This window comes from Plantibacter sp. CFBP 8804 (assembly GCF_014841225.1).
GTDB lineage: Bacteria > Actinomycetota > Actinomycetes > Actinomycetales > Microbacteriaceae > Plantibacter > Plantibacter auratus.
In genome coordinates this window covers 1,057,728-1,113,181 of sequence record NZ_JACYTU010000001.1, presented here as the reverse complement: position 1 = coordinate 1,113,181, position 55,454 = coordinate 1,057,728, and the positions used below count along the sequence as shown (strand labels likewise).

The window sequence follows — 55,454 nt, the reverse complement described above, 5'->3', positions numbered from 1 at the left end:
GGCATGGACGCGAGCCCCGTTTATTTGTAAGCTTGGCGAACAAACCGGTGGTGCGAGCGGGTCGCATCACGGATCGAAGGAACCACAGCATGCAGACGCGCCACGACGCCCTCCGGAGACGAACCGCGTGAGGGTGGGACTCGACATCGGCGGCACGAAGACCGATGCCGTCCTCGTGACGGATGACGGCGCGCTCCTGCACCGGCTCAGACTGGTCACCGGACGCGGTCCGGAAGCGGTCGTCGAAACCGCCGTCGAGGCCGTCAGCCGGCTCTCCGACGCCGTCGCGCGTCCGATCGACGCGTTCACGTCGGTCGGCGTCGGTATCCCCGGCCTCATCGTCCCGGGCACCGGCCGCGTGACCCACGCCGTCAACCTCGACGTGGAGGAACTCGAGCTCGGTGCGATCCTCGCCCAGCGCCTCGGGGTCCCCGTCGCCGTGGAGAACGATGTGAAGGCGGCGGCCCTCGGCGCCTGGCAGCTGCTCGACGGTTCCGGCACGATGGCCTACCTCAATCTGGGCACGGGCGTCGCCGCCGGCATCGTCACGGACGGCCGGCTCTGGCAGGGCTCGAGCGGGGTCGCCGGCGAGGTCGGGCATCTGTCGGTCGATCCGCTCGGTGACCGCTGCGGGTGCGGACAGCGCGGGTGCGTCGAGACCATGGCCGCCGGTGGTGCTGTCTCCGCCGCCTGGGGAGCCGACGTGGCGCTGCCGGTGCTCGACCTCTTCGACCATGCCGACGCCGGTGACCCGCGGGCCATCGCGCTCCGCGCACGCCTCGGTCACGGAGCGGCCGCGGCCGTCCGCATCCTGACCCTCACCGTCGACGCCGACGACATCGTCCTCGGAGGAGGACTCACCGCTCTCGGCGAGCGACTACTCGCCGTCATCCGCGAGGCTCTGGCCGAATCCGCCGCCGGGTCTCGATTCGTCGCATCATTGCAACTGGAACAGCGCGTGCGCCTCGTGCCGACGGGATCCCCCGTCGCGGCGATCGGCGCAGCACTCGTGGGAAGAGGAGAACCGTCGCATGGCTGAAGTCGTGATCGTGGGGGACAGCGGTGCCGCAGGCGCCCTCGTCGCGGAGGCGATCGTCGCCCTGATCGAGGAGCGTCCAGACGCCGTCCTCGGACTGGCGACGGGTTCGACACCGCTCCCCGTCTATGAGGCGCTCGCCGCACGCTCGCAGGGCCTCGACCTCTCGCAGGTGCGCGGGTTCGCCCTCGACGAGTACGTCGGCCTGCCGGCCGGGCATCCCGAGTCGTACCGTTCCGTCATCACGCGTGAGGTCGTCGAGCCGCTCGGCCTCGCGCCCGAGCGCATCCAGGTGCCGAACGGTGCGGCCGAGACCATCCAGCACGCCGGCGCCGACTACGAAGCGGCGATCCAGGCCGCCGGCGGCGTCGACCTGCAGATCCTCGGCATCGGCACCGACGGCCACATCGGGTTCAACGAGCCGGGCTCGTCGTTCGCCTCGCTCACCCGCGTGAAGACCCTGACAGAGCAGACCCGCCGGGACAACGCACGGTTCTTCGACTCGATCGACGACGTACCCATGCACTGCATCACCCAGGGGCTCGGCACCATCCTCCGCGCGAGGCACCTCGTCCTCCTCGCCTTCGGTGCGGGGAAGGCCGCTGCGATCGCCGCCGCGCTCGAGGGGCCGCTCTCCGCGAACCTCCCCGGTTCGGCGGTGCAGCTGCACCCGCGCGCCACGGTGGTCCTCGACGAAGCGGCGGCGTCCGAGCTGCAGCACGCCGACTACTACCGCTACGCGTACGCCAACAAGCCCGCCTGGCAGGGCATCTGACGTCTCAGGCGACGCCCGCCAGGCGGAGGAGCGCCGTGGTGAGGGCTGCCGCGAGGACGATGACGACGAACGGCGCGTTCCTCCAGGCGAGGACGCCGGCCACCAGGACGCCCGAGAATCGCGCGAATCCCGCGAACTGCTGGTCCTGGGTCAGCGCCGTGGTCGTGAGCACCGCCATGAGCAGGACGATGGCGGCGTCCGCGAGCAGTGTCTCGACCCGTTCCGAGACCTCGGTGCGGGTCCGCAGGAGTGGCCCGGCCAGACGGAACGTGTAGGTGCCCACCGCGAGGATCACGATCCCGACCAGCACGAGCATCGACTGGTTCATGCGGTGACCTCCGGCTTGGGCTGCTTCCGGCCGAAGCCGAAGAGGAGACCGACGAGGGACAACAGGACGGGAATCCCCGCAGGGAGGAACGGCGTCGCGGCGACGGCGACGACCGCGCCGACGAGTGCGGCTCGGCGCGTCCGGCGCTCGCGGAGGGCGGGGAAGATGAGGGCGAGCAGGACGGCGGGGAACATGACGTCGAGTCCGAAGGTGTCCGTGTCCTCGATCACCGTGCCGGCGAAGGCTCCGAGTGCCGCGCCCGCCGGCCAGCAGAGGAGGATGCCGAGGCCACACGCCCAGAACGCGGCGCGCTTTCGCTCCAGGGTGTCCTGGTCGAGCGCGAAGACGACGGACTCGTCGTTGAGGAGGTGCGTCCCGAGCACGCGACGCCAGCCCGTACCGACGACCTCGTGGATCGCGAGGCCGAACGGCAGGTGACGGGCGTTCACGAGCAACCCTGCCAGGGCCGCGGTGAGCGGACTCCCGCCGGCCGCGACGATTCCGACGAACAGGATCTCCGATGCGCCGGCGAGGACGAGCAAGGCGAGCGCCAGCGCGACCCAGGGCTGGATGCCCGAGTGCACGGCGACGGCTCCGTAGGAGATGCCGACCAGCCCGTCGGCGATGCAGACCAGCGCGATGGCCCGCCTGGTCGGCCGGCCGAGGTGACCCCATATCGAACGCACGTACACTATATTGAACGTCGATCAAGCGTTCGTCAAATCGAACGCGTAACACTCTGGAGCGAACGCATGACGCAGCTCGAACCATCCGACGACGGAGCACCGCACGCTGCGGTCGCGGCGGCGCTGACCCGCGAGCGGCAGCGCACCGGCCTGTCACTCGCGGAGGTGGCCCGTCGAGCCGGGATCGCGAAGTCGACCCTCTCGCAGCTGGAGGCGGGGCTCGGGAACCCGAGTCTCGAGACCCTCTGGGCGCTCAGCGTCACCCTCGACGTCCCGTTCGCCCGCCTGGTCGAGCCGGTGCGGCGACCGGTCCAGGTGATCCGTGCCGGTGAGGGGCCGACCCTCGCCGCGTCCGGGGCGGATTACGTCGCGACGGTGCTGTCCGCGTGCCCGCCGAACGCCCGACGCGACATCTACCGCATCGTCGTCGAACCGGGGGAGCCGAGGCGTTCGGAGCCGCACATGCCGGGCGTCGTCGAGCACTGGATCCTCAGCACCGGTCGCGCGTCCGTCGGACCCGTCGGCGAGGAGGTCGAGCTCGGACCGGGGGACTACCTCGCCCACGCCGGGGACGTGCCGCACGTCTTCGAGGCACTCGAGCCGGGTACGACCGCGGTGGTGGTCACCGAGCACGTCTGAGCACCTCGACAAGCTCGGTGACCGGGACCGCTCGGTGACCGGGACCGCGCGACGGGTGCTCAGCCGTCGATGACGTGCACGAGCTCGTCGATGAAGCCGGCGAAGTCCTCGGAACGGCGGATGATCCGAGCGACGCTCGAGCGCTCCGAGAACACCTCGACGAACTGGTCGAACACCGTCTGGAACGCGGCACGACCCGATTCACTGAACGCCACGAGTGCGACGACGCTCACGCGGGCGCCGCCCCACTCCATCGGCGTCTCGTTCACGGCGATCGCGATGGCCGTCGAGTGCGCGGTCATCGCCATGGCGTGCGGCACGGCCAGGGTGTCGGTGAACGCCGTCGACGACATGCGCTCCCGCTCGATCGCCGCGGTGAGGTAGCTCTCGTCGATGATCCCCCGGGCGATCATACGCTCGCCGAGCAGGCGGATCATGCCCTCCTCGTCCTCGGCATGCGCGTTCCGGAGGAAGAGGTCCGGGTGGAAGTACTGCAGCAGTTCGTCGGTGATCTCCGACAAGCGGGACGAACGACGGACGCGGCTGACCGCGGTGCGGACTCGCTCCACGTCGGCCGCGGTGAGGAACGGTTGGATGACGACGATGCCGTCGGCAGGGGCCGGTGGCTCGATCGTCGTGAGCACGAGGTCGGTGTCGATGGCGGCCCAGTCGACATCGGTGCGGGTGATGACGGATCGGACGTCGAGGACGTCGCCCAGCTGCGATTCGACGCGTCGGCGCAGCACCTCGTGCATGTCGTAGTAGCCGGCGGACACGATCGTGGAGCCGAGCAGGGCCTCCTTACGGGCCTTCTGCTCGAGCTGGGCGCCGACGTGCATCGCGATGTAGGCGATCTCGTCGTCGTTGATGATGATGGAGCCGTGCCGCTGCAGCTGGCTGGCGATGAAGACCGCGAGCTCGTAGATCATCGGGTACGAGGTCTTGATCGAGCGGGTCAGCGGATTGCGGGAGTAGGACTGGTCCTGTGCACGACGGATGAGGTTCTGGACGTGGAGGGTGAGCCGGACGATGAAGTCCTCGTCGGAGAGGTCGACGAGGTACTCGCGGCCGGCACGGTCGACGGCCTGACGGACGGCGGCGAGGTCGTCCTGGTTGACGTAGTCGTCGACGAGGACTTCGACGGGAGCCCCACTGCCCGGCGTCACCACCCGTGTCACGAGCAGGTAGCTGAGGTACACGAGGTCGCCCTCGCCGAGCGCGACGTGGAAGTGGGCGTCGACGAGCCGCGCCAGATCCTCCGCGACCGCCTCGACCTCCGGGGTGCGCGGTGCATGGTCTGCGGGCTCCGCCGGACGGTCCTTCGTGACCCGGTCGATGGCGATCGCGATGTGCAGCAGGACGTTCGCGATGCCGTACTCGTTGACGTAGTACCCGCGCGCGGTCAACGCCTCGAGCAGCTCGCCCTTGAACGGGCTGAACTCGTTCGGCGCGAACGCGCGTTGGAGCGCCTCGAGTTCGACGATGCCGCGATCGGTCTCGTCGCGGAACATCCGGCTGAGGAGCCGTCTCCGCTCGGTCTCACCGCCCGCCATCGTCACCGTCGATCCGGAACGGTCGAGCGTGAGGGCGGTGTCGGCGAGCATGGCGCGGACCCGGCCCAGGTCGCCCTCGACGGTCGACTCGCTGACGTGGAGCCGCTGTGCCGTCTCGTGCACGTCGATTCCCGAGGGGGCGCTGATGAGCAGCCGGACGAGCCCGTACAGCCGATCCCGGGGTGTCTCCGATTCGAACGCCGATGCGGCTCGTCGCCGGTAGACCGCATAGCCGTCGGCGTTCAGCCGATACCCGTTCGGCCCGGACTCGACGACGTCGTGCGGTGCCGTGCGGGTGTTGACCGCCGTGACGTAGCTGCGGACGCTGCGCGGTGTGACGCCGAGCACCTCCGCGACCTCCGTGGCCGTCGTCCAGCCGTCCCGTCCCGCGAGGTAGCCGAGCATGCGGTCGTGTTTCTCGCGTGCCACGATGCCCTCTCCGTCGGTCGGCCGTCGCGCGGTCCGGGCGAACCGCTCCACCGAGTCAACCACCTTCCCGGCTGCTTCCGCGCGTTCGACGACCTTTCCGCCCCGGCGGAAGAGCTTCTGGTGGAGCAGCGAGTGGCGCGACGGAATGATGGGTTGGTAGGCAATCGGCGGTTCTGGAGAAGGTTCGATGAAGATCCTGGTGATTTGCGGCGCGGGTGCGTCGAGCACGTTCATGGCCCAACGCCTGCGTCGCGCAGCAGCCGACCGATCGGTCGACGTCTCCGTCGCGGCCGGTGCCGAATCGCAGGTCCTCGGCGGCACGATCGCCCTCGACGGTGTCGACGTCCTGCTCGTCGGCGCCCACCTCGCCGACCACGAGGCTGCGCTGCGCGCAGCGGCCGAGCCCACCGGCACCGCGGTCGCCGTCCTGCCTGGCGACGTCTTCGGCGTCGAGGGCGGCGCGCGAGCCCTCGAACTCGTCCTCTCGATCCAATCACCAACCAGGAGGTAACCCCATGGCAACTCGAACCGTCCGCATCGGCTCGTCGCACGGCCTGCATGCCAGGCCCGCGAAGCTGTTCACGCAGGCTGCGAAGGACGCCGGGGTCCCGGTGACGATCGCGAAGGGCAGCGGCAAGCCCGTCAACGCGGCGAGCATCCTCGGCGTGATCGCGCTCGCCGTCGAGCACGGCGACTACGTGACCCTGTCCGTCGACGGCGAGGGCGCCGCAGCCGAGGGCACCCTCGACACGCTCTCCGAGCTCCTGGTGACCGACCATGACGAGCAGTAGTCCGATGACCGCGTTCCAGGGCATCGGTATCGGCCAGGGCGTCGCCGTCGGCCCGGTGGCCCGCATGGCCGACCCGCTCCCCGCGCCCGCCGACGTCGCCAGCACCCTCGACCTCGCGACCGAGACCGAGCGCGCGAACACCTCCCTCGCCGCGGTCGCCCGCGAGCTCGAGGCCCGAGGCGCCGCCGCCGGTGGTGCCGCTCGTGACGTCCTCGAGGCCCAGGCGATGATGGCGGAGGACCCGACCCTCGCCGAGGAGATCGCCACGCGGCTCGCGGACGGCAAGACCGCCGAGTGGGCCGTCCACGCGGCCTTCGCCTCGTTCCGCGACCAGCTCGCCGCGATGGGCGGCTACCTCGGGGAGCGCGCCGCCGACCTCGACGACGTGTCGCAGCGGGTCATCGCCGACCTCATGGGCGTGCCGGCCCCCGGCGTCCCCTCGCCCGGCCACCCGTTCATCCTCGTCGCCCGCGACCTCGCGCCGGCCGACACCGCTCTCCTCGACCTCGACCTGGTCCTGGGCCTCGTCACGAGCGACGGCGGCCCGACCTCGCACACGGCGATCCTCGCCCGCGAGAAGTCGATCGTCGCGATCGTCGGCGTCGTCGGAGCAGCCGAACTGACCGACGGCACGACCCTCGTCGTCGACGCGGCAGCCGGTGAGGTCACGGTCGATCCGACCCCCGAGCTCGTCGCCGCCACGGAGCAGCGCATCGCCGACCGACTCGCGCTCGTGAACGCACCGGTCGTCCCCGGTGCGCTGGCCGACGGCACCCCCGTGCCGCTGCTCGCGAACCTGGGCTCGGCCGAGCACGCCGACGCCGCCGCAGAGCTCGGCGCCGAGGGCGTCGGCCTCTTCCGCACCGAGTTCCTCTTCCTCGACCAGGCGCTCGCACCGACGGTCGAGCAGCAGCGGGCGCACTACGAGAAGCTGCTGAACGCCTTCCCCGGCCAGAAGGTCGTCGTGCGCGTCCTCGACGCCGGTGCCGACAAGCCGTTGGCGTTCCTGAACGACGCGCACGAGGACAACCCGGCGCTCGGACTCCGCGGCCTCCGTGCGCTGCGGGCGAGCGAGGACATCCTGCGCGAGCAGCTCACGGCGCTCGCCCAAGCCGACGCGGCGACGAACGCCGACCTGTGGGTCATGGCCCCGATGGTGTCGACCGTCGAGGAGACGAAGTACTTCATGGCGATCGCCGCCGAGTACGGTCTGAAGACGCCCGGCGTCATGGTGGAGGTGCCGTCGAGCGCCCTCCTCGCCGACCGCGTCCTCGCCCACGCCGGATTCGCGTCGATCGGGACCAACGACCTCACGCAGTACACGCTCGCCGCGGACCGCCTGCTCGGTTCCGTCGGGGCGTTCCAGGACCCGTGGCACCCGGCGGTCCTCCGTCTCGTGCAGCTCGTCGGCGAAGCCGGCCAGCACCACGGCAAGCCGGTCGGCATCTGCGGCGAAGCAGCCGCCGACCCGCTCCTCGCCGTCGTCCTCGTCGGACTCGGCGCCACCACCCTGTCCATGTCACCGTCGGCGCTCGCCGACGTCCGTCACTCCCTCCAGCAGTACACGCTCGACGATGCACGGCGCATCGCGGCAGCAGCACTGTCCGCCGACGGTGCGGCCGAAGCCAGGGCAGCGGCCACCGCTGCAACGACTCCCGAAATGAAAGAGGCAACATCATCATGACAACGACGTCTACTCCTAAGAAGCCGGGAGGTGCACGAGTCGGCGTTCAGCGATTCGGCACCTTCCTCTCCGGCATGGTCATGCCGAACATCGCGGCCTTCATCGCCTGGGGCCTCATCACCGCGTTCTTCATCGCGACCGGCTGGTTCCCGAACGGGATCCTCGGCGGCTTCGGCAACGCCGACCTCATCGGTTGGCAGGGTGCCGCGACGGCGCTCGCGCAGGCCGACGACGGCACGACCTTCCCGCAGTACGTCGGCCTCGTCGGCCCGATGATCACGTACCTGCTCCCGCTGCTCATCGCGAACACCGGTGGCCGCATGATCTACGGTGAGCGTGGCGGCGTCGTCGCGTCCATCGCGACCATGGGTGTCATCGTCGGCAGCGCGATCCCGATGTTCATCGGTGCGATGATCATGGGCCCGCTCGCCGCATGGCTCATGAAGCAGGTGGACCGGATCTGGGACGGCAAGATCAAGGCCGGCTTCGAGATGCTGGTCAACAACTTCTCCGCGGGTATCCTCGGAGCCATCCTCGCCATCGGCGGCTTCTTCGGTATCGCACCGATCGTCACCGCGCTCAGCAGCTTCCTCGAGGGCATCGTCGACTGGCTCGTCGCCAACTCGCTCCTGCCGATCGCGAGCATCTTCATCGAGCCCGGCAAGATCCTCTTCCTCAACAACGCCATCAACCACGGTGTGCTGACCCCGCTCGGTGTCCAGCAGTCCGAGGAGACCGGCAAGTCGATCCTGTTCCTCCTCGAGGCGAACCCCGGCCCGGGCCTCGGCATCCTGCTCGCGTTCTGCTTCTTCGGAATCGGTCTCGCGAAGGCGTCGGCCCCCGGCGCGGTCATCATCCAGTTCTTCGGTGGCATCCACGAGATCTACTTCCCGTACGTGCTCATGAAGCCGATGCTGGTCCTGGCCGCGATCGGTGGCGGCATGGCCGGTGTGGCGACGAACGTCGCGTTCAACACGGGTCTCCGCGCCCCTGCCTCGCCCGGCAGCATCATCGCCGTGCTCATCCAGACCGCACCCGACAGCTACTTCGGCGTGATCCTGTCGGTCATCGTCGCCGCAGCCGTCTCGTTCGGGATCTCCGCGATCATCCTGCGGGCCAGCCGGAAGCGCGACCTCGAGAACGAGAACGCCGGTGACCTCTCGGCCGCCGTCGCCGCGACCGAAGCCGCCAAGGGGAAGAAGTCGAGCGTGCTCGGCAACCTCTCCGCCGGAAGCGCCGCAGCCGGTGCCGACGTCGTCGATGAGGGCGTCGTCACGACGCTCGAGCGCGGCCCGATCCGCAACATCGTCTTCGCGTGCGACGCCGGTATGGGTTCGAGTGCGATGGGCGCCTCGGTGCTCCGCAACAAGATCAAGAAGGCCGGCATCGACGAGATCACCGTCACCAACAAGGCGATCGCGAACCTCGCCGACGACGTCGACCTCGTCATCACCCAGCGCGAGCTGACGGAGCGTGCGAAGGAGAAGACCCCGAGTGCCGTGCACATGTCGGTCGACAACTTCATGAACTCTCCGAAGTACGACGAAGTGGTGGAGTTGCTGCGCGGAGAGGGAGCACACTAGCAACGGAACGATCCCGGGGCGCACGCGAAGGGCGTGCGCCCCGGGGCTCCATCCACCGCCCTTCACCCGGCTCCGGACCGCACCGGCGGAGCCCCGCACGACGAATGCAGAGGAAGACATGTCGCAGGTACTGACCCAGGATCGGATCACCATCGTCACCGGGACGGTGACGCAGGAGGAGGCCATCCGCCGCGCTGCCGACGCCCTCGAAGCAGCCGGAGCCGTGACCGACGAGTACTTCGAGGCCATGCTCGCCCGCGAGCAGTCCGTGTCGACCTACATGGGGAACCTCCTCGCCATCCCGCACGGGACGAACGACGCGAAGGAGGCGGTCCGCGATTCCGCCCTGTCGTTCACCCGCTACGAGACCCCCATCGACTGGGACGGCGACGAGGTCCGCTTCGTCGTCGGCATCGCCGGCAAGGACGGCGGGCACATGGAGATCCTCTCCAAGATCGCCATCATCTTCTCCGAGGACGACGAGGTCGCCAAGCTGCTCGCAGCCGAGACGCCTGAGGAGCTCTACGCGCTCCTGAGCGAGGTCAACGAGTGATGCGAGCCGTCCATTTCGGCGCCGGCAACATCGGGCGCGGCTTCGTCGGCCTGCTCCTCCACGAGGGCGGCTACGAGGTCGTCTTCGCGGACGTCAACGCCGAGCTCATCGATGCGATCGCCGCGGCCGACAGCTACACGGTGCACGAGGTGGGCGACGGCGCGAAGGACACGGTCGTCACCGGGTTCCGCGCGATCAACAGTGCCACCGACGAGGAGGCCCTGGTCCAGGAGATCGCCACCGCCGAGGTGGTGACCACCGCCGTCGGGCCGACCATCCTGCGCTTCGTCGCTCCGGTCATCGCTCGGGGGATCGCCGCCCGTCCGGCCGACGCCGCTCCGCTCGCCGTCATGGCCTGCGAGAACGCGATCAACGCCACCGACCTCCTCGCCACCGAGGTGCGCCAGGCGGTCGGCGACGAGGCCTGGGCGTCGCTGTCGACCCGGGCAGTGTTCGCGAACACGGCCGTGGACCGCATCGTCCCGGGCCAGCCCGCCGGGCAGGGCATCGACGTGACCGTCGAGACCTTCTATGAATGGGCCATCGAGACCCCGGCGTTCAACGGCTCGCTGCCGTCGATCCCCGGTGCCCACTTCGTCGAGGAGCTCGCGCCGTACATCGAGCGGAAGCTCTTCACCGTGAACACCGGCCACGCCTCCGTCGCCTACTTCGGTGCGCGCGCCGGTATCGGGACCATCGCCGAAGCACTCGCCGAGCCGTCCATCGCCGTAGCCGTCGGTGCGGTGCTGGAGGAGACCTCCGCGCTGCTCGTCGCCAAGCACGGGCTCGACGTCGACGCGCAACGCGAGTACCGCGAGACGATCCTCCGTCGCTTCGCGAACGTGCACCTGCCCGACACCGTGGAGCGCGTCGGCCGGCAGCCGCTGCGCAAGCTGAGCCGGACCGAGCGGTTCATCGGACCCGCCGCGGAGCTGGCGGAGCGCGGCATGGCCCACGACGCCCTCGTCTCGGCCATCGGTGCCGCGCTCGAGTTCGACGTCGCCGACGACGAGCAGAGTGTCCACCTGCAGGCGAAGCTCCACGAGCTCGCGCCGGGCACCTTCGTCGAGGAGGTCACCGGCCTCGCTCCCGAGCACCCGCTGGCTCCCGCGGTGCTCGCGCAGGTCGTCGCCCGACAGGCATCGCTCGCGTAACGCCCGTCGACAGGCTCAGGGACCGGATCCGTCCGGACCCTGGGCCTTTCCCCGTTCCCGGAGCCTGTTCCGGCCCCTGGGCACGCCTCCGGCCGCCCGTCGTCGGTCCCTGAGCGCGCCCCATTCCGGTCCCTGAACGCGCCCCATTCCGGTCCCTGAGCCTGTCGAAGGGTCTCAGAACATCTTGCCCGGGTTGAGGAGGTTCTCCGGGTCGAAGAGCCGCTTGATCCCGTGCTGGAGCGCGAGCTGATCTTCGCCGAGCTCGTCGCCGAGCCAGCGCTTCTTGAGCAGGCCGATGCCGTGCTCGCCGGTGAGGGTGCCGCCGAGCCGCAGTGCGGTGGTGAAGAGGTCGTCGGCGGCCTGCCAGATGAGGTCTGGTACCTCGACACCCTCGAAGACGAAGTTCGGGTGGAGGTTGCCGTCGCCCGCATGCGCGACCGTCGGGATGGAGATGCCGTACCGGCGCTCGATCTCGCCGATCGCCGTGAACATCGCCGCCAACTGACTGCGGGGGACCGACACGTCCTCGATGAGCGGGGTGCCGAACTGCTCGAGCGAGGGGTGCAGGGCACGGCGGACGGCCAACAGATGCTCACCCGTCGCGTGGTCGGTGGACATCTCGGCACGCCCGCCGCCGGCGTGGAGCACATCGAGGATCGCGGCGGCCTCCGCCTCGGCGTTCGGGCCGTCGGTCTGGATCACGACGTGCGCCTCGCCGCTGGTCGGGGTCGGCAGCTGCAGGTAGCGATGCACGGCGACGAGCGCGACGGGGTCGAGCAGTTCCATGATCGACGGCTGGACACCGGACGCGGTGACGGCGGCGGTGGCCTCCGCTGCCGAGACCACGCTCGGGAAGTAGCCGGCGATGGTCGCGACGGTGCCCGGCGTCACGCGCCGGATGCGGACGGTCGCCTCGACGATGACGCCGAGGACGCCCTCGGAGCCGACCATGAGACTCGTGAGGTCGAGGCCGGTGACCCCCTTCACGCTCCGGTGCCCGACGCTGATGAGCCGACCGTCGGCCAGGACGACCTTGAGCGCGAGCACTGCGTCGCGCGTCACGCCGTACTTGGCGCAGAGCAGGCCGCCGGCACCGGTCGCGATGTTCCCACCGACGGTCGAGATCGCGCGGCTCGCCGGGTCGGGCGCAAACCAGAGCCCCCTGGCGAGCAGGAGGTCGTTGAAGGCGCCGTTGATGATGCCCGGTTCGACCACCGCGAGGAGGTCGGGTTCGTTGATCTCCAGGACGCGCTGCATCTCGAGCGTCGACAGGACGATCTCGCCCGCGCCGCCGAGCGCGCCGCCGGCCAGTCCGGTACCGGCTCCGCGCGTCACGACCGGCGTCCCGGTCGCGGTGGCGATGCGCATGACCGTCTGGACGTCCTCGATGGAACGCGCGGAGACCACGGCGAGGGGCGGGGCGTCCGACATGTGTCCGGACTTGTCGGACCGTGCGTCCGCGAGGACGGCGTCCGTCGTCGAGACTGCGTCGCCGAGGGCGTCACGGAGGGCGTCGAGGACGGGAGGCGTCGTCATCGCGGCAGGGCTGATCCGTCGGCCCAGACCGCCTGGACGTTCCACTGGTGGTCGAGGAGGACGGCGTCCGCGGCGTATCCCGGGGCCAGCCGTCCGAAGCGGTCGGCCATGCCGAGGACGCGGGCCGGGGTGCTCGTGAGGGCACCGACCGCGGCGTCCGCCGCGACACCGCTCGCGACGGCGAGTCGGAGCGCCCGGTCGAGCGTCAGCGTGGAGCCGGCGATCGAGTCGCCTTCCACGAGCCGCGCCAAACCGTCCGTCACCTGGACCTCGAGGGCTCCCAGGAGGTACCGGCCGTCGGAGGACCCTGCTGCGGCCATCGCGTCGGTGATGAGTGCGACACGGCCCGGTGCCTGCTCGAAGGCGAGCTTGGCGACGTCGGGGTGCACGTGTTCGCCGTCGAGGATGAGCTCGACCGTGACCCGCTCGTCGGCGAAGGAGGCGATGATCGGTCCGGGCGCGCGGTGGTGGATCCCGTTCATCGCGTTGAACACGTGGGTGACGAGCCGGGCGCCGAGATCGAACGCCGTCTTCGTCAGTGCCTCGTCGGCGTCGGTGTGACCCACGGCGACGATGACGCCGGCCTCGACGAGGACCTGGATCGCCTCGAGGGCGTTCGGCAGCTCAGGGGCGATCGTGATCTGCCGCAGCGTGCCTCGGCTCGCGTCGATGAGGCGTTCGACGACCGCCGGGCTCGGGTCGATGAGCGCACCGGGGTCGTGCGCGCCCTTCTTGACCGGTGAGAGGAACGGACCTTCGAGGTGGGCTCCGAGGACCAGCGGATCCTCGGCGACGAGGTCGGCGATCCCCTCGAGGCTCGCGACGAGGGCGTCGACCGGGTTCGACACGAGGCTGATGAGTGTCCTCGTGGTCCCGTGTGCCCGGTGCACCGCGAGTGCGCGTCCGATGGCGTCGCGTCCGTCGTCGAAGGACGACCCGCCGCCACCGTGGACGTGGAGGTCGATGAACCCCGGCGTGAGGTGGCCGCCGTGTGCGTTGTGGACGGATGCGCCGTCGCCGACGGGGATGGAGCGCCAGTCGTCGCCGGTGCCGGTGGAGCGGATGACCCCGTCGACCGCGTGCAGCCAGAAGGCGTCCTGGTGGCCGTCGACGTCGACCTTGGTGGCGGAGTGGATCAGGAGCTCGGTCATGCGAGCTGCTTCCGGCCGCGGACGACACCACTGGCGACGGCGACCACGGCGAAGACGGTCGCGATGATCGGCTGCCCGAGGTGCAACCAGGCGAGCGCCGCCGCCGCGAAGATGAGGAGCTCGACGACCGCCTGGCCGTAGAGGTCGATGCGGATCACGGCGCGCGGCGAGAGGAACAGCGCCCAGAGGATGATCGCCACGACCGGCGCGGCGATCCCGACGACCACGTTCAGGGGGAACGGCCACACCGCGACGCCCCAGAAGCCGAGCGAGAAGAAGGCGAAGAGTTCGAGGAAGAACCGCAGGATCTCGTTGGGGCCGATCTTCACGTCGGCGGGAGTTCGTTCAGACACCACACGATTCTACGGCGCGTGGCAGCGAGCCCGCTCCGGGTCAGCGGAAGATGATCGTGCGCGCACCGTCGAGGAGGACGCGGTCCTCGGCGAACCACTTCACCGCCTGGGTGAGGGTGCGGCTCTCCTCGTCCTGGCCGATGGCGACGAGCTCCGCGGGGGAGCGGGAGTGGTCCACGCGGACGACGTTCTGCTCGATGATCGGTCCCTCGTCGAGGTCGCTCGTCACGAAGTGCGCCGTCGCACCGATGAGCTTGACGCCGCGCGCATGCGCCTGCTTGTAGGGGTTCGCGCCCTTGAAACCGGGCAGGAAGGAGTGGTGGATGTTGATGGCGCGACCGGCGAGGCGCTCGCAGAGCTCGGGGGAGAGGATCTGCATGTACCTGGCGAGGACGACGAGCTCGATGTCGTGCTCCTCGACGGCCTCGACGACCCTGGCCTCGAACGCCGCCTTCGAGGCGGCGTCCGTCACGGGCAGCGCCTCGAAGGGCACGCCGTAGAAGGAGGCGAGATCGCGGAGTGAACCGTGGTTGCTGAGCACGAGGGGGATCTCGACCGGGAGCTGGCCGGCCCGTTGACGGAAGAGGAGGTCGTTGACGCAGTGTGCCGCCGTCGAGGCCAGGACGAGCGTCCGGAGCGGACGACCGACGACGTCGAGCCGCCACTGGAGGGCGTACCGCTCGACGACCGGTGCGATGGCCGCCTCGAAGCGCTCGCGCGAGACCGCCGCCTCGACCTGGAGCCGCATGAAGAACCGCCCGGTGTCATCGCTCGAGAACTGCTGGCTCTCGGTGATGTTGCCGTCGGCCTCGACGATCGCACCGCTGATCGCGTGCACGATGCCGGGCCGGTCCTCGCAGATGATCGAGAGCACCCAGTGGACGGAGCGCTCGTGCGTGGTCGATGGCACAGCGGAGGGATCGGTCGAGTTCGTCACCGACTCAGGTTACCGGGACCCGACGGCTCAAGCCGCAGGGACGGACCGCTCGTCGACGAGGTCGGCGTGGGAGGACTGCCGCAGGTACGACCGCACCGTCTCGCGGCTCTGTCGCAGGCAGTCGATGCGGGCGTCGATCGAGGCGATCTGCGCGTGGAGCGACTCGGCCGTCGCGCGGGAGCAGTCGGGCACGGCACGCGAGGTGCGTGCGTCGTCGAGATCGAGGACCACGCGCACGAGACGGGTCGTGAGCCCCGCGTCGAACAGGTTGTCGACCGTGACGACGTGGTCGATCGCGGACGGTTCGTACTCCTCGGGCGCGTGCGACGCGCGCACGGGCGCCAGGAGTCCCTCCTCCTCGTAGGAGCGGAGCCGGGTGGCCGGGACACCCGTTCGTTCAGCGAGTTCTGCAATGCGCATGAGCGGCCTCTCTGTCACCTTCACGTCAGCTGCAACGTCGGATCGAGCCCTCCGCATTCCCGCCCTCGGGTAGACTCGTCCGCGGTCGCCGGATGTCGGTTGACCCTGGGCGCGCACATCAGCGCGTAGACGAACTCGTCCGCCACGTCAGCCGACGAGTGAACGCCATCGTTGGAGCAATCCGATGACCTCCTCTTCGCCCTCCTCGGCGCGCGCCGCCGAACCCTCCAAGCCGACGTCACCGCCGTTCCCCTGGGTCGGCCTGATCGCGCTCGCGGCGGGCACCTTCCTCTCCGTCACCGGCGAGATGATCCCGACCGGCCTCCTCCCGGAGATGAGCACCTCGCTCGGCGTCACCGAGTCGCAGATCGGGCTCCTTGTCAGCGTGTTCGCGTTCACGGTGGTGCTGTCGAGCACCGCGCTCATCCACCTCACCAGGCGTGTCCCGCGACACGCGTTGCTCGTGGCCGTCATCGTGGTCCTCGGCGTGAGCACCGGTCTCGGCGCGCTCGCCCCGAACTACGAGCTCCTCGTCGCCACCCGGGTGCTCGGCGGGCTCGCCCATGGCGTCTTCTGGGCGGTCGTCGGCGCGTACGCCGGTCACCTGGTCCCGAAGGAGCAGCTCGCGCGCGCCGTGTCCGTGACGATCGCGGGAGGCACGCTCGCCTTCGTCCTCGGCGTCCCGCTCAGCACCGCGCTCGGGCACGCGCTCGGCTGGCGACTCGCGTTCGGCGTCCTCGCCGCGGCGATGCTCCTCGGCGCCGTCGTCGTGTGGTGGAAGCTGCCGCCCGTCGGTCGGGAGGAGTCGCACGCGGCAGCCTCGGGTGCCACGGGCCGTGATCCGAGCATCGTCCCGGTCGCGATCGTCTGCATCGCGGTCGGCGTCATCATGGCGGGCCATTACGCGTTCTACACCTACATCGCACCGTTCCTCATCGGCGAGGTCGGTGTCCCGGCCGGCCAGCTCAGCATCCTCCTCCTCGTCTACGGCGTCGCGGGCGCGATCGGCCTCATCCTCACCGGCAGCGTCTTCGCGAGGCGTGCGACCACGGGGCTGTTCGTCGCCCTGACCGTGTCTGCCGCCATGGTGAGCGTGCTCGCCCTCTCGGCAGGCTGGCTTCCGGGCGCGCTCGTCGCGTTCTTCCTCTGGGGGACGGCCTTCGGCATGCTGCCGCCGCTCATGCAGACGCGCCTCCTGCACGCGGCGAGCCCGCGCATCCGCGACACCGCGAACGCGTTCTACACGACGGCGTTCAACACGGGTATCGGTGGCGGCTCGGCGCTCGGCGCGTTGCTCCTCGCCGAGATCGGTCTCGGCGTGCTGCCGTGGGTGTACGTGTGCCTCGCCGTGGTCGCGACCTCACTCCTCGCGGCGGACGTGCTGCGCACCCGCAAGCGCGAGTCCGTCTGATCGAGCACGAGCCGTTGCGGACGCGCTGAGCGGGACCGCTTACGGTACAACCGGTTCGTCCGTCGTCGGCGCCGGTGAGGCGTCTGCACCATCGGTCGGCGCGGTGACGTCGGGCGCGGTCGCCACCGGCATCTCCGTCGCGGGATCCGGCTCGGTCGTACTCGGCACGTCCGGCTCCGTCGCGGGAGCCGCTTCCACCGGGGTCTGATCCGCGATCGGGTCGACGATGGCCTGAACCGGGACCGGAGCGGGAACCGCCTCCGGTGCGGTGTCCAGAACCGCTTCCGGGAGCGGGGCCGTCGCCGGATCGACGGCGGCGTCGGTACTCAGGAGTCCGGTCAGCGAGAGGTACTCGACGGAGGTCGCAGGTCCCACGCGCGATGGGTCGGACGGGTCGACGCTCCAGACGCTGAGCTCGTGGAACCCGACGGCAACGGCGGCGCCGGTGAGCGTCGCTCGACCGTCGGCGTCGAGCGCGACGCGTTGCTCGTCACCACCGTCGACCGTGTATCCGACCGCGCCGTTCGGAGCACCGACGACCACGAGCGGGCCGGTCGGATCGAGGAACTGCACCGACAGGACCGTCCGGAGCCCGGTGACGGCCGGCCCGCTGATCGACATGGTGGCCGGTTCGGCGGACACGGAGACCTCGTCGCCCAGGGTCTGGCGGACGGTCAGGACGAAGGTGCCCGTGCGGCCGAGGTCGACCGGGCCGGTCGACCAGGTCCCGGTCTCGGGAGGGGCTGTGGCGGACGCCCGCCGAGCGGAGGCCGGCACGACCGTCGACGCGACGACCACCTCTCCGTCGAGGATGTCGACGGTGGCGCCGGCCGCTGCGGTACCGCTGAAGGCAGGCCACAGGAAGCCGCCACCGGTGTCGGCGGCCATCGTCGGCGCCGGGAGCTCCTCGGGGTCCGTCGGATCGACGGGGTCCACCGGATCGACGGGAGGGGCGATGGGCGGAGCCGTCGGCGACGGGACCTGCGGCTCGGCGACCGGAGGCGGCGTCGCACCCGGGCCGGGCGTCGGCCGGGGAGTGGGCACCGGTGCCGAGGGTGTCGGGGTCGTCGGCGCGGACGGCGACGTCGTCGGACCCGTGGTCGGAGTCGCGCCCGGCGTCGGCACGGCGACGGGGTCGCTGGTCTCGTCGGCGGAGACGGAGGTCGCCGAGTCTGCTCCGGGCGGGAACACCACCGGACCCAGGACGAGCGCGGCGGCGGTCACCACCGCGACGACGCCGACGCCGATCGCGGCGATGATCCCACCGGAGAGACCTGCCGTCGCAGCACCCGCGACGCCCGCACCCGACGCGACGCCGGCACCCGACGCGGCACCGCTGGAACCGGCTGCTCCGGAAGCCGCTGCTCCGCCGGAGGCCGCCACCGAGGTGCTCAGGTGCGCCGTCAGTGCGACCCCGCCGGTGACGCCGGCCGGCATCGCGGCGACCGCGGTCGTCGACGCACCGTTCGTCTGCAACCACGCGGTGTAGCCGGCCGCACCGGCGGCGCCTGCGACGAGGGGGAGGAGGACGAGCGCCATGCGCGAGCCGACCTCCTTCGCCTCAGCGGCCACGATGGTGCACCGCTGACAGGCGTCCAGGTGCGACTCGACCTTGGCCGTGTCCCGGGCGGAGAGGTTCCCGCGCGCGTACGACCCGAGCCTGCTGATCGTGAAGGCGTGCTCCGAGTCGTCGTCGACGGCCTGCAGGTGCGCCTGGATCCACGCTTCGCGCAGCCCCTCGCGTGCTCGGTAGGCGAGCGCGGCCACCGAGTTGGCCTTCATCCCGAGGAGCGGCGCGACCTCCGCAGGTGTCATCGCCTCGATCTCCGTGTACCAGAGCACCTCCTGCCACCGGGTCGGCAGGCTTCGGAACGCTCGGGCACTCAGGCTGCGGTCGAGGGCCTCGATCGAGGACGCCTCGTTCGTGTCCGGGTCCTCGAAGGAGTCCAGGGTGTCGAGTGAGGTCTCCCGACGCGACCGGCCCCATGCGGCCGCCGTGTTCCGGATGGTGGTGAACAGGTACGGGCGGAAGGCGCCGGTGGGTCCCTTCCCGCGGCGGACCGCCTGATAGATGCGGGCGAAGGATTCCGAGACGAGGTCGTCGGGATCGAGGCTCGAGGTGACGGACCGGGCGACGGTCCGTCCGGCGTTCGAGTGCCGTCGCCACAGCTCCGCGTAGGCGTCCTGCGAGCCCGTGCGGGTGTGCTCGATGAGCTCGGCATCCGATCGCTCGGTGAGCGATGAAGCCGGGGATGTGTCCAGGCTCATGATGCCTCCGTCTGCGAGCTGCGCACTACCGGGCACCGTGCCCGCTCAAGAGAGTCGGGTGGAGCGGGATCATGACGCCGATTCCTCATCTTGGCACGAGGTGCCTCGCGGACAGCCGCTGGCGACGAGGAAGATCCGTTTCGATTGTTCTGGGAAACCGCGTCATGACCTGCTCGGGATGCACTCTCTCAGGATGAACAGCAGGATTCCCGGCGACGGGGACCCGGCTGGGTCGTCCTCGGACGGCCACGATGCGCGCCACGGCCGGTGTGCATCGGGCAACGGACCCGAAACGTTGCAGATCTCGACGGGAGGGGGCGCCTTCGTGCGTACCCGTCGACAGGCCGGGAGTGGTGCTCGGGGGCGAGCATCACTCCCGGCCGCCTTTCCGACCGTCGCTCGGATCAGTCGAGCCAGCTGACCTCGGGGGAGCGGTGGAAGGCGATGCCCGCTGCCGACCATCCCTGAGCAAGTTCGGCCAGCCGGACCCGGAAGTCGCTCCAGTCCGGCGCGCGTCGCTCCGACCATCCGATCTCCGCGATGGACGCGACACGAGGGAAGACGAGGAACTCGAGCGTCTGCACGTCGGCCACGGTCTCCGTCCAGAGCGGGGCCTCGACGCCGAGGATGTCCTGCTCACCGACGCCTTCGACGATCTCGGTCGGCTCCCAGACGGCGGAGCGTTCGACACTCGTGGGGCCGTCCGCCCAGGTGAGGCCTGCCGTCGCGACGTCGGGGTACTGCATGTCGAGGTAGGCGGCGTCCGCCGGAGACATGATGACCTGCCCGCCCTGATCCACGAACGAGCGCAGCTTGTCGGCGTGACCGTCCTCGGGGGAGACGTAGTTCCAGTACTGGCCGATGGTGCCGGGGTCGAGGTCGCGTGACGCGCCGAACTCGTGCCAGGCGATGGCGGTCTTCCCCGTCGTGGCGACCAACTCGGAGACCCGACGGGCGAAGTGGAGGAAGTCCTCCTCAGTGGTGGCGAGCGCTTCATCGCCGCCCAGGTGGAGATAGGGGCCCGGGGTCATCGCGGCGAGCTGGGTGAACACGTCCTCGAGGAACGTGTAGGTGGACTCGGCATGGATGTCGAGGCTCGAGAAGCCGACCTCCGTGCCGGTGTACGGCTCGCGGGCGACGCCGTCCGGGTTGAGTTCGGGATACGCCGAGAGGACCGCGTTCGTGTGTCCGGGGACGTCGATCTCGGGGACGATCGTGACGCGGCGGTCGGCGGCGTACTCGATGATCGCCCGGTAGTCGTCGGCGCTGTACGAGCCGCCCGTGCCTCCACCGACCGCGGTCGCCGCACCGATCCCGGTGAGCTCCGGCCACCCGGCGATCTCGAGGCGCCACCCCTGGTCGTCGGTGAGATGCAGATGCAGGTGGTTGAGCTTGAGTGCGGCGATCTGGTCGATGAACCGCTGCACCTGCGCGACCGTGAAGAAGTGCCTCGCGACGTCGAGCATCGCGCCGCGGTAGGCGAAGCGCGGAGCGTCGTAGATGACGGTCGCGGAGACGATCCAGTCCTGTGCGCCGGCCGTCGGTGCCCAGTTGGCCGGCGGGAGGAGCTGCCTGAGCGTCTGCGTGCCGTGGTGGACCCCGTCGGCGTCCGCGCCGACGATCTCGACACCGGAGACCGCGGCGGTCAATCGGTAGGCCCCGCTCGTCGTCGACAGGCTGGGGTCGATCGACAGCGTGATGTCCGTACCCGCGGAGTCCACGACCTCCTCCGTGCCGTTTGTCTCGACCGGGAGGGCGAACCCCGTCGAGGTGCGCAGGGCGTCGGCGAGGATCCGGGCCGTGGTCGCCGCCGACGGGTCGGTACGGATCATCGACTCCGCCGACAACCGGAACGGGGGAGCGGAGGCGTCGGTGGTCTGCGAGACGGGTCGGGGCAGCAGGCTCATGGGCGGTTCCTTCGGCGTCGGCGACGCGGGATCGTGGGGGGCTGGAACGGGTTTTGTTCGGAGGGTGAACAAGCGTCGGGCCATCCTGACACACCGGCCCCCACCGCTGCCCGGCCTCTCCACAGGACGGTGCGCGTCGGGCGTCCCGTTGCTATGCTGCTAGCAGTCGCAACTGGCGTATAGACGGAGTTCCGCTCCGCCTCAGATGGTTCACCATCGGGGAGCGACCCTGCACCTTGAAGACAAGGGCGGATTCGGCCGCACGCCTGGGCCGAAACGGCACATCACCGACATCCGTTCTGTCACAAAAGGGAGCCAGTCTTGTCCGACACCTTCAACGCGCCACTCTCCGAGGTCGATCCCGAGATCGCAGCGGTCCTCGAGCAGGAGCTCGGTCGCCAGCGCAACACCCTCGAGATGATCGCGAGCGAGAACTTCGTGCCCGTCTCCGTCCTGCAGTCGCAGGGCAGTGTCCTCACCAACAAGTACGCCGAGGGCTACCCGGGTCGTCGCTACTACGGCGGCTGCGAGTTCGTCGACATCGCCGAGTCCCTCGCGATCGAGCGGGCCAAGAGCCTCTTCGGCGCCGCGTACGCGAACGTCCAGCCGCACTCGGGCGCCACGGCCAACGCCGCGGTCCTGTCGGCGATCGCCACCCCCGGCGACACCATCCTCGGTCTCGAGCTCGCCCACGGCGGTCACCTCACCCACGGCATGAAGCTCAACTTCTCCGGCAAGCTCTACAACGCCGTCTCCTACGGCGTCGACCCCGAGACCTTCCTCGTCGACATGGACGTCGTCCGCGACAAGGCCCTCGAGCACAAGCCGCAGGTCATCATCGCCGGTTGGTCCGCCTACCCGCGCCAGCTCGACTTCGCCGCGTTCCGCGCGATCGCCGACGAGGTCGGCGCGAAGCTCTGGGTCGACATGGCGCACTTCGCCGGCCTCGTCGCCGCAGGTGTCCACCCGTCGCCCGTGCCGTTCGCCGACGTCGTGTCCTCCACCGTGCACAAGACCATCGGCGGCCCGCGCTCCGGCTTCATCGTGAGCCGCGACATGGAGCTCGCCAAGAAGCTCAACTCGAACGTGTTCCCCGGCCAGCAGGGCGGACCACTCATGCACGTCATCGCCGCCAAGGCGACGGCGTTCAAGCTCGCCGCCACGGCTGAGTTCAAGGACCGTCAGGAGCGGACGCTCCGCGGTGCCAAGCTCCTCGCCGAGGCGCTCACCTCCGAGGCGTCGAAGGCCGCCGGCATCGACGTCCTCACCGGCGGCACCGACGTGCACCTCGTGCTCGCCGACCTCCGCACCTCCGAGCTCGACGGCCAGCAGGCCGAAGACCTCCTCCACGAGGTCGGCATCACGGTCAACCGCAACTCGGTGCCGTTCGACCCGCGCCCGCCGATGGTCACCTCCGGTCTGCGGATCGGTACGCCGGCGCTCGCGACGCGTGGCTTCGGCGACACCGAGTTCGCCGAGGTCGCCGACATCATCGCCCTCGCGCTGCGCAACGGTGCCGAGGCCGGAGCCCTCCGGGAGCGCGTCACCGCGCTCGCCGAGCGCTTCCCGCTCTACCCCGGCCTCCAGCAGTAGGGCGCGGGCGCATGACCGCACAGATCCTCGACGGTAAGGCCACGGCCACCGCCATCAAGTCCGAACTCGCGATCGAGGTGGCCGCGCTCAAGGAGCGTGGCATCTCGGTCGGGCTGGGCACCGTCCTCGTCGGGTCCGACCCGGGTTCGCAGTGGTACGTCGCCGGGAAGCACCGCGACTGCGCCGAGGTCGGCATGGAGTCGATCCGACGCGACCTGCCCGAGACGGTCTCGCAGGAGGAGCTCGAGGCCGTCCTCGACGAGCTCAACGCCGACGAGAGCTGCACCGGCTACATCGTGCAGCTGCCGTTGCCGAAGCACATCGACACCGACGCGATCCTCGAGCGCATCGATCCCGAGAAGGACGCCGACGGGCTCCACCCGACCAACCTCGGTCGTCTCGTGCTCAACGTGAACCGCCCGATCCACACGCCGCTGCCGTGCACGCCGAAGGGCGTCATCGAGCTGGTGGAACGCCATGGGATCAGCTGGGCGGGCAAGCACGTCGTCGTCGTGGGCCGCGGGGTCACCGTCGGTCGCGCGATCGGCCCGCTGCTCACCCGTCGTGAATACAACGCGACGGTCACGCTGACGCACACCGGAACGGTCGGACTCGACGACATCCTCCGCACCGCCGACGTGATCGTCGCCGCGGCGGGCGTCCCCGGGATCGTCACGCGCGATGCCGTGAAGCCCGGCGTGATCGTCCTCGACGTCGGTGTGAGCCGCGAGACCGACCCCGAGACCGGCAAGTCCCGGGTCGTCGGCGACGTCGCCCCTGACGTGGCCGAGGTCGCCTCGTGGATCAGCCCGAACCCCGGTGGTGTCGGCCCCATGACCCGCGTCGGTCTCCTCGCCAACGTCGTCCGCATGGCCACCCCCTAACCCAGCCCGCGAACTGTCACTCGACGCTAGTCCGAGCGGCCGGGACTAGCCGGAAGTGACAGTTCCAGAGCCAGGGCGGTGAGGATGGGCGACGGGTCCGTCAGGTGCGAGCGATTCACCCGGATGACCCGCCAGCCCGCTGCCATGACTCGGTCGAGTCGATCGATGTCGTGGAAGATCTGCCGTTCATCCGTGAAGTGGGTGCCGCCGTCGTATTCGACGAGGACCCGCTGTTCGGGATACACCAGGTCGCCCAAAGCCAGAAACCGTCCGTGGGCGTCCGAGATCACCTCGTTGACGAGCGGTTCCGGAAGGCCCGCGCGGACGATCAGCAGGCGCAATGCGGTCTCCATCGGCGAATCCGTCCGCGGCCGCATCATCGAGAACGCGAGCCGCAGCCGTTTCGCGCCGCGACGGCCGTTCATCCGTGCCAGCCCACGGACGATCTGTTGCTCCGAGGCCAGCGGTCGCTTGCGGCGGAGCAGCACGTCGCCGGCGATCACCAGGTCGTCCAAGGGGAGCCGGGTTCCGAGCTGACACCAGGCGTCGACGGCGGTCAGCACCGGCAGCCCTTCGACGGCGACCACCTCCCAGTGGTCCCCGTCGAGTTGATGCCCGCGCACGCCCGATCCTCGAGGCGCGCGTGCCGGAGCGATGGACGCGACATCGAGTGGTGCCTCGTGTTCCCAGGTGGGCACGGGGAGGCCGTGTAAGGCCGCCGCGCTCACGTGGCTGAAGAACTGCCCATCGTGCAGGAGCGGGGCATAGGCATGACAGCGTCCGGGGATGTCCGTGGGCTGGTCGAGCGGTGCCCGGACGCCTCGGTGCGGCGTGGCGAGGTCGCGCGCTCGTAGCCGCGATCGAGGCACACCGAGTTCGTCGGCGTCGGCCATGGAGAACGGCTGCTTGCTGAGTTCGAGGGGGAGGGGACGTCGGCGGACCATCTCACCACGGTGCCGACTGCGGCGTCTCGGCGTCGGAAGTTCTCCACACCCTGCCCGCGAACTGTCACTCGACGCTAGTCCGGGCGGCCGGGACTAACCGGAATTGACAGTTCGCGGGCAGGGGAGGGGAAGGTCAGGATTCTCGGGTGGCTCCGGCGGCGGGGCGGACGGGGAAGATGGTCGGGGCGGTGAAGGACGCCTCGGCGAACGCCGCCGTGACCGCCTCCGCCACGGCCGACGCCAGGGCGACGGGGACCAGGGCGATCGCCGCACCCCCGAAGCCACCACCGGTCATGCGCGAACCGATCGCACCCGCGGCCATCGACGTCTCGACGGCCAGGTCGAGTTCCGGCACGGAGATCTCGAAATCGTCACGCATCGACGCGTGCGAGGCCACGAGCAGCTCGCCGATCGACGTCGGGCCGTGCTCGCGCAGGGTCCGGACGGTGTCGAGGACCCGCTGGTTCTCGGTCACGACGTGACGAACACGGCGGAAGGTCTCGTCGTCGAGCAGCTCACGAGCGCGGTCGAGGTCGCCGACCGTGACGTCGCGGAGTGAGTCGGCGCCGAGCGCTGCGGCACCCGCCTCGCAGGACGCCCGACGTGCGGCGTACCCGCCCGACACGTGGGCGTGCTCGACGCGCGTGTCGATGACGAGCAGCTCGAGGTCGTGCTCCTCGAAGCCGAGGGGGATGACGTCGGTCTCGAGCGAGCGGCAGTCGAGGAAGACGCCGCAGTCACGCCGGCCGAGGAGCGACGCCGACTGGTCCATGATGCCGGTCGGTGCGCCGACCGCCCGGTTCTCGGCGAGCTGGCAGATCTTCGCGAGCGTCCGGCGGTCGTGGTCGAGGTGCCAGATCTCGTTCAGTGCGACGGCGACCGAGGCCTCGATGGCCGCGGAGGAGGAGAGTCCGGCCCCGACCGGGACGTCGGAGTCGATGTAGATGTCGACCCCGGGCACCTCCTGCAAGGGCGCCCCGAACTGGCCGAGCGCCCACGCGACGCCGAGCGGGTAGGCGGACCAGCCGTGCAGGGCGTCGGGATCGAGCGCGCGCACCGAGACCTCGACGATCTCGGGCGAGAAGCTGCTCGAGACCCGGATGCGGTCGTCGTCGCGACGCCGGACGGCTGCGACGGTGCGGCGGTCGATCGCCATCGGGAACACGAAGCCGTCGTTGTAGTCGGTGTGCTCGCCGATGATGTTCACGCGGCCGGGCGCGGTCCAGAGGCCGTGCGGTTCGCTACCGAAGGCGTTCTCGAATCCGCTCGTGGCGGTGCGCTGCAGGTCGGTCATACGGGGTTCTCCTCGTCGGCTGCGGCGATCGCGGCGCGCAGGGCGGTGGCGGTGGTCTCGGGCGGGACGTCGCCGATCCAGGCGCCCATGGCGGCCTCGGAGCCGGCCAGGTACTTCAGGCGGTCGGCTCCACGACGTGGGGAGGTGAGCTGCAGGTGGAGTCGGAGCTCGTCGCGGTGGACGCGGGTCGGCGCCTGGTGCCAGGCGGCGATGTACGGGGTCGGGGTGTCGTACAGGGCGTCGACTCCCCGCAGCAACCGCAGGTAGAGACCGGCGAGCTCATCCCGTTCTTCGAGCGAGGTCGCGGCGAAGTCGGGCACGTGCCGGTGGGGGAGCAGGTGTACCTCGAGGGGCCAGCGCGCGGCGAACGGGACGAACGCCGTCCAGTGCTCGCCGGCGAGGACGACGCGCTCGTCAGCCTGCTCCGCGGCGAGGATGTCGGCGAAGAGTCCGGGACCGTAGGCCTCGCTCGCGGCGATGAGCCGCTGCGTGCGCGGGGTCACGTAGGGGTAGGAGTAGATCTGTCCGTGCGGGTGGTGGAGGGTGACACCGATCTGCTCGCCACGGTTCTCGAAGGGGAACACCTGCTGGATCGAGTCGATCTGCGACAGTGCGTGCGTCCGGCGGGCCCACGCTTCGATCACCGTGCGCGCCCGGGTGCGGGACAGCGAGCCGAAGGAACCGGTGCTCGACGGGCTGAAGCTCACGACCTCGCATCGGCCGACCGAGGTGCGCGTCCGGCCGATTCCGACCGTCTCGAGGTCGGCGAGGTCGACCGGTGCGTTCTCGTCTTCGAGCAGCGGTCCGAAGGACGGCGACTTGTTCTCGAAGACCGCGACGTCGTACTGGTCGGGGATCTCGGAGGGGTTCGAGGGGCTCGCGGGCGCGAGCGGGTCGAGGTTCGCGGGTGGCAGCATCACCCGGTTCTGGCGGGCGGCGGCGATAGAGATCCACTCACCGGTCAGCGGGTCCTGGCGCATGGACGCGGTCGGTGGTCGTGGCGCGAGCTCGCGTGCGTCGGGCAGGCGCTCCGCGGGCAGCGTCGTGTCGACGTCGTCGAAGTAGATGAGTTCGCGACCGTCGGCGAGGCGCTGGGTCGAGCTCGCGATCGCCGGGTCGATGACGAAGGTGTCGTCGAGTGGGGGCATGGGGATCCTCAGAACGGGTTGTCGAAAGGAAACGTACAACGTTTCGCCTTGAAAAGTATAGGCAAGTCAGCGAAGATTCATGCATGTCCGACGACGAGCCGATGCAGTTGCCCGCCCCACTGCGACGCGACCGCATCCGCGAGCTCCTCGACGAGCGCGGCTTCGTGCGCGTGGCCGACATCTCCGACGACTTCGGCGTCTCCCGGGTGACCGCCCGGACGGACCTCGACACCCTCGTCGACCAGGGCGAGGCCGTCCGCGTGCACGGAGGTGCGATGCCCGTGCAGGGACGCGGCGCCGTGGAGTCGCCGATCGAACTCGCGACCGCGACCTCGGCCCACGCGAAGCAGCGGATCGGTGAGGCGGCGGCCGCGATGGTGCGCTCCGGTCAGAGCGTGATCGTCGACGTCGGCAGCACCGGCCTCGCCCTCGCCCGCGCGCTCAAGGCTCGCCGCGACCTCGCCGACGTCGTGGTCATCACGAACGGCCTGACCATCGCGCTCGAGCTCGAGTCGGAGATCCCGAGGTTCTCGGTGATCGTCACTGGTGGATCGCTTCGGCCGCTCCAGCATTCGCTCGTCGATCCGCTCGCCGGTTCGCTACTCGGCCAGGTCCACGCCGATCTCGCCTTCATCGGGTGCAACGGTGTCGACGCAGGCCATGGCGTGACCAACGTCAACCTGCCCGAGGCCGAGGTGAAAGCCAGGATGGTTCGCGCGGCCGAGCGGGTGGTCGTGGTCGCCGATGCCTCGAAGCTCGGTGTGCGGCAGCTCGGCCGGATCGCCGGGCTCGAGGCCTTCGACGCCCTCCTGACCGACGACGAGGCCGCACCCGAGACCATCGCACTCCTCCGGGAAGCGGGACTCGCGGTGACGCTGGTCCCACTCGGCGACTGACCTCGCGCCGCGTCCCGCGGCGTCCCGGCACTCGCGCGCCGACGGCCCGATGCGGCAGCATGGTCGCATGAGTGATCGAGCGCATCCTGCCGTGTCCATCGTCGAGCAGACGCTGCGCGATCGCGGGGCTCAGGGCGAGGTCACCTGGCTCGACGATGCTGCACGAACGGCAGCGCTCGCAGCGGAGGCCTTGGGGATCGAGGTCGGGGCGATCGCGAACTCCCTCGTGTTCACGCTCGACGGCGAGCCGACGCTGATCCTCACGAGCGGCGCCCACCGTGTCGACACCGCATGGGTCGGCGAGCGGCTCGGTGGACGGCTGAAGCGTGCTGACGCCGAGGTCGTCAAGGCGGCGACGGGGCAGGTCATCGGCGGCGTCGCGCCCGTCGGTCACCCCGAACAGATCCGCACCTACGTGGACGAGGCGCTCGCCGCCTACCCGGAGGTCTGGGCTGCAGCCGGCCATGCGCACACGGTGTTCCCGACGACCTTCGAGGAGCTCGTGCGAGTGACCGGCGGGCAGGTCATCGCGGTGGAGCCGCCGACGGATCCTGCGGGGTCGTCGGCAGCTGCGTCGGTGTAGCCACCGGAGCGGCCATGGCGGCCGGCGGCGTCCCCTGCTGCTTCGTCACCCGGCTCGGCGGCAGCGGAGCCGTCGCGGTCACGCCGTTCCTGCGCCCCCACCAGGTGCTCACGACGGCTGCGGCGACGCAGAGCGCCATCGGGATGAGCATGAACGGTCCGCCGGCGCCCTCGCCCCGTTCGAAGACCTGGTCGGTCTGCGACATGAGGGCCGTGGGGACGAGGAGGAGGACGTTGTTCGTCGCGTGGATGAGCACCGGAGCCTCGAGGCCACCGGTGCCGCGGGCGGCGAAGGACATCGAGGCGCCGAACACGAAGTAGTAGGCGATGAGCCAGGGGTCGCCCGCGAAGTGGACCGAGGCGAAGAGCGCCCCGGAGACGACCGTGCCGACGAGGAACGCGGTGATCGGTCGACTGAACCACGATCCGACGGAGCGCTGGATGAGGCCGCGCGCCCCGTACTCCTCGCCGGCCGACTGCAGCGGCGTCGTGAGGATCACGACGGCGAGCATTGCGATCATGGTGCCGTCGACCACGATGGGCTCGAGCGGGGAGAGCAGGACGGACGCTCCGACGTACACGATCCACACCGGGACGATGATGAGCGCAAGGCGCCCGAGCCAGCGCCAACGGAAGCGCCCCTCCACCGAGGACAGCCACCGTGGACGGACGCCGAAGATCGCCCACTGGATGAGCATCGACACCGGGATGAGCGCGGCGAGCGACAGGTTGTTCGCGAGCATCGTCACCGGCGTCAGCGTCATGAGACCGTTCGCGACGTCGTCGAGCGTGTACGCCCCGGTGGCCACGTCCACGATGAGCGCGATGCCGCCGAGCACGATCGAGAGGATCAGGAACCCGACGACGAGCAGGAGGAGCGCGAGTGCGCCACGCCACCAGGCCGGTGCGGCGCGGAGGGCGTGGTCGTACGTCGCGAGCTGCGGCTGGGGCACGGCCGGATCGACGGGCGTCGAGGCCGGCGTCGAGGCCGGCATCGACGCCGGTGTCGTCGAGGGTGATGGCGAAGGCGTCTGCGGGTGCTGTCCGGGATTCGTCATGCTGCCAGGGTAGGCAGCCGTCGCCGCAGGACGCGTCCCCCGAGCGATGGACGACGAGCGACGGATAGCCGGTGATCGGCCTGGTCCCGAACGCGCGACGGTGGGAGACTGACCGGTATGGCCGGACATCGCATCTTCACGACGAGCTTCGCCAGTGTGTACCCGCTCTACGTCGCGAAGGCGGAGCGGAAGGGCCACACGAAGGGCGAGGTGGACCAGGTCATCACCTGGCTCACGGGCTACGACGACGCCGCGATCGAACGGGTGCTCGCCGACGGTACGGATTTCGAGACCTTCTTCGCCGAAGCGCCGGCGATGCACCCCAACGCGTCGCTCATCACGGGCCTCATCTGCGGCATCCGCGTCGAGGAGATCGAGGACCCCCTGATGCAGCGCGTCCGTCAGCTCGACAAGCTCGTGGACGAGGTCGCGAAGGGGAAGAAGATGACGTCGATCCTCCGCGTCTCCGTCTGACCGCCGACCGCGTGGCCCTCCCATGACGCAGACGGCCGCCGCGCGAGTGCGCGACGCCCTTGTGCTCGGAACCCGGTGGGATCAGCGCGCGAGCACCGGCTCTGCGGACGCCTCCGGGGCGTGGTGCAGGGCGAGTCCCTGATTGCGTCGGCGGAACAGCAGTGCCGCCGTCACGGCGCCCACCGCGAAGAACCCGGCACCCCAGAAGTAGGCGGTCTGGTAGCTCTGGATCGCAGCCTGCGCCAGCACCTCGGGGGTGGGCGGCGCGTTGTCGGTCACGTAGGCCGTGGCGGCGCTCGCCGCGAGGGTGTTGAGCAGCGCCACACCGATCGACCCGCCGACCTGCTGGCTCGTGTTGACCGTCGCCGAGGCGACCCCGGCGAACGCCCGGTCGACACCGAGCGTCGCGGTCTGCATCGAGGCGGGCATGATCGATCCCATCGCGAAGCCGAGCACCATGAGCGCCGGCATGACGTTGCCGACATAGGAACTGTCGAGGTCGAGTCGGGTGAGGAGGAGCATGCCGATCGCCCCGAGCGTCATGCCGAACGGCACCATGACCTTCGGCCCGAACCGCGGGACGAGGAGGTTGGTCCCCAGCTGTGCGGCGAGTACGAGCATCGCGATCATCGGGAGGAAGGCGAAGCCCGTCTGCTGCGGTGAGTAGCCGAGCGAGGCCTGCAGGTAGTAGGTCACGAAGAGGAAGATGCCGAACATCCCGGCTCCGGCGATCATGACCGAGATGAACGCGGCACCGCGGTTGCGGTCGAGGATGATCGACAAGGGCAGGAGCGGATGTGCGGCCCGACGCTGCCAGAGGACGAACACGACGAGGAGCACGGCTGCCGCAGCCAGGAAGGCCCAGCTGAGCGGCGAGTCCCAGCCGTCGGTCTCGGCATTGGCGAAGCCGTAGACGAGGCTGAACAACGCACCTGAGACGAGGACGGTGCCCGGAACGTCGAGCTTGGGGCGGGGGCCGGTCGTCTTCGGGGTGGTGATGAAGAGGACCGCCCCGACGATGGCGACCACGGCGATCACGACGTTGATGTACAGGTTCCAACGCCAGTCGAACTGCTCGGTGAGGAATCCGCCGAGGAGGAGTCCGACCGCGCCACCTGCGCCGGCGATCGCACCGAAGACGCCGAACGCGCGGGCGCGCTCCTTCGGGATCGTGAAGGTGGTCGTGAGCATCGCGAGCGCGGTCGGTGCGAGGAGGGCGGCGAAGACGCCCTGGAGTGCCCGCGCGGCGACGAGGGTGCCGAACGAGTCCGCGGCGCCTCCGAGGGCCGAGGCGATCGCGAACCCGACGAGCCCGATGATGAACGCCCGCTTCCGGCCCATGAGGTCGGACAGGCGTCCGCCGAGGAGCAGCAGGCTGCCGAAGGCGAGGGAGTAGGCGGTGACGATCCACTGGCGGTCGCCGTCGGAGAATCCGAGGTCTGCCTGGGCGGCGGGCATCGCGATGTTCACGACGGTGGCGTCGAGCACGACCATGAGCTGGGCGAGGCCGACGGTGACGAGCGTCCACCAGCGGCGTGAGGAGACGGCCGGGGTTCCGGCAGTACTGTTCGAGGTCATGAGCAGGAGCATATACGGAACCGAAGAGTTTCGAAACCAAACAGTTCCAGAACTATGAAGTTCCTGAACTATGCTGTTCCGGGAGACGAAAGGGAGGTGGGCCGCGATGACGCAGCTCGAGACTCCGATCGACGCCCCGAAGCTCGGACGCAAGCGTGACCACTCCCGCGACGCGGAGATTCTGGAGGCGGCGCTCGACGTCCTCGCTGACACGGGCTACGCCGGGATGACGGTCGACATGGTCGCCGCGCGGGCGAAGGCCGGCAAGGCGACGCTCTACCGCCGATGGGCGTCGAAGTCCGAACTCGTGATCGACGCGGTCGCCTGCATGAAGCAGATCGATCCCGACTTCTCGAAGCTGCCCGACACCGGCTCACTCCGCGGCGACCTCGTCGCGATGATCAAGGCGCCGTCCATCGCCGAGGGCGAGCGCAAGATGCGCGTGTTCGCCGGCGTGATGTCGATGATCTCGGATGCCCCGGAGCTCACCGAGTCCATCCATGCGGCGATCGTGGAGCCGCGCATGGCCGTCAACCGCTTCCTGTTGCAGCGCGCGATCGACCGCGGAGAGATCCGCGCGGACGCCGATGTGGAGACCCTTGCGCTGATCAGCCAAGCGATGGTGAGCTATCGCGTGCTCATGCTGCGGGAGCCGGTGACGCGTGACTTCCTCGTGTCGGTGATCGACGGCGTCATCATCCCGGCCGTCCGGAAGTAGCTCGATGACCGACGGATCCGCCCGATCTCGAACCGGGCTGCTCGATCACGCGGCGCCGGTCCACCTCGGGACGCCCGACGCCGCACTGCGCTTCTCCGGCTTCCGTGAGCCGGGCGGGCGCCACCTCATCGTCGATGGCGCGGAGGCGTTCGAGTTGAGCTTCCCGTGCGGAACCTGCGCGCTGCTGTTCCGTCGTCTGGACGAGGGTGCTCGGGCGCTCGCCGCAGACGCACTGCACGATCATCTGGACGAGGGGGTGCCCGCGATCGACGATCCGTCGTTACGCGACCTCGTGTCGACGATCCTGCCTGAGGGGACCTATCTGCCGCTCCTGCTGTCCATCGAGCCCGTCCTGGTTGCTCCGGGTGACGATCACGACTACTTCTCGCGGGAACAGGTCGCGCACCGCGGCATAGACCCCACGCTTGGTGCGCCGGAGGACCCGGCGACCGGCTACTACCGCGGCCCGACCCGGACGACCGGCGAGCACGAGACCCTCTTCGAGTTCCTGGTGCCGATGGTGCCGCCCGGTTGGAACGACCGCGAGCGCGTGGCCTCGTACGAGGAGCGGCTTCGGGCCGGGGGAGCGGCGACCGTGCTCGCGGTCTCCGTGCTGGACCGGACGCAGCCGTTCGACAGCGCTGACGCCCACACGGGTCTCGTGCACTTCGTGCTCGACGGCCACCACAAACTGGAGGCAGCCGCGCGTCTCGGCGTCCCCGTCACGGTCCTGTCGTTCGTCTCGGTCGACGCGAGCCTTGCGGACGAAGCGACGGTGGCCGGCCTCCCGGAGCTGCTCGCGCGCTGATCACGGCGCGTGTGTGACCGGGTGGATCACGCAGTGCTGGATCCCCCGATCCCTGCGTGACCCACCGGTCGAGGCGGTGAGCGTCGCAAACCCCCGTCGCGAATACACAGTCCACTGAGGCGTGGACTGCGGCGGCATCACCTCCACCAGTGTGTCACGAATAAGTCGTTCGTACCAGTTATCAAAAAGAGGTCGGCTGTGCGAGCTCCGAGCCTCTAGGCTGAGGCCCCGACCGGCCACGGTCGACGGATACGGCGCCGATGGATCGGAGCCGGAACACAGGCTGCCCGAGGAGGCCAGGATGCCGGGGACGCGACGAACGCCCACGCAGGAACGCGGACAGGTGACGCAGGACGCGATCGTCGAGGGTGCCGCGACCGTCTTCGACCGCATCGGCTACGGGAACGCGAGTCTGTCGATGATCGCGGAAGCGTCTGGGATCTCGCAGGGGTCCATGTACTTCCACTTCAAGTCGAAGGAGCAGATCGCCCTCGCGGTCATCCACGAGCAGCACGAACGGTCGATGCCCCTGATGGAACGGGTGTCGGAACAGTATGACGGGGTCCTCGAGCGGCTCATCCGGGTTTCGCGCGCCATCGTCGATCAACTCGAGAACGACCCGGTGGTCCGTGCCGGGATCAGACTCACGCTCGATGAGGGTTCGCTGAGCCAACCGGCCGGCGCGTTCTACGAGGACTGGATCTCGGGGACGGCCGCTCAGCTCGACGTGGCGCTGCAGGCCGGGGACCTGGAGAGTTCGATGTCGGCACCGGAGCTGGCCCGCACGCTGATCGGATTCTTCACCGGTGTCCAGCTCACCGCCCAGGCGACGGTCGGGCGCTCGGACATCGCGGCGTCGGTGGACCGCATGTGGCGGCTCGCGATCGACGCCATCGTCCCCGCGGCGCAGTGGGCCGAGGCGACGCGGGTCCGGGAGGACGCATTCGGCGCTGCGGGCGATGTGCGCCCGACACGACCTGCCACGTCGATGTAGCGACCCACGCCGGGGGATGGGCGGGCGACGACCGTCTATCCCGATGTGACGCGTTCGAGTACCGCGTCTGTGGTGGGCCCGGTGGGGCTCGAACCCACGACCCGCGGATTAAAAGTCCGATGCTCTGCCAACTGAGCTACAGGCCCATACGCGCTCTACTCTACGAGATTTCGACGGCACCCGTTGACGCGCAGGTCGGGGCCACAGGGGGAGTATCGCCCAACGGGGCGAGTACCGTTGTCGGGTGCGCGAAGCGCGTCGCAGGGAGGAGCAGGCATGACCGAGGGATTCCATCGTCCGACGAAGCTGCCGCCGTCGATGCTCGAAGCGATCCAGGGCGGTCTCGACCCCGAGGCCGTGTCGAGGATCACGCACGAGACGGCCGTCGCACTCCTCACCCGGGTGCGGGCGGACCCGGACCCTGCCGTGGTCGACCGCCTCGTGACGTACACGGACGAGCACGGGATCGACGCCATCGCCGAACTCTGGTCGCACGCCAGCCCGCGGAGTCTCCCAGGAGCCCTCTGGCGCATCTACCTGCTGCGCCTGCTCATCCGGCAGGACCCGGTGGGGACGAGCTTCAGCTTCCAGCGGGGCACCGAGCTCATCACCACCGTCGATCCCGTGATCGCCGGCGCGGCCGAGCCGACCGGGCCGGAGGAGATCATCGTCCTCGCCGACCAGATCCTCCGTGGGCTGTACACCGGCGACTTCGCGATCGCCCTCGAGCGGGCGGCGTCCTTCTGCCGGATCAACGCGGTCGGCTGCACCTCCCTCGCGGACGACCGGGATGCGGTCGACCCCGCAGACGCCGCGAGACTCACCACGAAGGCCGCACGGTTCAGCACCATCGCCGAGGAGCTCGCCGGCTGCGCCCGATTGTGGCGCACCGACTCCCTCGACTGATCCGGGCGCGCTGGTCAAGGCCCTCGACCTGGGAATGTCCACAGGTGTTCCCTTGCTACACTGTTCAAGCCGGGCCGCAGTAACCCCGGGCTCCAAAAATCGCCGCTTCGAGCGGCCTTGCGCCGAGAGGCGTTTCTGCGGCCTGGCACTTATTTTCTCCGGAGGTCTTCGCCCTCCTGCCGCCTGTTCCGTGATGACACCGGAACTGGGGTGGCGAATCCGGTCGATTCCTCCAATCGGATCCCGGGTCGGCACCGAACTCCGTGTATGACCGCCGCACTGTACACGCAGACCCGACCTCGGGTGGGCGTCGCGCAAACGGCCGGTGTCCGTGAGAAGCTAAGACTTGTGACCACGGGACCGGAAGCCGACGCTGCACCGCAGGTATCTTTGGCGAACGTGCTCGACGCGCTCCTCATCCGCGTGGCCGGCGGCGACCAGGTCGCATTCAGCGAGCTGTACGACCACATCGCGCCGCGGGTCCTCGGACTCGTCAAGCGGGTGCTCGTCGACCACGCGCAGTCCGAAGAGGTCACCCAGGAGGTGTTCCTCGAGGTCTGGCAGAACGCCCAGAAGTTCGAGGCGGGCAAGGGTACGGCCACGACCTGGGTGCTCACCATGGCCCACCGTCGTGCGATCGACCGCGTGCGGGCCTCACAGGCCGGACGTGACCGCGATCTCAAGATCGGCATCCGCGACTTCGACGAGCGTGTCGACAACGTGCAGGAGACGGTCGAGATCCGGATCGAGCACGAACGCGTCAAGCGGGCCTTCGTCCGGTTGAGCGAGCTGCAACGCGAAGCTGTTTCGCTCGCTTACTACGGCGGCTACAGTCACAGCGAGATCTCGAACCTGCTCGGCGTGCCCATCGGTACGGTGAAGACCAGGTTGCGAGACGGAATGATCAGACTTCGAGACGAGTTGGGGGTGCGTACATGACCGAGCGAGACGATGCAACAGACCTGGCAGCCGGAAACGCGCTGCACACCCTGACCCCGCGCGAGCAGGAGCGGTTCAACCGCCTGCGCGCCGAACACGAGTCCGTCCGCGAGGAAGCGGCGGAATTCGAGGAGACCGTCGCCATGCTCGACCTCGCAGCACCTCCCGTGCAGCCGTCGGCAGCGCTCAAGAACTCGCTCATGGCTGCGATCCAGAACTTGCCGCAGCTGCCCGCTGACGCCCCCGTCGACGCTCCTGTCGCCGAGGTGCAGGCGCTTCCGACCGCGGTTCCAGACGTCGATGAGGCGCCGGTGTCGACACCGATCGCCACGCCGGCCCCCGCAGCAGCCACCACCCCGGTGGTCGGTGCGGCGGAGCGCAAGGCCGCCTCACGGTGGCGTCGCAGTGCCGTCGGCATGGTCGTCGGCGCCGCAGCAGCGGTCGGCCTCATCTTCGGCGGTGTCGGACTCGCGAACACCTTCGGTGGCGGATCCCTCACGCAGACGGTCGCGCTCGCGGAGATCAACGCGGCATCCGACGTCCAGCGCGCCAAGGTGTCCATGGACGATGCGACGGCGACCCTCGTCTGGTCGGGCGAGCTCGGCAAGTCCGCCCTGCTCGTCGACGGACTCGGCTCACTGCCGTCAGACAAGGTCTACGAACTCTGGTACATCGGCGAGGGAGGCCCGGTCTCGGCCGGCACCTTCTCCGCAGCGAACGGCACCACCTGGCGGGTCCTCGACGGCGCCATGAGCGCAGGCGACAAGGTCGGCGTGACGGTCGAGCCGCAGGGCGGCTCCAAGCAGCCCACCACCGACCCGATCATGGTCATCGAGACGGCGTAGTCCGTTCCCTCCGTCCTGAGCCTGTCGAAGCGCGGACTTCGACAGACTCACCGACCTGCTGCAGACGACGACAGCCCCGCCCGGGAATCCCGGGTGGGGCTGTCGTGATGCCGGCGTCAGATCAACCGAAGCGACCCGAGACGTAGTCCTCGGTCGCCTGGACGGACGGCTTCGAGAACATCGTGGTCGTGTCGTCGTACTCGATGAGCTTGCCCGGCTTGCCGGTGCCCGCGATGTTGAAGAACGCGGTCTTGTCGCTGACGCGGCTCGCCTGCTGCATGTTGTGCGTCACGATCACGATCGTGTACTCCTGCTTGAGCTCTTCGATGAGGTCTTCGATCGCGAGCGTGGAGATCGGGTCGAGGGCCGAGCACGGCTCGTCCATCAGCACGACGTCGGGGGAGACGGCGATGGCGCGGGCGATGCAGAGACGCTGCTGCTGACCACCGGAGAGCCCGGAACCCGGCTTGTCGAGGCGGTCCTTCACCTCGTTCCACAGGTTGGCGCCCTGCAGCGAGCGCTCGACGAGCGCGTCCTGGTCGGACTTCGACATCTTCCGGTTGTTGAGCTTGACGCCCGCGAGCACGTTCTCCTTGATGCTCATCGTCGGGAACGGGTTCGGGCGCTGGAAGACCATGCCGACCTGACGGCGGACGAGGACCGGGTCGACGCCCGGGCCGTAGAGGTTGTTGCCGTCGATCAGGACCTCACCCTCGACGCGTGCGCCGGGGATGACCTCGTGCATGCGGTTCAGGGTGCGGAGGAAGGTCGACTTCCCGCAGCCGGAGGGGCCGATGAACGCGGTGACCGTGCGGGGCTGGATCTGGAGGGAGACGCCCTCGACAGCCATGAAGCTGCCGTAGAAGACGTTGAGGTCGTTGACTTCGATGCTCTTGGACACGGGGTTCCTTTGCTCGCGGCCTAGCGGCCGAACTTGGGGGCGAAGATCTTGGCGATGAGTCGGGCGATGAGGTTCAGCGCCATGACGATGAGGATGAGGACGAGCGCGCCGGTCCAGGCGCGGTCCACGTAGGAGGCCCCGTCGGTGCCCTGGTTCGCGTACTGGGTGTACACGAAGACCGGGAGGGTCATCATCGGGCCGTCGAAGAGGTTGTAGTTCATGCTCTGGGTGAAGCCGGCGATGATCAGGAGGGGCGCGGTCTCACCGATGACGCGGGCGACGGCGAGCGTCACGCCGGTGATGATGCCGGCGATCGAGGTCGGGAGGACGATCTTGAGGATGGTCAGCCACTTCGGCACACCGAGCGCGTACGAGGCCTCGCGCAGTTCGTTCGGAACGAGCTTCAGCATCTCCTCGCTCGACCGCACGACGACGGGGATCATGAGCAGCGACAGCGCGATGGCACCGCCGATGCCGAGCCGGACGCCCGGGCCGAAGAAGATCGCGAGGAGGGCGAACGCGAACAGGCCGGCGACGATCGACGGGATGCCGGTCATGACGTCGACCAGGAAGGTGATGCCCTGTGCCAGCCGCCCACGGCCGTACTCGACGAGGTAGATGGCGGTCAGGATGCCGATCGGGATCGAGATGACCGACGTGGCCAGTGTGATGAGCAGCGTGCCGGTGATGGCGTGCAGTGCGCCACCGCCCTCACCGACGACGTTCCGCATCGACAGCGAGAAGTAGTTGAGGTCGAACCGGGCGGCGCCGGCCGAGATCACCGTGATGGCGACCGAGACGAGCGGCAGGAGCGCGATGACGAAGGCCGCGGTCACCAGGGTGGTGAGCAGGCGGTCCTTGGCCTTCCGGCGACCCTCGACCATGAGTGACGCGACGTACACGGTGACCGCGTAGAGTGCGGCGCCGAGCACGACGGCCCCGGGGACGTTGTAGCTCTTGTCGGCGGTCGACTGCTGCAGCAGCAGGAAGATGACACCGCTGACGATGAGGCTGCCCGCGAGGATCGTGAGCGGTGCGAACTTCGGCAGCTTGCCCGCGGTGAGCGAGTTGGAGAACGGCGTGGCGATGGACGCCTGACGGCGGTCGGTCGTGGCGGTCATCAGTTCGCTCCCGAGAATTCTTTACGACGGTTGACGATGAGTCTGGCGATGAAGTTCACCACGAAGGTGATGATGAACAGGATCAGGCCGGTGGCGATGAGCTTGTTCACGTCGATGCCGAAGGACTCGGGGAAGTTCAGGGCGATGTTCGCCGCGATGGTGTTCGGGTTGCTCGAGGTGAGCAGGAAGAACGAGTAGACGGCGGCGGGGGAGAGGACGAGGGCCACAGCCATCGTCTCGCCGAGTGCTCGTCCGAGGCCAAGCATGGAGGCGGACACGATGCCGGGACGGCCGAACGGCAGGACCGCCATCTGGATCATCTCCCAGCGCGTCGCGCCGAGCGCGAGTGCGGCCTCCTCGTGGAGCTTCGGAGTCTGGAGGAAGATCTCCCGGGAGATGGCGGTGATGATCGGGATGATCATGACCGCGAGCACGAGGGCGACGGTGAGGATCGTGCGACCGGTGCCGGACACCGTGCCACCGAAGAGCGGGATCCATCCGAGGTTCTCGGACAGCCAGGCGAAGAAGGGCTGGACGAACGGCGCGAGCACGAGCGCGCCCCAGAGGCCGTAGACCACCGACGGCACGGCGGCCAGGAGGTCGATGACGTAGCCGAGGGCGACCGCGAGGCGACGCGGCGCGTAGTGCGTGATGAAGAGGGCGATCCCGAGCGAGAGCGGCACGGCGATCGCGAGGGCGAGGATGGCCGCCCAGATGGTTCCGAAGACGAAGGGGCCGACGTAGGCCCAGAAGCTCGTCGGGGCACCCGTGAACGACGACGAGTCGGCCGTGAGGGCGGGGAACGCCTGGACGATGAGGAAGATCGCGACCGCCGCCAGAATGACGAGGATGAGTGATCCCGAGACGAGGGAGAGCGTCGAGAAGACGCGGTCGCCGACTCGTTGCTTGGCTTTGGGTCTCGCAGCTAGGGCCTCGACAGCCATTGGTTCCCGTTCTCTCGATGCGATGGTGGTGCCCCTCGACAGGCTCGGGGAGCGGGTACTGCGGGTACTGCGGATGCTGGTGACGCAGGTCGAGCGTGCCGGGCAGGACCCGGCACGCTCGACCGTTGGACTACTTGATGGTCGCGATCGCGTCCTGGACCTTCTTGGCGAGGTCGGCGGAGAGCGGCGCAGCACCGGCCGACTTCGCAGCCTCTTCCTGGCCGGCGTCGCTGGCGATGTAGCCGGCGTAGGCCTTGACGAGGTCGGCGACCTTCGGGTCGGCGTACTCCTGGCAGGCGATGAGGTAGCTCACGAGCACGATCGGGTAGTGGGTCGCGTCCGTGGTCTCGCGGTCGAGCTTGATGGCGATGTCGTTCGCCTCGCGGCCTTCGACGAGCGGCGAGCCCTCGACGACGGCGGCAGCACCCTCGGCGCTGTACTCGACGAACTCCTCGCCGACCTTGATCTTCGCGACACCGAGGTCGCCGGCCTTCGACGCGTCGGCGTAGCCGATGGTGCCGGTGCCGCCCTTGACGGTGTCGACGACACCGGAGGTGCCCTTGGCGCCCTCACCCGACTGGAACGGGAAGGTGTCGGCCGGCTCAGCGGTCCACACGTCGGGTGCGTTCTTGCCCAGGTAGTCGGCGAAGTTCTTCGTCGTACCCGAGTCGTCGGACCGGTGGACGGCGGTGATGGCCGTGGAGGGGAGCTTCGCGTCGGGGTTCAGTGCGACGATCGCCGGGTCGTCCCAGCTGGTGATCTGACCCGCGAAGATCTTCGCGATGGTCGAGGCGTCGAGGTTGAGCTCGTCGACGCCCTCGATGTTGAAGATGACCGCGATGGGGGAGATGTAGACCGGGAGGTCGATCGCCTTGGTGTCCGCTGCGCATGCGGCGAAGGTGCTCGTGAGCTCCTCGTCGGACAGCGCCGAGTCGGAACCGGCGAACTGCACACCGCCAGCGATGAACGCCTTGCGGCCGGCGCCGGAGCCGTCGGGGGAGTAGTTGATGGTGACGTCCGGGTTCGACGTCTGGAAGGCGGCGACCCAGGCTTCCTGGGCGCTGCCCTGCGACGACGCGCCGCTACCGGCGAGGCTGCCCTTGAGGTCGCTGGCGGCTGCGCTCGTGGCGGTGGCGCCGCCTTCGTTGGCCGCGCAGGAGGTCAGTGCGACGGCTGCGACTGCTGCTACGACCGCGACGCGGCCGAAACGTGAGAACTTCACAGGGGTGTCCATTCATTGGTGTGGGTGCGAGCCGGTGCTGGCTCGTCAGTGACGCTAACCACGCGGCATGACGAGCATCCCCCGTGATGGTAAACAACGGGTGAACGGATATCGACGGCTTCATGGCGGCCGACGTGGCGACGCCGCGAATGCACCGCGAACGCCCCCTGTTCAGGGGGTTCGCGCGGACGGGTCAGATGCGGGGTTCGTGCGTCTCGATGGCGATGATGCCGGAGCTCGGGTTCGTCCGGGAGAGGTGCACGATGGAGAACGCCCCGGTCTCGAGTGCGGCGGCGCTCCCGAGGTAGGAGCCTCGGGTGGACCCGGTGGCGAGCGCGATCTCGTGCAGGATCTCGGGGAGGACCGGTCCGTGGCTGCAGAGGATGGCCGTCTTGAGCGCCCGGACGCGGCGGCCGACGACCCGGCGGACATCCGATTCGCCCCGCTCGTAGGCGTCCTGGCTGATGAGGTCGGAGCGTTTCGGCTCGATGCCCGCGGCCGCGGCGATCGGACTGACGGTGCTGACGCAGCGCACGGCCGTGCTCGTCACGATCTTGCGAGGGCCGAAGGCCAGCAGAGTCGGGACGTTCCCCGCGGCCTGCTTGACGCCGCGCGGCGCCAGCGGCCTGGTCGCGTCCTCGCCCGACCATTCGGAGGGGGACATGGCTTTCCCATGGCGCATCGCGATGAGGGCGAAGGTGGCTGTGACGCCTTCGTCGACCAGCGCGGCGAAGGCGTCGAGGATCTCCACGTCGCGCTCGTAGCTGAGGTAGCTCCGTGCCCGCTTGATGGTGACCCACTCCAGGGCGGCGACCTCGCCGTTCGGGATGAACGTGCTCTCGCGGACGGCCTGGTCGGTGACCTCAGCGGACCAGTAGTGGACGATCTTCTCGCGACCGCTCGACAGGGGGTACGTGGAGACGCCGAGCGGCACGCCGAGGTGGACGCTCAGGCCGGTCTCCTCCTTGATCTCCCGCACGGCCGTCTGCGCGAGCGTCTCCCCGGGATCGACCTTGCCCTTGGGGATGGTGACGTCGCCGTACACCGTCCGGTGGATGACGAGGAGGTGGACCTTGCCGTCGATGAGGCGCCAGCACACGGCACCGGCTGCATAGATTGCCGTCGTCGTCATAGTCAGTGCCTCGTCGTGTCGTGGTGCTCGGGTGGGTCGCGGTGCGAAGTCGTCAGCGACGGTTCCTCGGCCGGCGGCGGGCCGCGGTCTCGAGCATGAGGGAGTCTTGCAGATCCGTGAGCGGTCGTCCGTCAGCGTCGACCGCGTGGCGCGTCCAGACGCCGTCGGCGTCGAGCCACCACGACGACGTCTGCTCGTCGAGTGCCTGCTCGAACATCGCGGCGGTCGCCTCGAGGTGCTTCGGGTCGGTGAGCCTGACGAGCGCCTCGACGCGGCGGTCGAGGTTGCGGTGCATCATGTCGGCGCTGCCGATGAACACGTGCGGGTCCCCGTCGTTGTGGAACGAGAAGATGCGCGAGTGTTCGAGGTACCGCCCGAGGATGGAGCGCACGCGGATCGTCTCGCTCATCCCCGGCTGGCCGGGCTTCAGCGCGCAGATCCCGCGAACCCACAGGTCGACCGGGACCCCCGCCTGGCTGGCCCGGTAGAGCGCGTCGATGATCGACTCGTCCACCATCGAGTTGACCTTGATGCGGATCCCCGAGGGCTTGCCCTCTTCGGCGTTCGTGCGCTCCTGCTCGATGTGCTTGAGGAGGCCCTTGCGCAGGTGGCGCGGCGCGACCAGGAGTCGCTTGAACTTCTTCTCGATCGCGTACCCGGACAGCTCGTTGAAGAGGCGGGTGAGGTCTTTGCCGACCTGGTCGTCGGCCGTGAACAGACCGAGGTCCTCGTAGATGCGGCTCGTCTTCGGGTTGTAGTTGCCCGTGCCGATGTGGCTGTAGTGGCGCAGGACGCCGCGCTCCTGCCGCACGACGAGCGCGAGCTTGCAGTGCGTCTTCAGCCCGACGAGCCCGTAGACGACGTGGACGCCGGCCTTCTCGAGCTTCCTGGCCCAGGAGATGTTGTTCTGCTCGTCGAACCGGGCCTTGATCTCGACCAGCGCGAGGACCTGCTTGCCGGCCTCCGCCGCGTCGATGAGTGCTTCGACGATGGGGCTGTCGCCCGAGGTCCGGTACAGGGTCTGCTTGATCGCGAGCACGTGCGGGTCGGCGGCGGCCTGCTCGATGAACGCCTGCACGCTCGTGGCGAAGGACTCGTACGGGTGGTGGACCAGGACGTCCTCACGGGCGATCGACCGGAAGAGGTCGGGCTTGCCGTTGGGCTCGTCCGGCTGGAACTGCAGCGCCGTGGTCGGGACGCGCTTCGGGTACTGGAGGTCCGGGCGGTCGATACCGGCGAGGCTGAAGAGTCCGCCGAGGTCGAGCGGCGAGGGCAGACGGTAGACCTCCTGCTCGGTGATGTCGAGTTCGCGGACGAGGAGTCCGAGGGTGACATCGTCCATGTCGTCGGTGATCTCGAGCCGGATCGGCGGCCCGAACCGGCGGCGCAGCAGCTCCTTCTCGAGGGCCTGGATGAGGTTCTCGGTCTCGTCCTCCTCGATCACCATGTCCTCGTTGCGCGTGACGCGGAAGACGTGGTGGTCGACGATCTCCATGCCGGGGAAGAGGTGGCCGAGGTGGTTGGCGATGACCTCCTCGAGGGCGATGTAGCGCACGCTTGGAGCGGTGTCCAGCGACGCGGAACGGCGCTCCGCCGGACCGACGCGGACGAAGCGCGGCATCATCTGCGGAACCTTGAGCCGGGCGAACTCCTCGCGCCCGGTGCGGGTGTTCCGCACTCGGACCGCCAGGTTCAACGACAGGCCGGAGATGTAGGGGAACGGGTGGGCCGGGTCCACCGCGAGCGGCATGAGCACCGGGAAGACCTGGTTGCTGAAGTACTCGCTGAGGTACTCGCGGTCGGCTGCGTCGAGTGAGTCCCAGGTGACGACCGTGACGCCGCGTTCGGCGAGGTCGGGACGGACGAGGTCGTGCCAGGCGCGGGCGTGCCGTTCCTGCAGGACGTGCGCCTGCTGCGAGATCTCGGACAGGACGTCGGCCGGCGCGTTGCCGACGTTCGTCGGGACCGCCAGGCCCGTGAGGATGCGGCGCTTCAGGCCGGCGACCCGCACCATGAAGAACTCGTCGAGGTTCGAGGCGAAGATCGCGAGGAAGTTGGCGCGTTCGAGGACGGGCAGCGCCGGGTCTTCGGCGAGCTCGAGCACACGCTGGTTGAAGGCGAGCCAGCTGAGTTCGCGGTCGAGGTAGCGGTGTTCGGGCAGCGCGGGATCGTTCCGTTCGAACGCGGGGTCGAAGTCCTCTTCGTCTCCATCGAGGCCGACATCGAGCACGGTTGGGTCTGCTGGCATGCCTTCATCATGACACCGTGGTGGGGGTGGTCGCGACGACTGCGGTGAACACTGTGTAAATGCCGCAGCGCCACACCGCTGTGGAGGGGATCAGGCGTCGGTTCTCGCGTACTGCACGTCGATGGTGTGGTCGGTGAATCCGAGCGAGCGGTACAGCGACACCGCGGGGAGGTTGTCGGCTTCGACGTAGAGCGTGACCGCCTCCACCCGTCGATCCCGCAGGCGGGCCAGGCCGGCCTCCATCAGGAGTCGCCCGAGCCCTCGGCCGCTGGCCGCAGGGTGCACGCCGACCGCGTACACCTCGCCGACCGTGTCCTCGACCTTCAACCAGATGAACCCGAGGAGGTCGCCGTCGGAGCCTCGTGCGAGCAGGAAGTCGTCGGCGTCGAACCAGGACTCGGCCTCTCGAGCGCGGAGATCGTCGAGGGTCATGCGTCCCTGCTCGGGGTGGTCGGCGAAGGCGAGCGCGTTGACCTCGAGCCACTCCTGCTCGTCGACTCCCGGCCGGAACGTGCCGACCGTGACATCAGCGTGCCCGGCGGTGGCCGGTCGCGTGCGGCTCGCCGGTGCCTTGGTCAGGCGGAGCTGCAGCAGCGTCCTGATCGGCGAGAAGCCGAACTCCTGTGCGAGCACCCGGGAGGCGGGGTGGTCGCCGTGTGCCCAGATGCGCACCTGTGGGGGACAGTTGGCGAGGACGCCGCGCAGTGCGGCGCGACCGTAGCCGTGACCCCGCCACTCGGGCTCGACGACGAACTCGAGCTCGCCATGGCCGAGGATGGCCGCACCCACGACGGCGAAGTCGTCGGGGTCGACCGGCGGGTCCTGTGGTTCGACGGCGAGGATCAGCGTCCGGGCGCCGGAGGCGACGTCGATGAGCGACTGGTCGCTGAACGGCGGCTGGCCGTCGACGAGCGACGCCGTGCGCACGACGCGCTCGAGCGCATCCCGGGTGCGGGCGTCGTCGACGTTACGAACCGACAGCGTCAGCCGGGGCATGATCGTCCTCGTAGACGTTGAAGCGGTAGCCGACGTTGCGCACGGTGCCGATGAGCTGCTCGAGGTCGCCGAGCTTGGCGCGCAACCGGCGGACGTGGACGTCGACGGTTCGCGTGCCACCGAAGTAGTCGTAGCCCCACACCTCGCTCAGCAACTGCTCGCGCGTGAACACCCGGGAGGGGTGGGTCGCGAAGAAGCGGAGCAGTTCGAACTCCTTGAAGGTGAGGTCGAGCGGCTTGCCGTGGACCTTCGCGGAGTAGCTGGCCTCGTCGATGACGACACCCGACGCCTGGATCTTGCTCGCCGAGTGCTCCTGCGAGGCGCGGCCGATCGCGAGCCGGATCCGCGCGTCGACCTCGGCCGGCCCGGCGGATTCGAGGATGACGTCGTTCACGCCCCAGTCGGCGCTGACGGCCGTGAGGCCGCCCTCGGTCAGGATGAGGAGGAGCGGGACCGACAGCCCGGACGCACCGAGGATCTTGCAGAGCGACTTGGCACTCGCGAGATCCTGGCGGGCGTCGACGAGGACGAGGTCCGAACTCGGAGCGTTCACGAGTTGTGCGGGGTCGGCGGGGATCTGCCGGGTGCGGTGGCTCAAGAGCCCGAGGGATGGGAGGACCTCGGTGCCGACCATGGAGGTCAAGACCAAAATTTGCGCCACGCGCATCCTCCCGACTGAGTTTGGAACCATATTAGGCGAACGACCGCACCCCACGTCGCACCGGGCTCCGCCTGGTGGTCCGATGGCGTCTGCTCTGTGACAATGGGTCCGTGAGCGAAACCACTCTCTCCCCCCGGCTGCGCTGGATCAGCGTCGTCTCCATCTGGGCGCTCGCGCTCGTCGGCGTCGTCGTGTCCGGCCTGCTCTGGAGCCCAGGGGAGACCTTCTTCGGGCTGTCGGCCACGCTCGGCCTCTGCACGCTGGCCGCGTTCTCGGCACAGCTGTTGGCGCGACAGAAGGTGGGATTCGTCGATCGGATGTCGACGAGCGTCACCGGCGCCGTCCTCATCCTCGCCATCGGCGGTGCCGTGTATGGCCTCATCGCCCTGGCCTCGGGGTAGACTTTCCCCATGCTGCTCGCTCTCGAAATCTTCTTCATCGGCTTGCTCGTCCTCGCCAGCCTCGCCATCGCGTTCACCGCGGTGGTCGTGCTGAAGAACCTGTACCGCGGTCAGCGCTAGTCCGGGTCCCTCGATGATCGAGATCCCGAGCGGCCTGCCGAGCGAACTGGTCCCGCTGTCGTGGCTCATCGGCGTCTGGGAGGGCACCGGCGTCATCGACTACCGGGTCGGCGACGAGACCGTGACCCGCGAGTTCGGTCAGCGCGTGAGCTTCAGCCACGACGGCCTGCCCTACCTGAACTACAACTCCTACACCTGGCTCCTGCCCGAGCAGCCCCCGCGCGACGCCGAGGGGGCCTCGTCTACGGACGAGGACGCACTGTCGGACGACGCCGCTGCGGACGTCGCGCCTGACGGAGCCTCGGCGGACGAGTCCGGTGTGCCCGAGCCGCTCGTCACCGAGACGGGCTACTGGCGCCTCGAACGCCCGCTGATCGAGGGCGACCCCGGCCCGGGCATGCTCCCAGGGCAAGGCCCCCGCCCGTTCGGCACCGCGCAATCGGTCGAGACCCTGCGTACGTCGACCGGCGCTTTCCCCCTGCAGGTCTCGATCGTCCACCCGAACGGTGTGAGCGAGCTCTACCTCGGCCAGATCGACGGCCCGCGGATCGACCTCGCGACCGACGCCGTCGTCCGGACCGCTGGAGCCAAGGAGTACGCCGCCGCGACCCGCCTGTACGGTCTCGTCGAGAACCACCTGCTCTGGGCCTGGGACATCGCCGCCCTGGGACAGGACCTCCGGACGCACGCCTCGGCGCGCCTGGCCAAAGCCGACTGACGTGACCATTCCCAACGGAGCGGTCATGCCGGACGCGATTCCGGGCTCGCCCTTCCTCACGCTGCCGGGTGCCGTCGAACAGGCGGACGCCGTCGACCATGGCGTACCCTCCCATTACGGCAGCCCGAACATCGAGCAGCGCCTCATCGCCAGCGGCAAGGCGATCGTCGACCTGTCGAACCGTGGCATCGTGACGGTCACCGGCCCCGATCGGCTGAGCTGGCTCAACTCCATCACGAGCCAGGAGCTGCGCTCGCTGTCCGCCGGCACCTCGACGGAGACCCTCTTCCTCGACCAGAGCGGCCGGATCGAGCACGCGGTCAAGCTGCTCGACGACGGCACGACCACGTGGCTCGTCACCGAGGCCGACGATGCTGAGCCCCTCCACGCCTGGCTCGACCGGATGCGCTTCATGCTTCGCGTCGAGGTGGCCATCGCGACCGGGCAATACGCCGTGATCGGTGCGGCGGCGGGTCTCGGGGTTCAGGCTGCAGCGCCGAACGGCATGCCGCTCGTCTGGCACGATCCGTGGTCCGAGGTCGCGGTCGGCGGGCATCAGTACGCGACGGGTGAGCACCCGGGTGCAGCGTGGACATGGACCGAGACGATCGTCGCGCGCGAGCAGCTCGGGTCGCTCGTGCAGCAGGTCCGTGCGGGGACGTTCTCCGCCGCGGGTTCGCTGGCCGCCGAGGCCCTGCGGATCGCCGCCTGGCGCCCGCGGTTGCAGTCCGAGGTCGACGAGCGGAGCATCCCGCACGAGCTCGACTGGCTGCGCTCGGCAGTCCACTTGAACAAGGGCTGCTATCGCGGTCAGGAGACGGTCGCCAAGGTGCACAACCTCGGGCACCCGCCGCGTCGCCTCGTCATGCTCCTCCTCGACGGCTCCGACGCGGTCCTGCCGCCGGCCGGTTCGAACGTGGTGCTCGTCGGCGACGGCGACGACACGACCCGGAAACCCGTCGGACGCATCACCTCGAGCGCGATCCACCACGAGTTGGGCCCGGTGGCGTTGGCGATCGTCAAGCGCTCCGCGGATCCGGCGGCCGTGCTGACGGTGGAGGCCGACGGCATCGATGTCGCGGCGTCGCAGGAGATCGTCGTGCCGGCGGATGCCGGGGCCACGGCGAACGTGCCGCGGCTGCCGCGACTCGGCGCCGTCCGGCGCTGACCCCGGTGGGGAAGGACGACGCCTCGGACCCGGGCGTACGGGTCGACCGATGGACCGCCGCGGTTCGTCGCCGCATCGCACTCGGCGACGCCTGGCATCGTCTCGTCGGATCCGTGCCGGCGGTGCTGCAGGTCAGCGCCACGGCGATCGGCGCGTACGCGTTCTCCCACTACGTGCTCGGGCACGCCGTGCCACTCCTCGCCTTGACCGTGACGATCTCGAGTCTCGGGTTCGTTCGCGACGCCCGCCCGATCCGGGTCCTCGAGACGGCCGTCGGGATGAGCGTCGGAATCGCGCTGGCCGAGATCCTGCTCCTCGGCTTCGGTCAGGGGACGTGGCAACTCGCGGTCGCGCTCGTGCTCACATTGCTCGTCGCCCGGTTCCTGTCGCCGGCGGCGTCGTTCGCGATCGCGGCGGCGGTGCAGTCCGTCCTCGTCATGCTCCTGCCGGTGCCTGACGGCGGCCCGTTCGTGCGTACGTTCGACGGACTGATCGGCGGGGTCTTCGCCCTGCTCGCGACCGCGCTCATCCCGCGCGACCCGCGCCGGAGCGCTCGCCGGGACGGCCAGCGGCTCATCGACGAACACGTCCGGACCCTCGCCTCGCTCGTCGCCGCCCTCCGTCTCGGCGACCTCGAGGAGGCGGACCGCGCGCTCGCACGGGCGAGGGCCACCCAGCCGGCCCTGGACGCGTGGCGCGGAACCCTCGACTCAGGGCTCGCCATCGCGCGCATCTCGCCGTTCCTCCGCAAGGCGGTGTTCGACCTCGAACGGCAGCGGACCATGCTCGACGGCATGGACCTCGCGACCCGCAACCTCCGGGTGATCGCCCGGCGCATCGACTACGTGTCGCGCGATGCCACGAGCCGCCCCGAGCTCGCGGACCTGCTCGCGCGGACCTCCGTCGCACTCGGCATCCTGTCGCAGTCGATCGGCGACATCGCCCAGCAGCCGGTCGCGAGGCAGTCCCTGCTGGAGATCGCGAAGCACCTCGAGCCGGTGGCCGTCCTCCCCGACGCCTCGGTCTCCGAGCAGGCGCTCGTGCTCGTGCTCCGGCCGTACCTCGTCGACCTGCTCACGGCCACGGGTCTGCCGACGCCGGAGGCGCAGGCGGCGCTGCCCTCGCTCTGACGGGAGCGATCCCCGACACTCAGTCCGTCGAGGAGGGATTTGGGGCGACAGCCGACCACGGCAGCGTCAGCTCGCCGAGGCGCCAGCGGCTGCGACCGGCCAGCACAGGCCACCCGTTGTCGCGAAGTGTCCGGACGGTCGCCGACCAGCGCTGGACCGGGCTGTAGACCGCCAGGGGTGCATGCACCCGCCACGCGCGGTCGAGGTCCGTCATGAGCGCGTGGACACGTTCGCCCGGCACGTTGTGGTGGATCAGCGCCTTCGGCAGTCGTTCGGCCACGATGGACGGCAGCTCGAGGTCGGCGAGCCGCAGACTGATCGAGAACGACTCCGCACGCCCCTGGTCGTCGACGGCGATCCAGCTGGACACCCGTCCGATCTCGTCGCACGTCCCTTCGACGAGCACACCGCCGGGCTGCAGCCGCGACGCCATGAGACGCCAGGCCCCCGTGACCTCGGCTTCGTCGTACTGCCGGAGCACGTTGAACGCCCGGATCACCGCGGGACGGTCGTCACCGGTCGGCACCTCGAACCCGCCGCGCGCGAAGGAGACGGCGGCCGTCGGCGTGAACTGGGTCGTGCCCGCTCGCACCTGCTGCAGCTGCGCGTGAGCGGTGCGGACGCGCCCCGGCTCGATCTCGAATCCGATGACCCGTACGTCGGGTCGGACGGCGAGCAGCCGGTCGTGCAGTTCCAACGCTGTGACGCCGCTCGCGCCGTAGCCGAGGTCCACCACCAGCGGGTTCGTCGTCCGTCTGAGCGAGGGGTGGGTCGCGATCCAGCGGTCCACCCGCCGGAGCCGGTTCGTACCCGTCGTCCCGCGGGTGATCGATCCGACGGGCATGGACCTATTCTCCCTCACGGTGCGGGGTCATCGTCCACCTCGCGGTCATGCGCCGTCGGTATGCTGGGGACATGCCTGAGACTTACACCCTCGTCCTGCTGCGCCACGGCAACAGCGACTGGAATCAGAAGAACCTGTTCACCGGTTGGGTCGACGTCCGACTCAGCGAACTCGGCGTCACCGAGGCCAAGCGTGCGGGCGAGCTGCTCGCCGACTCCGGCATCACCCCGGACGTGCTGTACACTTCGGTGCTCTCCCGCGCGATCCAGACGGCGAACCTCGCCCTCGAGACCGCCGACCGCATGTGGATCCCGGTCAAGCGCAGCTGGCGCCTCAACGAGCGTCACTACGGCGCGCTGCAGGGCAAGGACAAGGCGCAGACGCTCGCCGAGTACGGTCCGGAGCAGTTCCAGACCTGGCGTCGTTCCTTCGACGTGCCGCCGCCGCCGATCGCCGATGACGACGAGTGGTCGCAGGCCGATGACCCCCGGTATGTCGGGATCGACGGCGAACTGCCCCGCACCGAGTGCCTGAAGGATGTCATCGACCGGATGCTGCCCTACTGGGAGTCCGACATCACGGTCGACCTGGCTGCCGGCAAGACCGTCCTCGTGACGGCGCACGGCAACTCGCTCCGCGCACTCGTGAAGCACCTCGACGACATCTCGGACGACGAGATCGCCGAGCTGAACATCCCCACCGGCATCCCGCTCGTCTACGAGCTCGACGCGGACTTCCGCCCGATCGCACCGGCTCGGTACCTCGATCCCGAGGCCGCAGCAGCAGGCGCCGCCGCCGTTGCGGCGCAGGGGAAGAAGTAGCGGAAACCCCACCAAACCACCACCCCGGTCGGGAGTGCGGCTTGGCGACATCGTCGCCGAAAGTGCTCCTGGCCGGGGTTTTCCATGTTGCAAAAAAGGGGTTGAACCGCCTCGGGGTTGGGCGTACAGTGACTGCACTGTAACCCGATTGGGGGGATACGCATGGAGCAGTCGACCGACGGCACCCGTTTCCCCCTGTGGCGCGCCCTGGCGCTCGGTGGCTTCGCCGCCGCGGCGTTCACGGCGATAGCCCTCTTCGGGTCGCCTTCCTCCGCGCATGCCGACGACGGTGCCACCGATCCGTCGCTCTTGGGCGCGGTGACCGAGGTCGTCGGCTCGCTCGAACAGCCCGTCAATGCTGTCGCCGAGGTCGTCGACGTCGTCGACACCACCGTGCTCGAACCGGTGGTCGACGTCGTCGACGAGACCGTCGCTGCGGTACCGGTGGTGAACGACGTGGTCGAGGAGACCGTCGGCGCAGCACCCGTCGCCGCGATCGTCGATCCGGTCGTGCAAACGGTCGACCAGACGTTGACCGGCGTCGCCGACGTCGTCGCCGCGGTCCCGGTCCCCAGTACGCCGATCATCGATCCGGTCGTCCCAGCGCTTCCGCAGGGCCCGGCAGAGGACGTGTCGGCCACTGACCCGACCGCCGTCGGCGCGATCCTCCCGACGACGGTCCTCGGACCGCCGTCCGTCCAGCAGGGTGACTCGACGATCGTGTCGGGCGGCCAGGATCGCGAGGACACGTCGTTCACCACGGCCGTGCCCGCCGCCGTCGTCGGATCGTCCAGCCTCCCCGCCACCCCTGCGAACCTTCCGCTGCTGCCGGACGCCGACGGTCGCTGGGCCGTCACGCCGAGCGGCTCCGGGTCCTCCGGCTCCGGTGGTGCCGTCGGCGGTCCCGCAGCGGCCGAACAGTCGATCTCCGTCATCCTCCCTGCGCCCGGTGACGACCGTCGCGGACCCGCGCGAGACGAAGACCTCCCGGCTTCACCCACGTTCCCCTCCGATACCTCTCCTGACTGACCCCGGACCACTCTGCCGTTCGCGGCGGAGACCCGCCCCCTGGGCGGTTCAACGGTCCGAAGCCTCCCGACCACGGGAGCACATCAGTCACTCTGCAAGGAGCAGGAATCATGAATTCGTATGTCAAGAAAGGCCTCTACTGTGGCCTGTTCGTCGCGGGACTCACGTTCCTCGGCGCTACGGCGGCCAACGCCGACACGTCCGGGGACGACAGCATCCTCGGCGGAACCCTCGTCGACGTGGTCCTCGAGGCCCCCGTCGAGATCGTCGACACCGCGGTGAGCGTCGTCGGCGATTCAACGGCGACGTCCGCACCGGAGGCGGTACCGGCGCCTGAGCCGGCACCCGCACCTGAGCCGGCACCCGCGCCTGAGCCGGCACCAGCACCGGAGCCGGCACCTGCGCCGGAGCCCGCACCGGTACCCGAGCCCGCGCCGGCCGCCACCACCAGTGGTGACGACAGTGTCGCGGGTGGGAACCAGGTCCAGTTGCCCGTCTCCATCCCGGTGACGGTCGAGGACAACGCGATCTCGATCATCGGCGATGCCGAGCAGTCGGGTTCGACGTCCGGACCGGTGGCGGGGGAGTCCGCCTCGCCGGTCGCCGACGAGGCGACGACGTCCGGTGACGACAGTGTCGCCGGTGGGAACCAGGTGTCGCCGGTGGGGACCGTTCCGGTCACGGTCGGTGGGAACGCCATCTCGCTGTTCGGTGATTCGAGCAGTGAGCAGGCGGGTGCGTCTGCCACGTCGGGTGGTGCGGCTGTTCCGGCGGCGTCGGCGACGACGACCGGTGACGACAGTGTCGCCGGTGGGAACCAGGTGTCGCCGGTGGTGACCGTTCCGGTCACGGTCGGTGGGAACGCCATCTCGCTGTTCGGTGATTCGAGCAGTGAGCAGGCGAGTGCACCTGCCACGTCGGGTGGTGCGGCTGTTCCGGCAGCGCCGTCGACGACGACCGGTGACGACAGTGTCGCCGGTGGCAACCAGGTCCTCGGCGACGTCGGGCTCCCGATCTCCGTGGTCGGCAACGCCGTCAGCGTGATCGGCGACTCCGAGTCGACGGGCACCTCGGCCTCGGCTCCGGCATCGTCCGGCGGCGGCACGTCGACCACCGGCGGTGACGACAGCCTCGGCGGTGGGAACCAGATCGACCTCGGCCTGGAGCTGCCGGTCACGATCGGCGGCAACGCGATCTCCGTGATCGGGGACAGCGAGACCGGTGGTCCCGGGACGACCGATCCCACCACCCCGGTCGACCCGACGGACCCGACCGACCCGACGGACCCCACCACCCCGGTGACCCCCGTCGTGCCGACGGTCCCCGCCACGGTGATCACCACCGCGACGGCGGCGTCCTCGACCGGCTCGAACACGACGGCCTCGGCCGCGCGTTCAGCTGAGCCGACGCTCGCCGACACCGGCAGCGTCGCGGGTCAGCTCCTGCCGCTCGCCGGCCTCGCAACAGTCCTCGGCCTCCTGCTCCTGGCAGGCGGCGCGATCACCCGTCGTCGGATGAGCTAGTCCCGCACGAACGGACGAGCGGTGCCGACCCGGTCTCGGGTCGACACCGCTCGTCGGGGTGTCCGGGATCAGCTGGTCAGTGGTGCACCGGCGTGGTCGCCTCGGGGATCCAGTCGCCGGTCGCGAGGTACTGGACCTTCTTGGCGATGGAGACGGCGTGGTCGGCGAAGCGCTCGTGATACCGGGAAGCGAGGGTGGCGTCGACGGTCGCGACGGGCTCACCCTTCCAGGTGTCGCCGAGGACCTTCTCGAAGACGCTGGCGTGCAGCTCGTCGACGTCGTCGTCGTCATTGCGGATCTCGTCGGCGATGCGCGGGTCCTGGGTGCGCAGCAGTTCCGTCAGTTTGCGGGCGATCGAGACGTCGAGTCGACCCATCTCGGCGAAGGTGGTCCGCAGGCCCTTCGGCACGGCCTTGTCGGGGAAGCGGTACCGCGACAGCTGGGCGATGTGCTCGGCCATGTCGCCCATGCGCTCGAGCGACGCGCTGATCCGCAGCGCGCTCACAACGATGCGCAGGTCGCGCGCGACCGGCTGCTGACGGGCGAGGATGTCGATGGCGAGCTCGTCGAGTTCGATCGCGAGCTGGTCGATGCGGTTGTCGTTGGCGATGACCTCTTCAGCGACCGCGACGTCCGAGTTGCCGAAGGACTGCGTCGCCTTCTCGATGGAGATCGTGACGAGTTCGGCGATCTCGACCAGGCGATCCTGGACCTCTCGCAATGACTGCTGGAATACCTCGCGCATGGCTCTGGGTGCCGTCCTTCCGTGACCTGGCGGTGGGCAGGCAGATGCCCGCTCCGCCGATGATGCCGAACCAAGGTTAACAGTTGGGGCCCCAAGCGTGAACAGTCGTCGAAGTGGCGGGGTATTCGCGAGTTCGGCGTTCGGCGGACTGAGTAACGTAGTACCCATGGACACCATGTGGTTGGTGCTGATCGCCCTGGCACTCGGCCTCATCGTCGGGGGCGGTTTCGTCGCCCTCACCTCGCTCGCCTTCCGCCGCGGAGAGCGCGCCGCGACGGTCGTCAACCCGGTCGTGCCCGACGGGGTCGACCAGGTGCTCGAAGCCCTCGACAGCGCGGGCATCGTCGTCGACCCGTCCAACAACGTGCTGAAGGCCTCCCCGGGGGCGTTCGCGCTCGGGCTGGTGCGCGACCGCGTGCTCGACAACCAGGAGTTCATCGACCTCGCGCTCGAGGTCCGACGCACCGGCGAGGCCGTCACGAGCGATCTGGAACTCGCGCTCGGGCGCTTCGGTGAGGCCACCCGGCATCTGCGCGTGCGGGCAGCGCCGCTCGGCTCTCGCTTCATCCTCCTCCTGGCCGAGGACCACACCGAGGCGCGTCGCCTCGACGAGGTCCGCAGGGACTTCATCGCGAACATCAGCCACGAGTTGAAGACGCCGATCGGCGCCATCGGGCTCCTCTCGGAAGCACTCGACACGGCGGCCGACGACCCGGAACGGGTGAAGCGGTTCGCCAGCCGGCTCGCGACCGAGTCACAGCGACTCACCCGGATGACCGCCGAGATCATCGACCTCTCGCGGTTGCAGGCGGCCGACGCCCTCCACCAGCCGGAACTCGTCCGCCTCGATCGGGTCATCGCCGCGGCGGTGGATC

The 55,454-nt window shown here is 69.5% G+C and carries 54 protein-coding genes, 1 tRNA gene and 1 riboswitch (1 of these 56 only partly in view); of the genes, 29 read left to right on the top strand and 26 right to left on the bottom strand.

From position 1 onward, the window contains the following. Window positions 1-127 precede the first annotated feature (127 nt). Together IFU11_RS05240 and IFU11_RS05235 are read left to right on the top strand one after the other, a co-directional pair. Window positions 128-1,039 (top strand): ROK family protein, encoded by a 912-nt coding sequence (locus IFU11_RS05240; RefSeq protein WP_192018320.1) that lies wholly within the window; start codon window positions 128-130, stop codon window positions 1,037-1,039. Then, window positions 1,032-1,811, top strand: coding sequence for a glucosamine-6-phosphate deaminase (locus IFU11_RS05235; protein WP_191940656.1), 780 nt, complete (start codon window positions 1,032-1,034; stop codon window positions 1,809-1,811). The genes IFU11_RS05240 and IFU11_RS05235 overlap by 8 nt, the downstream gene beginning before the upstream one ends. 4 nt (window positions 1,812-1,815) lie before the next feature. Here IFU11_RS05235 and IFU11_RS05230 read toward each other — a convergent pair whose 3' ends face one another. Beyond that, window positions 1,816-2,139: an AzlD domain-containing protein gene (locus IFU11_RS05230; protein ID WP_192018319.1), complete on the bottom strand. Its 324-nt coding sequence runs from the start codon at window positions 2,137-2,139 to the stop codon at window positions 1,816-1,818. Continuing rightward, a complete protein-coding gene (locus IFU11_RS05225; RefSeq protein WP_191940658.1) occupies window positions 2,136-2,825 on the bottom strand; it encodes an AzlC family ABC transporter permease in 690 nt (229 codons plus the stop codon). Before IFU11_RS05225 ends, IFU11_RS05230 begins: the two co-directional genes overlap by 4 nt. A gap of 66 nt (window positions 2,826-2,891) precedes the next feature. Here IFU11_RS05225 and IFU11_RS05220 point away from each other — a divergent pair, with 66 nt between their 5' ends. Next, the gene (locus IFU11_RS05220; RefSeq protein ID WP_191940659.1) at window positions 2,892-3,464 is read left to right on the top strand and encodes a helix-turn-helix domain-containing protein; all 573 of its coding nucleotides are present in this window, start codon (window positions 2,892-2,894) and stop codon (window positions 3,462-3,464) included. Window positions 3,465-3,523: 59 nt separating this feature from the next. Here the strand turns inward: IFU11_RS05220 and IFU11_RS05215 are convergent, their stop codons facing one another. After that, window positions 3,524-5,509 carry a BglG family transcription antiterminator gene (locus tag IFU11_RS05215; protein WP_371742721.1) on the bottom strand — a complete coding sequence of 662 codons (1,986 nt, stop codon included), beginning with the start codon at window positions 5,507-5,509 and terminating at the stop codon, window positions 3,524-3,526. A gap of 124 nt (window positions 5,510-5,633) precedes the next feature. Between IFU11_RS05215 and IFU11_RS05210 the strand changes: the two genes are divergently transcribed. The 6 genes from IFU11_RS05210 (at window position 5,634) to IFU11_RS05185 (ending at window position 11,211) form a co-directional block, all read left to right on the top strand. Next, window positions 5,634-5,957 (top strand): PTS sugar transporter subunit IIB, encoded by a 324-nt coding sequence (locus tag IFU11_RS05210; RefSeq protein WP_192018318.1) that lies wholly within the window; start codon window positions 5,634-5,636, stop codon window positions 5,955-5,957. 4 nt (window positions 5,958-5,961) lie between these two features. Then, window positions 5,962-6,237 carry an HPr family phosphocarrier protein gene (locus IFU11_RS05205; protein WP_064296634.1) on the top strand — a complete coding sequence of 92 codons (276 nt, stop codon included), beginning with the start codon at window positions 5,962-5,964 and terminating at the stop codon, window positions 6,235-6,237. A gap of 4 nt (window positions 6,238-6,241) precedes the next feature. Next, window positions 6,242-7,921 carry a phosphoenolpyruvate--protein phosphotransferase gene (gene ptsP / locus IFU11_RS05200; protein ID WP_192018317.1) on the top strand — a complete coding sequence of 560 codons (1,680 nt, stop codon included), beginning with the start codon at window positions 6,242-6,244 and terminating at the stop codon, window positions 7,919-7,921. Then, a complete protein-coding gene (locus IFU11_RS05195) occupies window positions 7,918-9,504 on the top strand; it encodes a PTS mannitol transporter subunit IICB (RefSeq protein WP_079705307.1) in 1,587 nt (528 codons plus the stop codon). The genes ptsP and IFU11_RS05195 overlap by 4 nt, the downstream gene beginning before the upstream one ends. Before the next feature lie 118 nt (window positions 9,505-9,622). After that, window positions 9,623-10,057 (top strand): PTS sugar transporter subunit IIA, encoded by a 435-nt coding sequence (locus tag IFU11_RS05190; protein ID WP_064296632.1) that lies wholly within the window; start codon window positions 9,623-9,625, stop codon window positions 10,055-10,057. Beyond that, a complete protein-coding gene (locus IFU11_RS05185; RefSeq protein WP_192018316.1) occupies window positions 10,057-11,211 on the top strand; it encodes a mannitol-1-phosphate 5-dehydrogenase in 1,155 nt (384 codons plus the stop codon). The genes IFU11_RS05190 and IFU11_RS05185 overlap by 1 nt, the downstream gene beginning before the upstream one ends. Window positions 11,212-11,385: 174 nt before the next feature. Here the strand turns inward: IFU11_RS05185 and IFU11_RS05180 are convergent, their stop codons facing one another. From IFU11_RS05180 to IFU11_RS05160, 5 genes are read right to left on the bottom strand one after another with little or no spacing between them, the layout of a single operon-like run. Further along, the gene (locus IFU11_RS05180; RefSeq protein WP_192018315.1) at window positions 11,386-12,747 is read right to left on the bottom strand and encodes an FAD-binding oxidoreductase; all 1,362 of its coding nucleotides are present in this window, start codon (window positions 12,745-12,747) and stop codon (window positions 11,386-11,388) included. Further along, complete coding sequence (nagA, locus tag IFU11_RS05175) at window positions 12,744-13,898, bottom strand: N-acetylglucosamine-6-phosphate deacetylase (protein WP_192018314.1); 1,155 nt, start codon at window positions 13,896-13,898, stop codon at window positions 12,744-12,746. Before nagA ends, IFU11_RS05180 begins: the two co-directional genes overlap by 4 nt. Further along, window positions 13,895-14,251: a YrdB family protein gene (locus IFU11_RS05170; RefSeq protein ID WP_234993927.1), complete on the bottom strand. Its 357-nt coding sequence runs from the start codon at window positions 14,249-14,251 to the stop codon at window positions 13,895-13,897. Before IFU11_RS05170 ends, nagA begins: the two co-directional genes overlap by 4 nt. Window positions 14,252-14,291: 40 nt before the next feature. After that, a complete protein-coding gene (gene purU, locus IFU11_RS05165; RefSeq protein ID WP_370582583.1) occupies window positions 14,292-15,188 on the bottom strand; it encodes a formyltetrahydrofolate deformylase in 897 nt (298 codons plus the stop codon). A 27-nt stretch (window positions 15,189-15,215) separates the two neighbouring features. Continuing rightward, entirely contained in the window at window positions 15,216-15,608 is a 393-nt protein-coding gene (locus IFU11_RS05160; protein ID WP_191940665.1) for a MerR family transcriptional regulator, read from the bottom strand. A 184-nt stretch (window positions 15,609-15,792) separates the two neighbouring features. Between IFU11_RS05160 and IFU11_RS05155 the strand changes: the two genes are divergently transcribed. Then, window positions 15,793-17,019, top strand: a complete 1,227-nt coding sequence (locus IFU11_RS05155) for an MFS transporter (protein ID WP_192018313.1) — start codon at window positions 15,793-15,795, stop codon at window positions 17,017-17,019. Window positions 17,020-17,058: 39 nt separating this feature from the next. Here IFU11_RS05155 and IFU11_RS05150 read toward each other — a convergent pair whose 3' ends face one another. Next, window positions 17,059-19,287: a sigma-70 family RNA polymerase sigma factor gene (locus IFU11_RS05150; protein WP_192018312.1), complete on the bottom strand. Its 2,229-nt coding sequence runs from the start codon at window positions 19,285-19,287 to the stop codon at window positions 17,059-17,061. Window positions 19,288-19,691: 404 nt separating this feature from the next. Beyond that, entirely contained in the window at window positions 19,692-21,194 is a 1,503-nt protein-coding gene (locus IFU11_RS05145; RefSeq protein WP_192018311.1) for a family 20 glycosylhydrolase, read from the bottom strand. A gap of 160 nt (window positions 21,195-21,354) precedes the next feature. Further along, window positions 21,355-21,473, top strand: a riboswitch (ZMP/ZTP riboswitch). A 42-nt stretch (window positions 21,474-21,515) separates the two neighbouring features. Between IFU11_RS05145 and glyA the strand changes: the two genes are divergently transcribed. Continuing rightward, window positions 21,516-22,787 carry a serine hydroxymethyltransferase gene (gene glyA / locus IFU11_RS05140; protein ID WP_064296623.1) on the top strand — a complete coding sequence of 424 codons (1,272 nt, stop codon included), beginning with the start codon at window positions 21,516-21,518 and terminating at the stop codon, window positions 22,785-22,787. A gap of 11 nt (window positions 22,788-22,798) precedes the next feature. After that, window positions 22,799-23,671 carry a bifunctional methylenetetrahydrofolate dehydrogenase/methenyltetrahydrofolate cyclohydrolase gene (locus IFU11_RS05135; protein ID WP_085510300.1) on the top strand — a complete coding sequence of 291 codons (873 nt, stop codon included), beginning with the start codon at window positions 22,799-22,801 and terminating at the stop codon, window positions 23,669-23,671. 26 nt (window positions 23,672-23,697) lie between these two features. On the opposite strand, the gene IFU11_RS05130 is transcribed toward IFU11_RS05135, so the two are convergent. The 3 genes from IFU11_RS05130 to galT all read right to left on the bottom strand — a co-directional run bounded on the left by IFU11_RS05130 (window position 23,698) and on the right by galT (window position 27,057). Beyond that, window positions 23,698-24,615, bottom strand: coding sequence for a hypothetical protein (locus IFU11_RS05130; RefSeq protein ID WP_192018310.1), 918 nt, complete (start codon window positions 24,613-24,615; stop codon window positions 23,698-23,700). A gap of 133 nt (window positions 24,616-24,748) precedes the next feature. Beyond that, window positions 24,749-25,909 (bottom strand): galactokinase, encoded by a 1,161-nt coding sequence (gene galK / locus IFU11_RS05125; protein ID WP_192018309.1) that lies wholly within the window; start codon window positions 25,907-25,909, stop codon window positions 24,749-24,751. Beyond that, entirely contained in the window at window positions 25,906-27,057 is a 1,152-nt protein-coding gene (galT, locus tag IFU11_RS05120) for a galactose-1-phosphate uridylyltransferase (RefSeq protein WP_192018308.1), read from the bottom strand. Before galT ends, galK begins: the two co-directional genes overlap by 4 nt. A gap of 83 nt (window positions 27,058-27,140) precedes the next feature. Between galT and IFU11_RS05115 the strand changes: the two genes are divergently transcribed. Then, entirely contained in the window at window positions 27,141-27,953 is an 813-nt protein-coding gene (locus IFU11_RS05115; RefSeq protein ID WP_192018307.1) for a DeoR/GlpR family DNA-binding transcription regulator, read from the top strand. A 67-nt stretch (window positions 27,954-28,020) separates the two neighbouring features. Further along, window positions 28,021-28,536, top strand: a complete 516-nt coding sequence (locus tag IFU11_RS05110; RefSeq protein WP_192018306.1) for a YbaK/EbsC family protein — start codon at window positions 28,021-28,023, stop codon at window positions 28,534-28,536. Here the strand turns inward: IFU11_RS05110 and IFU11_RS05105 are convergent. Further along, a complete protein-coding gene (locus IFU11_RS05105; RefSeq protein ID WP_192018305.1) occupies window positions 28,478-29,593 on the bottom strand; it encodes a CPBP family intramembrane glutamic endopeptidase in 1,116 nt (371 codons plus the stop codon). The genes IFU11_RS05110 and IFU11_RS05105 overlap by 59 nt on opposite strands. A 117-nt stretch (window positions 29,594-29,710) precedes the next feature. Here IFU11_RS05105 and IFU11_RS05100 point away from each other — a divergent pair, with 117 nt between their 5' ends. After that, window positions 29,711-30,067 carry a DUF2200 domain-containing protein gene (locus IFU11_RS05100; RefSeq protein ID WP_192018304.1) on the top strand — a complete coding sequence of 119 codons (357 nt, stop codon included), beginning with the start codon at window positions 29,711-29,713 and terminating at the stop codon, window positions 30,065-30,067. An 81-nt stretch (window positions 30,068-30,148) separates the two neighbouring features. Here the strand turns inward: IFU11_RS05100 and IFU11_RS05095 are convergent, their stop codons facing one another. Further along, on the bottom strand, window positions 30,149-31,645 hold the full coding sequence (locus IFU11_RS05095) for an MFS transporter (protein ID WP_244631628.1): 1,497 nt from the start codon (window positions 31,643-31,645) through the stop codon (window positions 30,149-30,151). Between the two features lie 106 nt (window positions 31,646-31,751). Between IFU11_RS05095 and IFU11_RS05090 the strand changes: the two genes are divergently transcribed. From IFU11_RS05090 to IFU11_RS05080, 3 genes are all read left to right on the top strand, one after another. Next, a complete protein-coding gene (locus IFU11_RS05090) occupies window positions 31,752-32,363 on the top strand; it encodes a TetR/AcrR family transcriptional regulator (RefSeq protein ID WP_192018302.1) in 612 nt (203 codons plus the stop codon). A 4-nt stretch (window positions 32,364-32,367) separates the two neighbouring features. Then, window positions 32,368-33,171, top strand: coding sequence for a hypothetical protein (locus IFU11_RS05085; RefSeq protein WP_192018301.1), 804 nt, complete (start codon window positions 32,368-32,370; stop codon window positions 33,169-33,171). A 301-nt stretch (window positions 33,172-33,472) separates the two neighbouring features. Continuing rightward, a complete protein-coding gene (locus IFU11_RS05080; RefSeq protein ID WP_192018300.1) occupies window positions 33,473-34,165 on the top strand; it encodes a ScbR family autoregulator-binding transcription factor in 693 nt (230 codons plus the stop codon). A gap of 70 nt (window positions 34,166-34,235) precedes the next feature. Here the strand turns inward: IFU11_RS05080 and IFU11_RS05075 are convergent. Beyond that, a tRNA-Lys gene (locus tag IFU11_RS05075) sits at window positions 34,236-34,311 on the bottom strand. A 130-nt stretch (window positions 34,312-34,441) separates the two neighbouring features. Here IFU11_RS05075 and IFU11_RS05070 point away from each other — a divergent pair. The 3 genes from IFU11_RS05070 (at window position 34,442) to IFU11_RS05060 (ending at window position 36,855) form a co-directional block, all read left to right on the top strand. Then, complete coding sequence (locus IFU11_RS05070; protein WP_191940678.1) at window positions 34,442-35,071, top strand: DNA-directed RNA polymerase subunit beta; 630 nt, start codon at window positions 34,442-34,444, stop codon at window positions 35,069-35,071. Between the two features lie 348 nt (window positions 35,072-35,419). Further along, window positions 35,420-36,010 carry an ECF RNA polymerase sigma factor SigK gene (sigK, locus tag IFU11_RS05065; RefSeq protein WP_229940357.1) on the top strand — a complete coding sequence of 197 codons (591 nt, stop codon included), beginning with the start codon at window positions 35,420-35,422 and terminating at the stop codon, window positions 36,008-36,010. Continuing rightward, on the top strand, window positions 36,007-36,855 hold the full coding sequence (locus IFU11_RS05060; RefSeq protein WP_191940679.1) for an anti-sigma factor: 849 nt from the start codon (window positions 36,007-36,009) through the stop codon (window positions 36,853-36,855). The genes sigK and IFU11_RS05060 overlap by 4 nt, the downstream gene beginning before the upstream one ends. 121 nt (window positions 36,856-36,976) lie before the next feature. On the opposite strand, the gene pstB is transcribed toward IFU11_RS05060, so the two are convergent. The 8 genes from pstB to IFU11_RS05020 all read right to left on the bottom strand — a co-directional run bounded on the left by pstB (window position 36,977) and on the right by IFU11_RS05020 (window position 46,080). Further along, window positions 36,977-37,756, bottom strand: a complete 780-nt coding sequence (gene pstB / locus IFU11_RS05055; protein WP_056007815.1) for a phosphate ABC transporter ATP-binding protein PstB — start codon at window positions 37,754-37,756, stop codon at window positions 36,977-36,979. A gap of 20 nt (window positions 37,757-37,776) precedes the next feature. Continuing rightward, window positions 37,777-38,877, bottom strand: coding sequence for a phosphate ABC transporter permease PstA (gene pstA, locus IFU11_RS05050; RefSeq protein ID WP_137242105.1), 1,101 nt, complete (start codon window positions 38,875-38,877; stop codon window positions 37,777-37,779). Then, a complete protein-coding gene (gene pstC / locus IFU11_RS05045) occupies window positions 38,877-39,821 on the bottom strand; it encodes a phosphate ABC transporter permease subunit PstC (RefSeq protein ID WP_064296608.1) in 945 nt (314 codons plus the stop codon). The genes pstA and pstC overlap by 1 nt, the downstream gene beginning before the upstream one ends. 130 nt (window positions 39,822-39,951) lie before the next feature. Beyond that, window positions 39,952-41,043: a phosphate ABC transporter substrate-binding protein PstS gene (pstS, locus tag IFU11_RS05040; RefSeq protein ID WP_342365660.1), complete on the bottom strand. Its 1,092-nt coding sequence runs from the start codon at window positions 41,041-41,043 to the stop codon at window positions 39,952-39,954. A 193-nt stretch (window positions 41,044-41,236) separates the two neighbouring features. Next, on the bottom strand, window positions 41,237-42,175 hold the full coding sequence (locus IFU11_RS05035; RefSeq protein ID WP_192018299.1) for an NUDIX hydrolase: 939 nt from the start codon (window positions 42,173-42,175) through the stop codon (window positions 41,237-41,239). A gap of 52 nt (window positions 42,176-42,227) precedes the next feature. Then, window positions 42,228-44,423 carry an RNA degradosome polyphosphate kinase gene (locus IFU11_RS05030; protein WP_079705346.1) on the bottom strand — a complete coding sequence of 732 codons (2,196 nt, stop codon included), beginning with the start codon at window positions 44,421-44,423 and terminating at the stop codon, window positions 42,228-42,230. 90 nt (window positions 44,424-44,513) lie between these two features. Further along, window positions 44,514-45,419 carry a mycothiol synthase gene (mshD, locus tag IFU11_RS05025; RefSeq protein WP_192018298.1) on the bottom strand — a complete coding sequence of 302 codons (906 nt, stop codon included), beginning with the start codon at window positions 45,417-45,419 and terminating at the stop codon, window positions 44,514-44,516. After that, the gene (locus tag IFU11_RS05020; protein ID WP_175116223.1) at window positions 45,391-46,080 is read right to left on the bottom strand and encodes a response regulator transcription factor; all 690 of its coding nucleotides are present in this window, start codon (window positions 46,078-46,080) and stop codon (window positions 45,391-45,393) included. The genes mshD and IFU11_RS05020 overlap by 29 nt, the downstream gene beginning before the upstream one ends. Before the next feature lie 110 nt (window positions 46,081-46,190). Between IFU11_RS05020 and IFU11_RS05015 the strand changes: the two genes are divergently transcribed. The 4 genes from IFU11_RS05015 (at window position 46,191) to IFU11_RS05000 (ending at window position 49,617) form a co-directional block, all read left to right on the top strand. After that, window positions 46,191-46,481: a hypothetical protein gene (locus IFU11_RS05015; RefSeq protein ID WP_192018297.1), complete on the top strand. Its 291-nt coding sequence runs from the start codon at window positions 46,191-46,193 to the stop codon at window positions 46,479-46,481. A gap of 133 nt (window positions 46,482-46,614) precedes the next feature. Beyond that, window positions 46,615-47,319 carry an FABP family protein gene (locus tag IFU11_RS05010; RefSeq protein ID WP_192018296.1) on the top strand — a complete coding sequence of 235 codons (705 nt, stop codon included), beginning with the start codon at window positions 46,615-46,617 and terminating at the stop codon, window positions 47,317-47,319. Between the two features lie 25 nt (window positions 47,320-47,344). Next, the gene (gene ygfZ, locus IFU11_RS05005) at window positions 47,345-48,487 is read left to right on the top strand and encodes a CAF17-like 4Fe-4S cluster assembly/insertion protein YgfZ (protein ID WP_192018383.1); all 1,143 of its coding nucleotides are present in this window, start codon (window positions 47,345-47,347) and stop codon (window positions 48,485-48,487) included. Window positions 48,488-48,492: 5 nt separating this feature from the next. Beyond that, window positions 48,493-49,617: an FUSC family protein gene (locus tag IFU11_RS05000; RefSeq protein WP_191940684.1), complete on the top strand. Its 1,125-nt coding sequence runs from the start codon at window positions 48,493-48,495 to the stop codon at window positions 49,615-49,617. Between the two features lie 19 nt (window positions 49,618-49,636). Here IFU11_RS05000 and IFU11_RS04995 read toward each other — a convergent pair whose 3' ends face one another. Beyond that, a complete protein-coding gene (locus IFU11_RS04995) occupies window positions 49,637-50,461 on the bottom strand; it encodes a class I SAM-dependent methyltransferase (protein WP_191940685.1) in 825 nt (274 codons plus the stop codon). 71 nt (window positions 50,462-50,532) lie between these two features. Here IFU11_RS04995 and IFU11_RS04990 point away from each other — a divergent pair, with 71 nt between their 5' ends. The 3 genes from IFU11_RS04990 (at window position 50,533) to IFU11_RS04980 (ending at window position 53,834) form a co-directional block, all read left to right on the top strand. Further along, on the top strand, window positions 50,533-51,282 hold the full coding sequence (locus IFU11_RS04990; RefSeq protein WP_121289753.1) for a phosphoglyceromutase: 750 nt from the start codon (window positions 50,533-50,535) through the stop codon (window positions 51,280-51,282). A gap of 162 nt (window positions 51,283-51,444) precedes the next feature. Further along, window positions 51,445-52,311, top strand: coding sequence for a hypothetical protein (locus IFU11_RS04985; protein ID WP_192018295.1), 867 nt, complete (start codon window positions 51,445-51,447; stop codon window positions 52,309-52,311). A 110-nt stretch (window positions 52,312-52,421) separates the two neighbouring features. After that, window positions 52,422-53,834: a chaplin family protein gene (locus IFU11_RS04980; RefSeq protein ID WP_192018294.1), complete on the top strand. Its 1,413-nt coding sequence runs from the start codon at window positions 52,422-52,424 to the stop codon at window positions 53,832-53,834. 76 nt (window positions 53,835-53,910) lie between these two features. On the opposite strand, the gene phoU is transcribed toward IFU11_RS04980, so the two are convergent. Next, a complete protein-coding gene (gene phoU / locus IFU11_RS04975; RefSeq protein ID WP_064296372.1) occupies window positions 53,911-54,579 on the bottom strand; it encodes a phosphate signaling complex protein PhoU in 669 nt (222 codons plus the stop codon). Window positions 54,580-54,745: 166 nt separating this feature from the next. Here phoU and IFU11_RS04970 point away from each other — a divergent pair, with 166 nt between their 5' ends. Beyond that, window positions 54,746-55,454, top strand: the 5' portion of a protein-coding gene (locus tag IFU11_RS04970; RefSeq protein ID WP_137242097.1) for a sensor histidine kinase. Its footprint extends 458 nt past the window's final position; 709 of the gene's 1,167 nt are visible here — the first part of the coding sequence; it begins with the start codon at window positions 54,746-54,748; its stop codon lies off the right edge, out of view.

What these genes read in the sequence shown, in the direction of transcription:
- IFU11_RS05235 (WP_191940656.1), top strand. Translation starts at nt 1,032, where the DNA reads ATGGCTGAAGTCGTGATCGTGGGGGACAGCGGTGCCGCAGGCGCCCTC.
- IFU11_RS05230 (WP_192018319.1), bottom strand. Translation starts at nt 2,139, where the DNA reads ATGAACCAGTCGATGCTCGTGCTGGTCGGGATCGTGATCCTCGCGGTG.
- IFU11_RS05220 (WP_191940659.1), top strand. Translation starts at nt 2,892, where the DNA reads ATGACGCAGCTCGAACCATCCGACGACGGAGCACCGCACGCTGCGGTC.
- IFU11_RS05210 (WP_192018318.1), top strand. Translation starts at nt 5,634, where the DNA reads ATGAAGATCCTGGTGATTTGCGGCGCGGGTGCGTCGAGCACGTTCATG.
- IFU11_RS05205 (WP_064296634.1), top strand. Translation starts at nt 5,962, where the DNA reads ATGGCAACTCGAACCGTCCGCATCGGCTCGTCGCACGGCCTGCATGCC.
- ptsP (WP_192018317.1), top strand. Translation starts at nt 6,242, where the DNA reads ATGACCGCGTTCCAGGGCATCGGTATCGGCCAGGGCGTCGCCGTCGGC.
- IFU11_RS05195 (WP_079705307.1), top strand. Translation starts at nt 7,918, where the DNA reads ATGACAACGACGTCTACTCCTAAGAAGCCGGGAGGTGCACGAGTCGGC.
- IFU11_RS05190 (WP_064296632.1), top strand. Translation starts at nt 9,623, where the DNA reads ATGTCGCAGGTACTGACCCAGGATCGGATCACCATCGTCACCGGGACG.
- IFU11_RS05185 (WP_192018316.1), top strand. Translation starts at nt 10,057, where the DNA reads ATGCGAGCCGTCCATTTCGGCGCCGGCAACATCGGGCGCGGCTTCGTC.
- IFU11_RS05180 (WP_192018315.1), bottom strand. Translation starts at nt 12,747, where the DNA reads ATGACGACGCCTCCCGTCCTCGACGCCCTCCGTGACGCCCTCGGCGAC.
- nagA (WP_192018314.1), bottom strand. Translation starts at nt 13,898, where the DNA reads ATGACCGAGCTCCTGATCCACTCCGCCACCAAGGTCGACGTCGACGGC.
- IFU11_RS05160 (WP_191940665.1), bottom strand. Translation starts at nt 15,608, where the DNA reads ATGCGCATTGCAGAACTCGCTGAACGAACGGGTGTCCCGGCCACCCGG.
- IFU11_RS05155 (WP_192018313.1), top strand. Translation starts at nt 15,793, where the DNA reads ATGACCTCCTCTTCGCCCTCCTCGGCGCGCGCCGCCGAACCCTCCAAG.
- IFU11_RS05150 (WP_192018312.1), bottom strand. Translation starts at nt 19,287, where the DNA reads ATGAGCCTGGACACATCCCCGGCTTCATCGCTCACCGAGCGATCGGAT.
- IFU11_RS05145 (WP_192018311.1), bottom strand. Translation starts at nt 21,194, where the DNA reads ATGAGCCTGCTGCCCCGACCCGTCTCGCAGACCACCGACGCCTCCGCT.
- IFU11_RS05135 (WP_085510300.1), top strand. Translation starts at nt 22,799, where the DNA reads ATGACCGCACAGATCCTCGACGGTAAGGCCACGGCCACCGCCATCAAG.
- IFU11_RS05130 (WP_192018310.1), bottom strand. Translation starts at nt 24,615, where the DNA reads ATGGTCCGCCGACGTCCCCTCCCCCTCGAACTCAGCAAGCAGCCGTTC.
- galK (WP_192018309.1), bottom strand. Translation starts at nt 25,909, where the DNA reads ATGACCGACCTGCAGCGCACCGCCACGAGCGGATTCGAGAACGCCTTC.
- galT (WP_192018308.1), bottom strand. Translation starts at nt 27,057, where the DNA reads ATGCCCCCACTCGACGACACCTTCGTCATCGACCCGGCGATCGCGAGC.
- IFU11_RS05115 (WP_192018307.1), top strand. Translation starts at nt 27,141, where the DNA reads ATGTCCGACGACGAGCCGATGCAGTTGCCCGCCCCACTGCGACGCGAC.
- IFU11_RS05110 (WP_192018306.1), top strand. Translation starts at nt 28,021, where the DNA reads ATGAGTGATCGAGCGCATCCTGCCGTGTCCATCGTCGAGCAGACGCTG.
- IFU11_RS05105 (WP_192018305.1), bottom strand. Translation starts at nt 29,593, where the DNA reads ATGACGAATCCCGGACAGCACCCGCAGACGCCTTCGCCATCACCCTCG.
- IFU11_RS05100 (WP_192018304.1), top strand. Translation starts at nt 29,711, where the DNA reads ATGGCCGGACATCGCATCTTCACGACGAGCTTCGCCAGTGTGTACCCG.
- IFU11_RS05095 (WP_244631628.1), bottom strand. Translation starts at nt 31,645, where the DNA reads ATGACCTCGAACAGTACTGCCGGAACCCCGGCCGTCTCCTCACGCCGC.
- IFU11_RS05090 (WP_192018302.1), top strand. Translation starts at nt 31,752, where the DNA reads ATGACGCAGCTCGAGACTCCGATCGACGCCCCGAAGCTCGGACGCAAG.
- IFU11_RS05085 (WP_192018301.1), top strand. Translation starts at nt 32,368, where the DNA reads ATGACCGACGGATCCGCCCGATCTCGAACCGGGCTGCTCGATCACGCG.
- IFU11_RS05080 (WP_192018300.1), top strand. Translation starts at nt 33,473, where the DNA reads ATGCCGGGGACGCGACGAACGCCCACGCAGGAACGCGGACAGGTGACG.
- IFU11_RS05070 (WP_191940678.1), top strand. Translation starts at nt 34,442, where the DNA reads ATGACCGAGGGATTCCATCGTCCGACGAAGCTGCCGCCGTCGATGCTC.
- IFU11_RS05060 (WP_191940679.1), top strand. Translation starts at nt 36,007, where the DNA reads ATGACCGAGCGAGACGATGCAACAGACCTGGCAGCCGGAAACGCGCTG.
- pstA (WP_137242105.1), bottom strand. Translation starts at nt 38,877, where the DNA reads ATGACCGCCACGACCGACCGCCGTCAGGCGTCCATCGCCACGCCGTTC.
- pstC (WP_064296608.1), bottom strand. Translation starts at nt 39,821, where the DNA reads ATGGCTGTCGAGGCCCTAGCTGCGAGACCCAAAGCCAAGCAACGAGTC.
- IFU11_RS05035 (WP_192018299.1), bottom strand. Translation starts at nt 42,175, where the DNA reads ATGACGACGACGGCAATCTATGCAGCCGGTGCCGTGTGCTGGCGCCTC.
- IFU11_RS05030 (WP_079705346.1), bottom strand. Translation starts at nt 44,423, where the DNA reads ATGCCAGCAGACCCAACCGTGCTCGATGTCGGCCTCGATGGAGACGAA.
- mshD (WP_192018298.1), bottom strand. Translation starts at nt 45,419, where the DNA reads ATGCCCCGGCTGACGCTGTCGGTTCGTAACGTCGACGACGCCCGCACC.
- IFU11_RS05010 (WP_192018296.1), top strand. Translation starts at nt 46,615, where the DNA reads ATGATCGAGATCCCGAGCGGCCTGCCGAGCGAACTGGTCCCGCTGTCG.
- ygfZ (WP_192018383.1), top strand. Translation starts at nt 47,345, where the DNA reads ATGCCGGACGCGATTCCGGGCTCGCCCTTCCTCACGCTGCCGGGTGCC.
- IFU11_RS04995 (WP_191940685.1), bottom strand. Translation starts at nt 50,461, where the DNA reads ATGCCCGTCGGATCGATCACCCGCGGGACGACGGGTACGAACCGGCTC.
- IFU11_RS04990 (WP_121289753.1), top strand. Translation starts at nt 50,533, where the DNA reads ATGCCTGAGACTTACACCCTCGTCCTGCTGCGCCACGGCAACAGCGAC.
- IFU11_RS04985 (WP_192018295.1), top strand. Translation starts at nt 51,445, where the DNA reads ATGGAGCAGTCGACCGACGGCACCCGTTTCCCCCTGTGGCGCGCCCTG.
- IFU11_RS04980 (WP_192018294.1), top strand. Translation starts at nt 52,422, where the DNA reads ATGAATTCGTATGTCAAGAAAGGCCTCTACTGTGGCCTGTTCGTCGCG.
- phoU (WP_064296372.1), bottom strand. Translation starts at nt 54,579, where the DNA reads ATGCGCGAGGTATTCCAGCAGTCATTGCGAGAGGTCCAGGATCGCCTG.